Origin of the sequence: Rossellomorea sp. LJF3, assembly GCF_037046045.1 — a bacterium.
Lineage (GTDB): Bacteria > Bacillota > Bacilli > Bacillales > Bacillaceae_B > Rossellomorea.
In genome coordinates this window covers 57672-112832 of the sequence record NZ_JBANLY010000004.1, presented here as the reverse complement: position 1 = coordinate 112832, position 55161 = coordinate 57672, and the positions used below count along the sequence as shown (strand labels likewise).

The following is a 55161-nucleotide window of genomic DNA, read 5'->3' as shown; positions in this document are numbered from 1 at the left end:
TGTTCATAACGGCAGAGCTATCGGGGAATTCCCTCTCTTCATTCATACCCGAGTTTTCCCGGGATAAGATCATTAAGTGGGAAGATATCAAAGCCATTTTTGATTTTAAAGAATAAAAGGCAGGAGGAACGCACGTTGACTGGAGAAACATTAGAACAACAAATCAAATCGGGTCTGCAGCACCCGAAGCTGACACGATTAAAAATTGCGAAAAGAGGCTTTTTCATCGTATTGGGTGCCATCATGATGGCCCTCGGGATCGAGGTTTTCCTTGTTCCGAATATGATTATGGACGGAGGGATCGTAGGTATTTCGATTATCCTCTATAACTTGACCGGCATCAGTCTGGGTGTCTTCATTTTCTTCCTGAACATCCCGTTTTTCTTCCTGGGATATAAGCAGATTGGAAAAACATTTACGATCTCCACGATACTCGGGATTTCGATTCTTTCCCTGGCAACGAATTATCTGCATCATGTGGCAGCTTTCACACAGGATATGCTGCTTGCCACCGTGTTTGGCGGGATCGTTCTTGGTGCCGGAGTAGGGTTGGTCATCCGGTATGGAGGGGCCCTTGACGGAAGTGAGATCCTCGCCATCCTGTTAAATAAAAAATTCCCCTTTTCCGTTGGGGAATTCATCATGCTGTTTAACATCTTCATCTTCACATGGGGAGGATTCGTCCTCGGCTGGGACCGTGCCATGTACTCAGTCCTTGCCTATGTCATTGCCTTCAAAACCATCGATATCGTGATCGACGGCTTTGACGAATCGAAATCGGCCTGGATCATCAGTGATAAAGACACAGAAATCGGTGATGCGATACTCGCCCGCCTCGGACGCGGTGTCACCTATTTAAAAGGGGAAGGCGGATACTCCGGAGACGACAAAAAAGTCATCTTCTGCATCGTCACCCGGCTGGAAGAAGCCAAATTAAAATCAATCGTGGAAGAATTGGATCCTTCAGCATTCCTTGCTGTCGCAGATATCAATGAAGTACGCGGGGGTAGATTTAAGAAGAAGGACATTCATTAACAATAGCGGTGAGAAAGGGAGCGTCGACCAAGTGTCGGCGCTCCCTTCCGTTTACCCCCCGCATAAATTCATGAACGAATGGGCTGAAGAAAGCATATAGTATCCCAAAGACAAAAGAGGTGGGAAACTGTGCAGACTGTAGTAAACCTATACTGTATGAAGGTGAATAGCGTCTCGGGCAATGGTTCGATCACCATTGGAGAAGCTGTCCATAACAGTCATACGTCGAATAATAAGTCCCAGGGAATCAACTCTTCCTATGGTGATACTTCCCCGACAGAATCAATGATGGAAAATGTATATATCGATCCTGATGTGAATGATCAAACAGATATAGGCAATGCGGATTCAGTAAACGCGGGAGCACCTTTGCCGGTTCCTGTACCGATCGATCCAAGACAAAACGAAGAGGAGGATCCTCATGCCGTATCAGATCAACATATTTAATATTAAAGTCAATGGCGTGACGCAGAACGGGAACGTCGATATCGGTCCGACCGTTCACAACAGTCATACCGCCAATATGAAATTATTCGGAGCCAACTTTTCATTCGGTGACTTCTCGCCTACAGGCTCACAAATGAACACAGGTGTACTCGATCCGGACGTCAGCGATCAAGACCAAATCGCCAACCCGGCCATCCCTTATACCGTTCAAGTTTAGGCGTTCCCATAAGAGGTGATAATCCATGGATATGGAAAAAATGAAAAAATGGCTGGAACTGACCAACCAATACAAAAGCGATAATTTCTGGAACAGCGTATTCGAAAACAATAACCCCTCCCAGTTCTTTTCGACAGATGACGAATTCCCACGTTATGATGTGTATCAGAACGAATCCCATGTGTGCATCATCCTGGATGCCCCGGGGATCACCCAAGATGATATTAAATTTTCATTGAGTTCCAATACGAAGCTTCTCATAAAAGGGATGATCAGACCCGTATACCCGAAAGAAATGGAAGTCAAGGCAGAACGGTTCACAGGGGAATTCGAACGAACGATTCCCCTCCCGGAACCGGCCGAAGCTAAAGCCATCAACATCCAGTTCCTCAATGGCCTCATTCAGGTGGCCTACCCCCGGAAAATAGAAGATGTTTCATTACACGGAGGCTCACAGTGAAAAAATACTAAAAAGAATGTGAGAACATGTTGTATACTTACTTTCAAAAAAAACTAACTTCATACATTCAAAAAAGCATGAACGCTGAGCAAAATGAGATGAAAGATAAAATACAGGCCCTCGAAAAGGAAATCCAATCCTTGAAACAGGGCTTAGCAACAGACGTCAAAGACACGATCTCCAGCCAGCAGGAACCCGCAAAAATTGTAATTGAGCACTTATCCATTGAAAATGTAAACATCGACCACGCCGACCTGAGCAACAACTTCGGAAATCTCGGCATAAAAGACCTCAAGGGACAATTATACATCGGGACCACGTATGACAAGTTAAAACCTCCTGCCGGCACGGAAAAAAAACTGTCCTTGCCCTCTCACTCAAACCAGGGTCCGGCCTCCACTCAACCCTCTCCCAAAATAAAAGTAACAACAAGAAAACATCCGTAGAGACAACCAGGAAGCATGGAGACGGTTCTTCTGCTTCCGTTGTCACGATTTTAGAAGCATGAGAACCGTCCCCATGCTCCTTGAAAATGAACGGGGACGGACCTTGCTTAGAAGAAGCAAGAGGTCCGTCCCTCTTAGGAAGCATGGGGACGGTTCTTCTGCTTCCGTTGTCACGATTTCAGGAGCATGAGAACCGTCCCCATGCTCCTAAAACAGATGGGGACGGACCCTTGCTTAGAAGAAGCAAGAGGTCCGTCCCTCTTATGTACTGCCTGGAAAAAAGACGCTGAATGTCGTTCCCACTCCAGGTTCGCTTTCCACTTTGATTTCACCCTTCATCCGCTTCACGATCTGATAGCACACCGTGAGTCCGAGTCCCGTCCCTTTTTCCTTCGTGGAATAATAAGGCCTCCCGAGTACTTTGAGTTGTTCCGGAGGCATGCCGGTTCCGTTGTCCTGAACGATGATCCGCATCCGGCCGTCAGGATGGCGACTCGCAGCCGCCGTGATTTTCCCATTTTCTTTTACCGCCTCGATGGCATTTTTCAAAAGATTGAGGAGGACCTGTTTCACCTCCAGTTTCATCCCTTTGATCATCAGATCTTCTTCAATGTTCTTATTGATTTTTATGCTGTTCATCACAGCATACGTCGACATGACGTCAACGGATTCATTCATCGTGTCGGTCAGACTGAACACCTCGTATTCTTCCGTCTGGGGCTTTGCCAGGGAAAGATATTGATTGATGACGTCCTGGGCGTGATCAAGCTCCTGGATGGAAATATCGATGAAGCTCTTTTGCTGATCTGTTAATGTTTCTCTCTGCAGGAGTTGCATGAACCCCCTAACCGTCGTCATCGGATTTCGGATTTCGTGGGCAACAGATGCAGCCAACTCGCTCACCACGTTAAACTTTTCCGCCTTGATGAGCTCTTTTTTGACCCTGTTCTGTTCCAATCGATTTTCAATCAGATAAATCGACAGAATCAGCGTAACCCATATGATGGACGTGGAGCTTGCCATAAACAGGAGCTGCTCTGTTTCATGATGCGTGAGTAAATAAATGGACCGTGTAACCGGGATGAAAAAATAAAAACCTGAAATAAGGAGCATTTTGTTTTTCCAGGATAATCTTCCGTACCAATTAGATACCGGGATCAGCAGCATACTGTAAATCGCATAATTCACGAGAAGAAAAATCCATACATGGTCAGTGAACCAGCCGATGACGAGCATGGCGACAAACGTACTGAAACCAACTCTCTTCCCTCCATAAAGAAAGGCAAGAATCACCGGAATCACTTTAAAATCGTATACATAACCGCTTGAATAAACCTCCGGGAATGCCATCGTAAACACCAGGACAACAAGATTCATCATGAAAAAAGGAACGGGAAACCCTTTAGTATCGCTATCCGATTCACTCGTAAACATTTGAAAAAGAAGAATCGTAAACAGAATAAATACCACATGCAAAATTAAATGATGGACAGTCTCTACCATAATGAATCTCCTTCAGGAAAAAATATCTACTCTAACTCTTCGACACTTTCCCGGGAAATCCTCTCTATGACGTGGAGGTTCGACAAGAAGCAGAGGAAGAAGCAGAGGGACGGTTCCTGTGCTTCCATTTTGGAAGCACGAGAACTGTCCCTCTGCTTTTCTCTGCTTTTACAAATGTTCTTTCAACGTTTGTTGTAGTGTACCCTTTATCTCTACCAGGCTGTCGAATTCGACTCCTGAATCGACTATTTTCCTGACAAGTTCTACCCGCAGCCCTGTTAGGATCGCTTTGCAGCCCATCATATTGATTCCGCTTAGAATTCTCTTAAATTGAAAAAGGACGTCCAATTCCATTTCCGCCGTACCCGATAAGTCGATGATCAGGGTTTGGATTCTCATCGAACTGATTTCCATCAACACTTTTTCTTCCAAAGCATTCACTCGGTAAGAATCGATCATTCCGATCAGGGGCAGTACCGCAATCGTACTATGAATCGGGATGATCGGCACGGATAGATTTTCCACCAGTTTTTTCTGTGACAGCAGCTGTTCATCTTTATAATTCGAGTAACTGATAAAGAAGTTATTCAGGAATTGATCGACGTTGTCATTGATCCTTTTTTCCAAGTCAAAGAAGGTCTTTCGTGGAGATTCATCCTCTCCATTCTGCTCATCATATTGATAAAGGAAGAACCAAAGTGTTCTCCTTATGGCATGGACCCATTCGAGTTTGAATGCCAGGGTAAGAGCATGCTGTGCCCATGCAATCCCCTCTACTTTCGCAAATTCAATCAGTTCTTCTTCTTTGTTTTCAAGGATGTAGTGAGCGACCATTTCGGCATTCTTTAACAGATCAATGTTTCCTTTTTCGAGTATATCACTGATTTTCCCTCTAACATTTACAGCTTCAGATAATAGTTTCTGTTGAAAATCCTCTCTATTCGTCTTAAGGAAATCCGTCACACTTTCCTTACTCAGGTAGTTGTTAGCCATCATGATTCTCTCCTTTTTTCATCTGAATATATCCCTTATTCGATTCGAGAAAAAAAAATCCTTCTATAAAACAGGGGGAAATGAAAAAAAGAAGCAGAGGGACGGTTCTGGTGCTTCCCTTTTGGAAGCAGGAGAACCGTCCCCCCGCTTCCTAATTCAAGGAAAGCTCCTTCCCTTTTTCACCGAGTAGGACTCCTGCTGTGACGATGGCGCATATTGCTAGTGCCACGAGGATCATGAAGACGGTGTGAAGGCTAGACTCCAGCACGTGGCCGCTTAACTGATCGCTCAACCACAGGCCCGACACCGCGATCCCGATGGACTGGCCGAGGTTTCGCATTAAATTAAACGTCCCCATGGCGGCTCCCCGGACCTTCCACTCAACGGAAGATTGGACGGCAACCGTGAAGGCTGTCAGGGACAAACCGAAACCAAAGCCAATGACGGCGGTGACCACCATCATTAACGGAACAATCGTATGTTCCGTAAATAACACCAACCCGAGACATCCCGCTGTAATGACGGAAATCCCCATAACAGTGATTCGTCCGATGGAGGTGTTCGCCATCAACTTACCTGAAAGCACTGCAGCGAACGGCCAGGTAATCGACATCGGCAACATCGTCACACCGGACATCGTGGCATTTAAACCGGTGACGCCCTGTACCCATAATGGGATGTAGAACGTAACGGCAACCAGGATGAAGCCAAGCAGAAACCCGGCAATCGTCGAGATGGTGATAAAGCGATTCTTGAACAGAGTCAGTGGAAGCATTGGCTCTTCCGCCTTGAATTCAATCCAGAGAAACAGGCTGATCCCAATGGCAGCTACAATCAGTAAAGAGAGAATGCCAGTCGTCATATGACCTTGTTCCTTTAACAGTGTCAGAGCATACAGAAAAGCGGTGATGCTGATGGCAAAAGTGAAAATCCCGCTATAGTCGATTTTGTGTTTCTTCTTTTCTATTTTTTCCTTTAATGATGTCCATAAGAGGATGAGAGATACGATACCAAATGGCAGATTCATATAAAAGATCCAATGCCATGAAATCGTGTCGACAATAAAACCGCCTGCAAGGGGTCCCGTGATGCCGGCAATCCCCCACACGCTGCTCATCCACCCCTGCATTTTGGCCCGCATTTCAAAGGTAAACACATCGCCGATGATCGTAAACGGCAAAGTGGTGAGTGCCCCCGCTCCAATCCCCTGGATCAAGCGGAACAGGACCAGCTGTTCCATCGATTGCGACAGTCCCGAGAGCATGGACCCTGCCAGGAAAATACTGACCCCGATCGTGAACATAATCTTCCTTCCAAATAAATCAGCCAGCTTCCCGAAGACAGGCGTACTGATGACAATGGCTAATAGATAGACCGAAATGACCCACGTATACAGTTCACTTCCTCCCAGATCCTCCACAATCTTCGGCATCGCCGTACTGACGATCGTGCCTTCGATGGCCGTGAGGAACGTGGCGATCAATAGAGCAAACACAACGGATTTTTGCTTGGTTTCTTGATTCATTTTGTCTGATCCCTTTCTTGTATGTAAATTCCGAAATACTAGACTAAGAGTCTCTAATATCAAGCGAAAATGGATATTACACATCTATTTTAACATTAAAGAAGCAGAGGGACGGTTCCTTTGCTTCCTAGTAATCGAGTATTATAACAGGAAGCAGGAGAACCGTCCCCATGCTCCCTATCCAGCCACTTCCCCAAACTGGCTATTGTACAGATCCGCATAAAAACCGTTCTGTCTGAGCAGTTCAGCGTGCGTCCCCTGTTCGATGACAGACCCTTGATCCATGACGAGAATCAGGTCTGCATCTTTAATAGTAGAAAGACGATGAGCGATGACGAAGCTCGTTCTGCCTTCCATCAACCGGTTCATCGCTTGCTGGATCAATAGCTCGGTCCGGGTGTCCACGCTTGACGTCGCTTCATCCAGGATCATGATCGGAGGGTCGGCGAGGATCGCCCGTGCGATGGTGATCAGCTGCTTCTGTCCTTGTGAGATATTCGATGCTTCCTCATTCAGGACCGTATCATAGCCCTCAGGAAGCGTACGGATAAAATGATCCGCATGGGCCATCTCGGACGCCTGCATGATTTCCGCTTCCGTTGCACCCGTCTTCCCGTACGCAATATTTTCCCGGATCGTCCCCTTAAACAGCCACGTATCCTGCAGCACCATCCCGAAGCTTCTTCTCAGTTCACTTCGAGGGACGGACCTCGTATCGATGCCGTCGATCTTGATTTTCCCATCATTCAATTCATAAAAACGCATGAGCAGATTGATCAAAGTCGTTTTACCGGCACCCGTCGGCCCAACGATCGCCACCGTCTGCCCGGGCTGAACGTCAATGTTCATATCGTTAATCAACAAATTTTCACCGTAACCGAAGTCCACATGTTCAAACACAACCTCACCCTTAGGACGGGATAAGTGCGCCACGGTTTCTTCTTTCACTTCTTCTTCCTCATCCAATAGCTCGAATACCCGTTCCGCCGCTGCCACCGTTGACTGGATGATATTCGCGATATTTGCCGTCTGTGTGATCGGCTGGGTGAACTGACGAGTATACGTGATGAACGCCTGGATATCCCCGATGGAAATCGCCCGATTCGTCACGAGGATCCCGCCGACGACACTGATGAGCACATAGCTGATGTTTCCGATGAACATCATGATCGGCATGATGATCCCTGAAATAAACTGGGCTTTGCTTCCCGCTTCATACAGTTCATCGTTCACAGAATCAAACTCGGCACCGGCCTTCTTCTCATGGCCGAATGCTTTCACGACTTGATGTCCCGTGAACATTTCTTCAATATGGCCGTTCAGTTGACCGAGGGTCCGCTGCTGATCGGCAAAATGCTTCTGGGACCGTTTCAAAATCGGTCGGATGGCAAAGACGGAAACCGGTAAGCTTACCACGGAAATCAACGTCAATAGTGGACTGATCGAGAGCATCATGATGATGATCCCGACAATCGTCACGATCGACGTGATGAACTGGGTCAGACTTTGCTGCAGCGTACTACTGATGGTATCGATGTCATTCGTCATCCGGCTAAGGGTCTCCCCGTTCGCACGGCCATCGTAATACTTCAGTGGAAGCTTCTCGATCTTTTGATTCACATCTTCCCTCAAGTCATACGCCGTCAACTGGGCGACACTCGACATGATGTATTGCTGGATAAAATTAAAGATACTGCTGAACACATAAAGTCCTGCAAGCAACAGCAGGATTTCACCGATTCTGCCAAAATCAATCCCGGCTCCCGGCACTCCTTTAAATTTTGCATAGGCGCCTTCAAATAATTCCGTGATGGCGTTCCCCATGATCTTCGGGCCGATGATGGCAAAGACGGTGCTTAAAATCGCGGCAAAGAGAACAGCGACCAACTGCCCGCGGCGCGGTTTTAGGTAACCAAGGAGCCGCTTCAAGGTACTCTTGAAATTCTTCGGCTTCTGCCCCATCATCATCATGTTGCCGCCGCCCGGTCCGAATCCTCCATGACCTCCGCCTCTTTGAGGTTTACGTTCCTTACTCATGCCGATTCCTCCTCTGAAAGCTGTGATGCGACGATCTCCTGGTACACTTCGTTCGTGTCAAGGAGCTCCCGGTGAGTCCCGATCCCGGCCACTTCACCTTTATCCAACACGATGATTCGGTCGGCATCGATCACCGTGCTGACCCGCTGCGCGACGATGAGTACCGTTGCCTCAAGGGTTTCCTGTTTCAATGCGGCACGGAGCCTGGCATCGGTTTTGTAATCGAGGGCTGAGAAGCTGTCGTCAAATAAATAGATATCCGGTTTCCGGACCAGGGCTCTTGCGATCGACAAGCGCTGTTTCTGACCTCCGGAGAGATTCGATCCGCCCTGCTCGATTTCTGCCTGGAAGCCCCCGTCCATCCGACTGACGAATTCTTCCGCCTGAGCGATCCGGGCCGCCTCCGCCACTTCTTCATCACTCGCATCTTCTTTTCCAAAGCGGATATTTTCCGCAATCGTTCCGGTAAATAGAGTAGCCTTCTGTGGCACAAGTCCAAGCTTCGAGCGGATTTCTTCCTCGGAAGCGTCCCTTATGTCCACACCATTGACCCGGATCGTGCCGCTCGCGATCTCATAAAATCGGGGGATCAAGTTGATGAGCGTCGTTTTACCAGAACCGGTCCCGCCAATGATGGCCGTCGTTTCACCGGGATTCGCGGTGAAACTGACATCCGACAGGGCAGGCTCTTCGGCACCCGGATAGTGAAACGTGACCGAGTCGAACTCGAGGGTCCCCTGTTGAACGTCTGCCGCTTTCGTTCCGTTATCTTTAAAAGAAGGCGTCATTTCTAGCACCTTATTGATCCGCTTCGCCGACACATCGGCACGTGGCACCATGACGAACATCATCGACGCCATGACCAATGCAAACATGATCTGCATGACGTATTGAATGAACGCCATCAAATCCCCGATCTGCATCCCGCCGTTATCGATCCGGATGCCTCCGAACCAGATGACGGCGACGACGGTCATATTCATGACGAGCATCATCACAGGCATCATGAAGGCCATGATTTTGTTTACCTTGATCGACACATCGGTCAGTTCATGATTCGTCCGTTTCAAACGCTCCTTTTCTTCCGGTTCACGGTTAAAGGCACGGATGACACGGATACCGGTCAAGTTCTCACGAAGCACGAGATTCAATTGATCCAATTTTTTCTGGACGGTTTGAAATAATGGAATCCCTTTATATAAAATCAGCAGGATCGATCCGACCAAAACAGGCATCGTCAGGATAATGACCAGGGATAACTTCGCATCCATCAACACCGCCATGATGATCCCGCCGACGAGCATAATCGGCGCACTGATGATCATCCGGAGCAGCATGATCACGACCTGCTGCACCTGTGTGATATCATTCGTCGTTCTCGTAATGAGAGAGGCCGTCCCCACTTCATCAAACTCTTGGAGCGAGAATTTTTCAATATGATAAAAAAGCTTCCGGCGGACATCGCGCCCCAACCCGACGGCTGCTTTCGAAGAATAGTAGCTCGCAACGATGGAAGCCACCGCACCGAGAGCGGAAACGACGAGCATGAATCCGCCAATCTTCCATATATACGGGATGTCCCCGACGACGACCCCTTTGTCGATGATGTCAGACATGAGGGTCGGTAAGTATAGAGTCGACATGGATTGAATGAAAATCAACACGAAGATCCCCACGACCATCCATTTATACGCCGATAAGTGTTTCAGAAGCTTGATCATGTGGCATCCTCCTCTTTCCCTTTCTCATCAAAATAGTCGGCGATCTTCTCATGCGCCTGTAAGAGTCCGGCAAACTCTCCTTCAGACAGCGTCTCGACCGCCCCTGCCGTCAGCTGATGGATGCTGCCTTCTTGCTTGTGGATGCCTTTTAACATCGTCTCACCCTGATGGCTCAGGGAAAGAAGCATTTCCCGGCGATTGTCTTCCACCTGCTGCCGGTTGAGAAATCCTGCCTGAACCAGGCCATCGACGGCTTGACTGAGCGTGCTTTTCGGCAGGAACGTCCTCTCTCCGATCGTCTTCTGAGTCAGCTCTTTTTCAGGAGCAATCGTCACCAATATCGTATATTGCGGGACCGATAATCCGTTATCTGCGGCTGTTTTCTGGACGAACCGCATCATTGTCTTATTCACCCGTGAAAATGAACGCAATAATTGCAGTGCAGGAGTAATCTGATGATTTCCCATGGATATGCCCTCACTTCTAATGGTTAATTTAATGAACTGTTCATAATGGAACTATCTTAGTCTATTCCTTTTGCAGGAGATAGTCAAAGGGATGGTTTCGACAAGTGCGGAGGTCCGTCCCTCACCTTTTACCATGGTGGATTCATATACTTTTTAGAAGGAGGAGTGAGGAATGAGTCATGAGCTTGAGAGGAAAGGCTTGAATGGAAAAGCCGTGGCGTCTATCTTATTGGGAATCTTATCCATCGTGATGGTGATCTTTCCTATTGCGGGAGCGATTCTCGGTCTGGTGGGCGCTATACTGGGGAGGATCGGACGAAGCGAAGTCAAAAAAAATGGCCAGGAGGGGAAGCATCTGGCCATTCTAGGGATCATTTTCAGTTTGGCGGGCATTGTGTTCTCGATTTGCTGGGTGGTAACGGAGCGTGGGGACGGTTCTTTTGCTCCCTTTTTCTGAGCAGTGACGAAATGTGCTATTTGGAAGCAGAGGAAGCGTCCCCGTGCTTCCTCTCATAGGATTCATGCGGGATTTGAACTTTTCGTGCGGGATAAGGAATAATCATGCGGACAACACAGAAAAATCATGCGGGATTCAGATTATTCATGCGGGAAATCCAATAATCATGCCGGGGTGTCGAATATTCTTTATGAGAGCCCCTATTCTATTCGCTCTGCTCCCTCATATACGCCAGATGCCTCCATTTAAAAATAAAATAGGTAGTCAAAAATAGAACCAGACCCACTTTATTAAAAAAGAAATATACGCTCGCTACATCCCTGATGGAATCCACGGGGTACATACCGCTCAGGAGTAACGTAGGGAAAACCGTCACCAGCATGGCCAGATAATGAACCACAATCTGTTGGATGAAGCGCCATCGTCCCACTTCATAGATGACGCTTGTCACTCCGAGAAAGAAAGCGATCAGACCGTAAATCATTAAATGCTTCGAAACAGCCGATGATCCTTCAAGGAGAGTCCATAACAACGAAATGATTGCGAAAAAAACAAACGGGATGAGACCTCTAATTAATCCTTTTCTTAATAGATTCATCGGTATCCTCACTTTTCTTCAAAGTATAGAGGAAGCATGGGGACGGTTCTCTTGCTTCCTAAACCACCGGGACTAGACTAAAGCGGTACCTATCTCCATGGTTTCCCTTACATCTTTTACTATTTCAACATTGCCGCCCAGAATAAATGATACATTGGTGCCAAAATACATATAGCCAACAGAGAGATTGCAATTGAAAGTGGCAAAGTTCCTTCCATTCCCACTGCATTTCTCAAAGCTGCTTCGCTTGCAAATACAAAGACCATAGAACCTAGATACTGAAGGAGCAACATTCCCTTTTCTGCTCTCACATATTGGATTTGTTTGTTTTCCTCGGTTAAATTCACATAGTTCAACTTCTCTGGTTTATTAACTACTAAACCAATAAGAAACCAGGTTACTAAACTTACAGCAGGCATGATGAACAGGAAGTATTTTGACCCCCAATGATCAGGTTTTCCATTGCTGAAATGAATAGGGATTGTATTCGGGATCTCTGACCAAAGAATGATTAAATGAAGAATAAGATAAAAAAGAGTAGTAGTTGAGATTATGATTAAAATCCATTTAAGCGTCTCTTTTTTCATCTTAATCATCCCTCACCATTATTTATAAAGAAAAAATTGTATGCCCTGCCAAAGCAGGATACCCAACCCAGCAATGACAAAGACAATATTAGCAACCATGGACTTCTTATTGCCACTTCTTTTATCTTCAACCGCATCAAACAAACCCTTAAAGGTCCAAAAAAGAATCAACACTGACCACCCAATGCGGTCATTAAAAGGATCTTCATCAAATAAATACCTTATAAAAATGAACAGGATGATAACCAGAGTGATGTTCCGAAGAGTATTCCAAGTTTTTGCTGAAGCTTCTTTCTTCAATATGACTCTCCTATCCACTAATCTTCCCAATCAACCCAACAACCTCTTCCTCATCCCCCGCATCAACCGACACCTTCTCCGTGTCTTCCACAATCTTCTTCGTATACTCTTCCATCGACTCCTCGATCTGTTCACTGCTCGGCCAGTGCGATGGAACATCGTACACATTGATCGTACCGTCGCCGTTGCCGCTATAGGTGACGGTTCCGTCTGCCATCGCTTTGCCGGTTAACACGATGACGTCTTCCGGATAGGCGACGCTCTTGTCATCATAGGGATTCAGCTGCTCGCCCGCTGAAATACGTCGGACGTTCAGTTCTTCTACGTCTCCATTCCCGATCACCTGCAGCCAAACGCGGGCGTATTCGATTTTTTCTGAAGGATATGTAGCAAGTGGATCCTTCGTGGCGTCCGATTCCTCTTGATCTGAATCTTGACCTTGAGCAGTTGCTTCTCCTAAATCCACCGAATCGATTTCTTCATCCGTTTCGGCTGCTGCGTCTTCGCTTTCCTTTTCCGGCTGTGCCTCTTCCACCACCTGCTGCTTTCCACCGCTGCATGCCATCAAAAGGAATCCTATGGAAAGTATCATGATCATCAGTATTCGTTTCTTCATTTTTCTTCCCCCATTTCCGAGCCATCCAATACTCTTTCTATAAAATTTGCTTTCCCTTCCGAATACGCTTCCCTGTCGTCCGGAAATTGGTTTGCCAGACTTTTTTTCAGTTCTGCGTATTCTTCCTTTAAAGAAGGATCTCCGTTCAACCGGTCCCTGAATAGCCGCTGCTGTTCCCATCGCGGTTCGCCTTTCAACATGAGATGCAGATGGGCGACACGCTTATCATGTTCAACCTTTATAAAGAACCTTCTCCACGGCCGGTTATCAAGCTCCACTGGTACAAAATTCCAATCATCCTCCGCAAGCTTTCCCGCGACCTCTTCCACTTCATCAAAAGATGGAATCAACGCCATCACATCAATAATCGGTTTCGCCGGAAGGTCACGGATCGACGTACTTCCCACGTGCTCGACTTCCTTGACACCAAATGAACTCAAACGTTGTAACAGTCCCCTTACTTCCGCTTTTCCCGCCTCGATCCATTCCGGCTTCGGAGGTACGACCTCTATTGATTCCACAGCCCATTTTGGCCAATGACTATTTTCCATCACCTGTCACACCCTTCTCCAATTCAATCTCATCCCTGATTGGTATCCCGTCATTCCCGATCAACGGAATCTCAGGCTTGATCCGTCTTGCTTTTTCCACGGCATCCCGGTGGATCGTCGATATCCTGAAGCCCCTCTTTTGGTAAAATTTCAGTGCCAGCAGATTGTCATTCGTCGTAATCAGTGTGATGCGCCTATACCCGTTGTCGGCAGCCACCTTTTCCACTGCTTTCATAAGCAAGGTGCCAATCCCCTTCTTTTCTTCCAAACTATCAAGTGAAATAATCTCGCATTCGGCGTCTTTAATCACATATGTAATCAAACCCGTGATTCGGTTATCTTTATTCAAAACGGCAAAGCCAGCTAAAGAAGCACAATCATAAACCCCGCTTGAAATAACCATCTTCGGACTTCCCCAGTGGTGGTGAAAAAAATCGGTGATCTTCTCTTGCGGTAATTCTTCCAGTGAAACGATGTTCATTCGTTCTCTCCCCTTTTTCGTGGAAGCGAGGGGACGGTTCTCATGCTTCCATTTTTGAAACCATTTTTAACGGTAATGATATGAAACCCACTCACCAACAAAAAAACAGACATCCCCAATGGAACCTCTGTCATTTATTCAAATAAAGTTCCCTATTTTAAAAAGAAAGACTCTCAAAAAGCGAAATCGTCAAAACCAGTGTGAGCAAGGAGCCTGCTGCGGTAGAAATGATGATGATTCGATTATTCTGTTTTCGTTCAGGCTTTTGAAACTCGTGAATGGCGACAAGCCAGATCAACGTCGTAAGTAAGGCAATGATTCCAGTGGACATAGACATATCTCCTTTTCTATCACTATACTTGAAGATAACACAGATTTAATTGTAAAAAAAGGAAAAGAATAGAAATTATATGATAAAATGAATGAGAATTGAAACCGCTTCCTCTATTAAAATAACTTTTTTATTAAGGAGAAATGAGGATTTTGACAAAGTTACGATTCTTCATTTTAGTGATGATCGCATTTTTACTGGCAGCCTGCAACGACAAAGACCTGAATCTAACCGATGGCGATAAACAGATGACCAAGCAGATCGATGACGTAATTTCTCATTATATTGTCCAAAAGTACGCCACCTCCTACTACGGCACTGAAAAGCAATTTGAAGTCCATAACGTCTATGGGACGAGCGAAAAGGATGGGGTCCTGAGTGTCTACATGTGGTCGTATTATGGGGGATTCAATCAAGCGACGGGAACCGAAAGCCAATCCGGGCATTCACTGCCTGCCATGATCCGCTTAAAACAAGATGGCGACACCTATTCGGTCATCGACTACATAGAACCACAAGACGGCAGTATGTACCAGTCCTCCCTGGAAAAAATGTTCCCGGCGAAATACGTCAAATCCGCACAGAGGGACAGCGGGAATATCGGGGGACTCGAAAAAGAGATGGACAAAAAAGTGAAAGCATGGCTGAAAAAGCCGGATTCCTAAGGGGGAAATGAGCATGGAACTGACCATAAGAAGACGGACACAGGAAGATATCAACGAATTTATAACGTGGACGTATGAGGGCATCTATTCGTTTTACGATAATGATAGCCAAGTAGAAAAAATCCAAGGATTGAAAGAGAGCGTCCATTTGGAAAGAGCCTTTTCCGTCGTAGATGAGAACGAAAACCTTGTAGGAAATTGTGAGTTTTATGATGTGGAAGAAGACGGGGAAAACATCCTGGTCCTCGGGGTTCAGATGAATCCTTCCATGACAGGAAAGGGACACGGTCAGGCCTTTGTTCAAGCGATTATCGAACAGGGACGTGAACGGCTGAAGTTCAACCATTTGGAATTGGCCGTCGCGGATTTCAATGAGCGGGCGATCCGGACGTATGAGAAAGAAGGGTTCCGGAAACGGGGATCATTCGAAAATGAAATACGGGGTGAAAACTATCCATTTACTATTATGGAAAAGAATTTTTAGACAAAAGGGGTCAGCCTCAAAGGTCTGACCCCCATTTCCATCACGTAACAGTGGAATCGATAAAATCCTGATCGATCAGATAAAAATGCTCTTTCAGGTTCTCTCTCCCACCCCATTTTCCGTACCAATCCTGCACCCGCTTCACATGTACCTCGTCGCCCCTCACAAGGGCTTCAATCCTCTCATAGTCTTCAAAACTGTCATATTCCCATATCGCAAACACTTCCACTTCCCCATCGGTCTCTTCCTTCATCCATCTCCCCACCAACCTGGATCCATATTTCAGCTGGGTCGGTAACAGCGTTCGATTAAAATGCACATTAAAATCGTCGATTATCCGTGGGGACACACGGTACATCTTTCTTCTGTAAATCATCATGATTCCTCCTTTCCTTTGTTGAGGGACGGACCTTCCAAACGACCATTTGCATGAAAGGATTTTACTATTTAGAGGTCCGTCCCTCTTACTTCCCTCCACTCACACCCAATACCTTCGCTTTCACCCAACTTCCGCCAAATAGTCCCGTGTAAACGAGAACAGTACCGAGCATGACGATGAAACCGATATAGACACTCATCATTGTCGGCATCAGGAAGGCTCCGATGATGATGGTGGATCGTGCTACAAGGTCCGCTCCGCTGAAGGACAGATTTGAGAAAGCGGAGTAAGAACCACGCTTGTCGCTCGGGATCATGTTCGCCTGCTCTGCGTTGCGGATCGGCGAGTAGATCAGTTCTCCCATGGTGGCGATCAGATTGAAAGCGATCAGGACGTACCATGTGTTGGCGGATGTGACGGTCACATAGCCGATGCCGTACAGGAGCAGCCCGATCAAGAGAGCGTTCTTTTTATTCAGGCGATCTGTATAACGATTGATGATGAACGTCAGACAGACAACCAGCAGCATGTTCTCGATGTTCAGGATACTAAGCATCCTCACCCCGACGATTTCAAAGCTCCCGATGTTCACCGCCTTGAACGTTTCCGCCAGGCGGATTCCGATATAGCTGTTCAGGGAAAATTCCGCTGCGAAGATGAAGGTGGACCCTGCCACCACTTTCACGAAGGCGGAATCTCTGAAGGCAATCCGGTAATTGTTGACGAGATCGACGAACACATTTTCATGTTTTTTCTGAAGCTGATCTTTAAAATTGTCCTGCAGCCAGATCCCATATGCAATCGGAATCGTCGTCGACGTGAAGGTCAGCATCATGAATAATTCCGTTTGATGGTTCAAATACAAGAGTCCCCCGAGGGCGGCCCCGATTGCCATGGACAAGTTAACGAGCCAGTAATCCAGGGCGTAGACAGCTTTCCGGTTCTCCGGTGTCGTCGAGTCGATGATGATCGCATGCATCGCCGGCCGTCCCAGGCTGCTTGTAATGATGAACCCGATATACGCACCTGCGAACAGCAGGATCAAGTTCTCTTCCGGAAAAAGACTGACCGTCATGATGAAAAAGAACAGAGCGTTCAGCCAGGACGTCGTCAGTAGAACCTTTTTCCGGGGAAAGCGGTCCGATATATATCCCCCGACGAGATTGACACAAAATCCGATCACCACGGTCCCGATCAGAAAAATCCCTGCCCAGATTTTATTCAGTTCCTGCGCAAAGAACAGCGCCATGAACGGCATGACGGCAGATGAAACGGCACGATTGAAGAATGACGTGATCATACGCACTTTAATATTTTGAGGTAATTCCTTCCACTTCATGTTGTTCCCCCTCCTCTATTTACTGTATAGTAAACTAGACGGAACTTTTTAAAAATAGACACTTTTCAAATTCATGTCCCCTTTTAGGAGGAAAAGCATATGGAGAACAAATTACTCACCCTTTGGAGGTATTACCCCTCAGGCAGCATCCGCGTGGAAGAAATCTCTGAAACACTGCATTTGAGCCATAAACAGACCTCCCGCTATTTGAAAAAATGGGATGAAGAAGGCTGGATCGCTTTCACTCCGGGACGCGGACGGGGCAATGTTTCCACTTTGAAGTGGAAAAAGCATGTCGAGGACGCCTTCGAAGAAGAAGTCGTGAAGCTCATGGAAGAGGAACCGATCGAACAGAGCAGCAAGTATCTCATGTACAACTGGTCCACCGACAGCAAGATGAGGCTGATGAATACCTTTCACAGTAAGCTCGGTTTCGTGAAGGAGTCCAAGGATAAGCTGATCGTGCCGAAGCGCTATCCCTTTTTCTCGAGCCACCCGTTGGAGGCAGCAGACGTCATGAGCGCCCATCTCGTGGCGAACGTCTTCAACCGCCTCATTTCCATCACAGAAAAAGGGGACATCCTGCCGGAACTCGCACACAGCTGGGATGTGTCCACTGGTAAACTTCGACTCTATCTAAAAAAGGATGTCCGGTTCCACGACGGCTCCATCCTGACGGCAAAGGATGTCGTCCATTGTCTCGAACAGCTCAGGACCTGCCCCCACTACCGGGAACTATGGTCACCCGTTGACATGATCCAGGCAAAAGCGCCCCTCATCATCGACATCCACCACCCGGGAGGCTGCCCCTACATCCTCCCCATGCTCAGCATGATGTGCGCGAGCATCTACAAAGAATCCAAGGGACGGACCTTCGGGACAGGGTGCTTCTCCCTTGAGGAAAACACCGATTCCAAGACGACGCTCGCTGCTTTTAAAGAGCACTTCCAGGAAAGGCCGCTTCTGGATACCGTCGAATTTGTCCAGGTGCCGAAAGACTTCAAGGGAATCTATCACTCTCATCTAGAAAAAAGCCAGTCCTCTTCCGTTGAAGTCGAAAGCGACTCAGGATTCGGGATTGTCGTCATGAATGCCGTCCCCGGACGAGACTCCCAGATTCAGAGAAAAGAAGTGCGGGATTACCTCCACTGGGTGATTGCGAAGAACCGCCACACCCTTCGCGACCTTGATCCCCGCATGACACCGAACGGGAAAAGCATTCTCGTTGGCCAGGATCAAAACATGACGATCCCGGAAGTGGACCGTCCCCTGTTCACGGAACCACTCGTGATCCGTTCTGCAAACCATACAGCGAAAACAACCGAGTGGCTTGTGGAGATTCTTGAGAAAGAAGGAATACCCGTTGACGTGCAGTGGTTTTCCTTCGCCGACACCCTGACGAGGCAGCCGGAGACTCTGCATGTGGATCTTTTCATACACGGGGAGATCTTTGAATCAAACCAGGACTTTTCGTTTTATCATTTTTTGAAAAACCGATATTCCCCTCTCAATGGACTTTTTGAAAAGAAAGGCATGTGGAATCAGCTTCTGGACGAATATCGGCATACGCCATTTGAGGACTGGACGTCGTTGAATATGAACCTGGAAAGCTTGCTGATGAAGGAATCAATCATGATCCCGCTTTATTATGAGAAACGCTACATCCCTTTTTCAACGGACATTATGAATATCGAAATCAAGCATTTTGGGTATGTGGACTTTGCAAAATTGTGGGTGCGGCCGGAGATTTAGGGAGGAAGCGCGGGGACGGTTCTTGTGCTTCCTTTTCATGGTCTGTATGGAAGTTACAGAACGAACACGACACAGAATAGTTAAATAATCCCAAATCAATAATCACTTCTGATAATATAAACATAGGATGTTTTTTTGCAGAAAATCTTTTAATGAAGGGTTTTGAGTCTATGAAAGCTTTGTTCTTGTTGTATGATCACTATGTGGATTGGGAAATCAGTCCATTATCTTACATCTTCAGTGTAACCAATGTAGAAATCGAAACGGCGGCCCTCCAAGAGGAAGTGACCCATAGTGGGAAATTCAGAATCAGAGTCGATCGGACCCTGAATGAGTGCCGAGTGAGCGATTATGACATATTGGTCATCCCCGGTGGAGACCCTGAGCCACTTTTAGAGGAAGAGGCGTTACTGAATCTAATCCGAGAATTCGATCAGGAAAACAAGTGGATCGCTGCCATTTGTGGGGCTTCCACCTTACTAGGGAAGAGCTCTGTGTTGAGAAACAGACTGTATTCTACTTCCATTGATATTACTGAATTCCCTTCCTGTTTTGATCCTGTGTATCAAAGCAAGGCAGATACAACGGTATGTGAAAACCTCATCACGGCAGAAGGCAGCGCCTATGTTGAATTTGCGGTTGAGGTAGGAAAGCAGTTAAACCTCTTTAACGATCGGGAAGATGAATTGGAAACCATGTTATTTTTTAAAAATCTTCTTAGGGGATAGAAAGTGATGGCCATGGTGATAGATATGCCGTGGCTTTTTTTTCAGTGTCTCCCCATCCCCTCCAAGAAGCTCTTCTCAACCTCCCTCTCCATCTGTTATGCTATCAACATCTCAATTTGACAGAGGAGCACACGACAACCATGATTTCATTCTTTCTCACACTAAAACGGCTGCTCAAAGCCTTATGGCAGGCCTTTAAATTAAAAAACTTTCAGGTTCTTTTTACATTGGTGCTGGTCCTGTTGTTCTCAGGCACGACCTTCTATGTGAAACAGGAGGGACTGTCCGTGATCGACGCACTGTATTTTTGCGTGGTGACCTTGAGCACCATTGGGCATCCGACCTTTGAGCCTCAAACCACATTCGGAAAAATATTCACCATGATTTATATCTTTGGCGGGAACGGGGTATTCATTGGCATGATCGGATATGTGGCGTATGCGATGATTCAGAAACCGGAAAAGTTGAAAAGGAATGCTGAAAGGGAGTAGCATTCCTGGGAGGTCTCCTATGAATACGTTATCGAAACTAAAGAACTACGCCAAAACCGTAAAGCAGGATCTTGTCGTGCTTTATCTATCTTATAAAGATCCAAGAACCCCTCTGTATGCAAAAATTTTGGCCATGTGTGTAGTTGCCTATGCGTTCAGTCCCATCGATTTGATCCCTGATTTCATTCCAATCATCGGGTATCTTGACGATCTGATTCTGGTTCCCATCGGAATCATCGTCACCCTGAAATTGATCCCCTCCGAAGTGCTCGAGGAGAAACGGGAACAGGCAAGACAAATGGGAAAGAGCGACAAACCTAAAAACTGGTTTGTCGGAGCTGTTTTTATCATCATTTGGATTCTATTGGCTGTATGGATAGGGAAGCTGCTGTTTGGGGAAGCATAGGGACGGTTCTCGTGCTTCCTCAAATGACACGGCAATACCTCAATGACCGATAATCCCCCTCTTCATTTCCATAAACAGGCTGTTCGCTTTCATATACAAACCCTCTCGCTTCGTAAAAAGGAATTCCTTTCTCGTTCCCTTTTTGCACGGAGACCCATTGCTTAATGGCATGGAATTCTTCTTTCTGCTTCTGGGTGATCGCATCCAGCAAACGAGTCCCGATTCCTTCATTTCGCCTGGTTGGATCCAAGTATAAGACATACAGTTCTGCCTCAGTCTCATTAATCATCCCTCCTCCACCAGCTCCAATGACTCTATCATTTTCGGTTGCGACAAAGTAACCTCCCCACTCCCGGTCTGATGTGGTCACTTCTTTCAGTATCCGCTCTTCGTTATAAAACTCTTCTATCACTCTTTCAATATATTCTTTTGCATAAATCTCTTTATACGTTGCCCAATACCCCTCTGAACAGACTTTTTTAATGCCATTTACATGGCTCCGGTTAGCCTTTTGAATATGTATCATGACCCATCCTCCATTTTCACTTTGATAAAAGCTGAACGATCGAATCCGTTTGGTTCTGATTGATCTTGAAATAATGATCACGGCTGTCACTCGAAATCAACGTTTCATTGGTATCGAATCCTTCGTGAACATATAGTACTTCTTTAGTGTCTTTATAAACGAGTTTAATTTTGTATGTAGGCTCTACGGCAATCTTGTATTGCGTATGGGTGATTTTGTTCGCCCTATTGAGGATTCCTGTGACAGTGGTGATGATCTTTGGATTGGTAACCGGCTCAATGTCCTCAAACGATCCATTGTATGTTTGGATCGACATGTTCTTCACTCCAGAAAAGCCGTTGTATAACATGGTATAGCTTATCCACCCAAATAGAATGACGAAAATGACAGTGAGTATAATTCTTTTCATTGCTCTCCCCTCCACTTATTTTAAATTCATCCTGTCATATCCACTTATTTCTCCATATAGGCATTACATCACGCAAAGCTCTCAGTCCTGATGAACATATGATTCTGAAGGTACAGGCATAAAGATTCATCTTTCTAAAAAGACCCTGATTTACAAAATATTTACTTGTTAGAAGCTTATTATATCCCCTATCATTTTAAGTAGAAGCGAACACAACTGATGCCAAATCCTCAATAAGAATCCTTTCTCACTGCCTGACTACGTTGTTTTACTATTAACATGCCGTTCCCTTAAGAATGACATGTTGATATAAAAAAATACATACAGGAGGCATTCCCATGTTAAAAAAATCGTTGTTGTTTGTTGTTGTCCTTCTTCTCTCGTTCGCTTTATTCCTGCCGTCTGCACTGGCATTCCCACCCGGCACACCGTCCAAGTCCACGGCCCAATCTCAGTTGAACGCGTTGACTGTGAAAACGGAAGGCTCTATGACCGGATATTCCCGTGATAAGTTTCCCCATTGGATTGGCCAGGGGAACGGATGTGACACACGACAGCTCGTCTTGCAACGTGACGCTGACAGTTACAGTGGCAGCTGCCCCGTGACATCTGGTTCATGGTACAGTTATTACGACGGAGTCACATTCACTGATCCGTCCGACCTTGACATCGATCACGTTGTCCCTCTAGCGGAAGCATGGCGCTCCGGAGCAAGCAGCTGGTCAACAGCTAAGCGCGAAGACTTCGCCAATGACCTGAGCGGTCCCCAGCTGATCGCCGTCAGCGCAAGCTCCAACCGCTCCAAAGGAGACCAGGATCCATCCACTTGGCAGCCACCTCGTTCCGGCGCAGCCTGTGGTTATTCAAAGTGGTGGATCAGCACGAAATACAAATGGGGCTTAAGCCTGCAGTCTTCAGAAAAAACCGCCCTCCAAGGTATGCTAAACAGCTGTATTTACTGATTTAGAGGGAAGCACGGGGACGGTTCTCGTGCTCCCTTTTCATTCAACATTGATCATATCCAAACATGGAAATGGAGGAATACATATGGAAAAGAAATCAACGGTTTTCACGGCAACACACGGGGTCATGACGTCTGAAGTAGGCGTCATCAGTGGAGAACTTGAGCTGGTGACGACATGTGATGAAGATGGTGAGCTAAAACTAGCTATCACCTACGTTGGGGCTGAGGAATGGTATTCGCTGCCTGGTGAGGAGTATCACTTGCATGATGTGCGGGATCATGAGGTTGTGCATAAGATGCTTGCAGCTGTGTTGGCGCGACCTTAATAAAGAAGCACGGGGACGGTTCCCATGCTTCCTTTTCCATTAAGACGAAGCAACAGAACCGTCCCCATGCTTCTACTTCCTCTCCATCACCGCAAAATAATTTTCTTCATGATCGGCAAAGTTAAATACTCTGCCCCCGGGCATGTCGACGATTTCCCCTACTTTGACCTTTTTATTGGATAAACCGGTATATAGCTCCTCAAATCGATCGGTGAAAAACATTAAAGAAGGAGTACCCAGATTTAAACCGGGTGACATTTTGGCCACGAATTCTTTGTTGTGAAGGATGATGCTAGTTTCGGCATCCTTAGTCGGAGCCACTTCAATCCATCGCATCCCTTGACCGTTATCTTCCTCAGCCTTCACTGTAAATCCAACAGTTTCTGTCCAAAATTGGACTGCCTCATCTTGGTTATTGACGTATAACATGATTTGACCGACTTTCGTGATCATAAATTCTCCACTCCTCAACATCATGTATTAATTCATCTTTTGCAGAGCTTCTTCCAAACGATCCCACGTTTCCGTGATTCCTTGTTCCATTCCCATATCCAGGACGGTCTTGAGGGCTTCTGCCGAAGAGTATACAGAGCGATTGATCAGCTTCGTCTTACCGTCTTTTTCAATGAATTGCAACGTCACTTCCGTTGCCGGCATGTCTTCGTTCGTATTGCCTCCCGCATCCGAGAACACATCGACATAGACGATTTTCTCCGGTTCGATGATTTCTTTATACATCCCTTTCCCCCATGATTCCATCCCGTAAAATGCTCCCTGGCCCCGGTCCGCGCACTTCATGCAGTAGTGCCAGACACCGCCAGGCCGGAAATCCACATGGCACACAGGAAGCACCCAGCCTCTCGGTCCCCACCAATTTTGAAGATGCTCGGGTTCTTTGAACATGCTGAATACCAGGTCGCGGGGTGCATCGAAGATCCTCTCCAGCACAAGCACCCGGTCATCCTCCACTCTTGAAAGCATTTGATTGCTATTGGACATGTCGTTTCCTCCTCAGGTTCTATATGAGTTGAAATACGTATGTGATGACGTGATGACCTTTCTGCAAAAAAAAAAAGTAACTCTTTGTAGTATTCTTCAGAAAAACTTTAATTCCTTCTGGGAAGCAAAGGGACGGTTCTCGTGCTTCCTTTTCGGTTAAAAAAGAAGCAGCAGAACCGTCCCCATGCTTTTGCCCATGCATTTGTTTAGAAAACCAATTCAATTCCCACTGATAATAACAAGATTAATAGACCATAACCGAAACTCGTTTCCAATACTGTATAGGTACATTCACGTTTATTCTCAACATACTTCCATTCCATGTAGGCTTTCAAGAATGAACCGCTGATGAGAAGGAGCATCATGTAAGAGTAAGGATTCTGATACCAGGGCTTAAAATCAAAAATGACATCAATCATGACACATGCGAACACGGCGACCATCATGATTCGTCTATGTACCCTATCCGCTTTTTCATGGTGTTCATTGATAATATCATGGGAAAATATTTTCCGTTTGCTCACACCGAGCCAGCTGCTTATCCCTCGGTGGAATGTGTACATCAGCAAAAGATAGATCATCATGATGAGAATGATTTTAAAAAAGAAGAGCCCCATCCTCCTCCTCCTTTCTTGAGAAAATTATTTAGAAAGTATTTTTACTGTAGAAAAGGAAGTTCCTCAGCTTCTTAAAAAGAACCCAGCAACCCCAACTGCAACACAACCACTACAGCTGTCATCACCAGAAACAATTCTGTTACCGTTAAGATCGCCTGCTTCGGTACTTCACTATATCTATACTCAAAGAATGCTTTCACACCATAGTCCAGCATGGAGGTAAAAATCATTCCCATTATCAACAAATAATTAAAGTCCTCATTGTTAACCTGAACCAAAATGATGATAACAAAGATGATTCCGGTCAAACGCCCCACCCATTTGTCCACTTTACGATGCAACTCATTAATATGATTATAAGAAAAGAACTCCTTCTTTACTTTCTCGATCTTTAATGTTTTTCGTAAAATGAATTTAACAAGTGAGATAAGGGCAAACACGACCATCGCAATGAAGACAAACCTCAACCAAAACATTGGGCACCCCCTGTTCATTTATTTGACGATTTTCAAATCATGACGGTTTCATGAACTCCCTTCTTTATTTACTTATATATCCATTATAAGTAAACCTTATCATATACAATAAACTAATCGTCATTTACTTATCAAAATGGAAAAGATAGGATGGAATTAAGATTATATTATTCACATTGAGGTCCACTCACATTAGGGGGAGATACGATGATACTAGGTCTACACCACGTCCAGATCACGATTCCAAAAGGCTCTGAAAAAGAAGGGAAAGACTTCTACTGCGGGCTTCTCGGCTTACCTGAAATTGAAAAACCCGACTCACTAAAAGGTCGGGGAGGGTTTTGGTTAAAAGTCGGAGACAGAGATGTTCACGTCGGCACGGAAGATGGGGTCGACCGTTCCAAAACGAAAGCGCACTTAGCTTACCAGGTCGATGACATCTCAACTTGGAGAAATGCGTTAGAGAAAAATAACATTCAAATCCTTGAAGGAATACCAATACCCGGATTCGACCGTTTTGAATTCAGGGACCCATTTGGAAATCGGGTGGAAATGATTCAAGCAGTTTAGAAGCACGGGGACGGTTCTCGTGCTTCTTTTTCAAATCAAATGGAAGCAGCAGAACCGTCCCCATGCTTCCAGGCTTTTTTAAATCCGTCATAGCTGTTGATCACCGCGGCGAGTAGTAGCCCAACGGATATTGTCAGGTAGAGCCATTGGAAGTTGAAGGAGCCGTTGAACAGTTCTTGGATTCGATCTGTGAATCCTTCATTGATCAATTCCATATTTCGGAACATGAACATAAAGGCTAGAACGGGAATGAATTGATAGACTGCATTCACGATGGCAAGCTTCCTGGTCCAGACCCCCGCTTTCCATTTTTTAAGAAGCAGGTGAAGTTCCAAGGCGATCAGGAACACGACCAGCGGCCAATATTTAATGAGCACATCACCGTTAAAAAAAGGAGTGAACATTCTTCCACTGTCAGTCTTTTCATACAATCCGACGATACTTGAGGCTTTAAAGTAACAGGTTGACCAGATGATCGTCCAAACCAGCCCTCCTAAAATCTCAAACTTGGAAATTCGTTTTTCTTTTGGGATATACGTGACGTCTTTCAAGTCATCAGGCGTCCATTCTTTTCCTTTCATGGTGATGGGAAGCTGACTGTCAGAGGAAACGGTCCGCTCGAGGATGGCAAAGACGAGGGTCAGCCAGAAGAAGACCTGCATTCCTGTTCCAATGGCCTCTACAACCCCGTTTCCTGCAATAGACAAGAGTACCTCGATGGGATTTGATTCCCCTGAATAGCTTAAAACAGATGTAACGGCCAATACGATGAACGTGATCCCTACAGAAATAGGGAGAATGATCTTCAAGAGCGTCATATACAGATCATAATATCTCGGCCCGATCAGATGCATCGGTCTGTCTTGATAATTCGAAGCCAGTACGGCTGGATTTCCGAGTGAAGTCAGGACCTCTCTCACATCCTCTTCTGTGTACTCCTCCGGCAGCATGTCTTCAATCGTGGATTTCAATTCAAGGGCAATATCTTCCCGGTTCTTCTCCGGCAGCCTTCTCATCACTTCTTGAATATAGAGTTCAACAAGCTTCATCCTTCTTCGTCCCCCTTTAATAAAATGGCCAATTCCCCAGACATCTTTTCCCATTCGGCTTTTAATTGCCCGAGAATCTCAGTGCCGTATTCACTCAGCACATAATACCTCCTCGGCCTGCTTTCCGTCCGGTCCCAGCTACTTGTGACCAATTCCTGTTTCTCCAACCGGCGCAGCAGTGGATACAGTGTACTCTGCTCCATCGAAATTCCGCTTTTCTCCAATAATTGGACGAGTGAATATCCATACTGCGGTGTCCGCAATTGACTCAATACGGCCAGGGTCAATGTCCCCCTCCGCAATTCCGTCGTCAACGATGTCAGCAGTGACTTATCCATACGTTCACCTCTTTAACTAAAAATACTGTGTGTCGTACACTATACGCTTTATACTATGTATCATACACTATGGACGTGCAGAAAAGAAAGGCATTTTTTTCAAGAAGCATGGGGACGGTTCTCGTGCTTCCTTTTCGGTTAGAAAAGAAGCAGCAAGACCCTCATTTACAAATTCCCACTATTTCCCGTCTCCCTTTTTGTTTTATTTCTATACGAAATGGCTAATGAATAAAAAGATATTAAATTATAGAAAAGAGGTAGTAAAATATGAGAGAAAATCATGATCAAGCAAGTGGAAAGCAAAAGCAGGTAAAAGGAGATCTAAAGAAAGGCTTAGGCAAACTGACAAACGACGACTCTAAGATTGCGGAAGGCGAACGCGACAAGGATAAAGGGAAGATTCAAGAAAAAGTTGGAGATGTGAAGGAATCTATTAAAAAAAGTTGGTAATTACCATCAGGAAGCACGGGGACGGTTCTCGTGCTTCCTTTCACGTCAAAACGAAGCAGCAGAACCGTCCCCATGCTCCCCTACAAATACCTCCTCAACCCATCCTTCACCTCATCACTCGCAAAAGCAGCTTCCACACTGTTCATGTAAATAGCCCGATAATCCTCTTCATTCATGGCAAATTCACCCCAGACCAGCTTACATTCCTTCGTCATTGTCGTATCCGATACGGTTCTGTTGTCGGTATTGATGGTGATCTTGATTCCGTCCCGGTGAAAATCGTAAAGTGGGTGATCGCGGAAATTCTCCACAGCTTTTGTTTGAACATTACTCGTCGGGCAGATTTCAAGGACGATTCCTTTCTCTTTTACAACCTGATACGCTTCAGGACAGTCGGTTATGTAAACACCGTGTCCGATTCGTTCGGCCCCGAGCCATTCAACCGCCTCAAGAACATTTCTTCCGATCCCAGTTTCGCCGGCGTGAATCGTAACTCTGTAGCCATATTCTCTCGCCAATGCGACCGGTTCAATGAATTCCCCGCAGAATCCTTCCTTTTCAGACGCACATAAATCAATTGCTACGACTCCTTTTCCAAGGAAGCTCTTCCCTTTTTCCACGACTTCAAAGGCACTTTCCGGAGACATCGTCCTCATACAGCACAGAATGATATTCCCTTTAATATCAAATTGTTCTTCCGCCTCTTTCATACCTTCGATCACACTTTCAATGATCTCTTCTACCGATAATCCCTCCCGTGTATGGAGCAACGGGGCGAACCGGACCTCCATGTATTTCACGTTCTCCCCCGCCGCATCTTCATAAAGTTCAAAGGTGATTCTCTTTAAATTTTCTCTCGACTGCATCACATCATTAGGGATCGAGAATTTCTTCAAGTATTCATCCAATGATTCGCAATCCAACGGGGCAATGAGTTCCCCTCTCATCCCTTCCCTGTCAAATGAAGGGATATCGATGCCGTCTTTCTTTGCTAAATCAATGATCGTCTCGGGTCTCACACTCCCATCCAGATGGCAGTGCAGTTCAATCTTTGGCATTGTCGAATAGTTCATGTTGGACCTCCTCAATTTTTCTATAAAAAAATCCTGATTACGAAGAAAATACACCGAACGGTATCTTCTTCGTAATCAGGATTTTCTGGTTCCTGGTAGAGACCTCCAAACCATATTATTGGAGTTATACGAATGTAAAAATCGTATTTGGTTTTTAATAACGATAATAAAATTCGGGGGGAAAGTCAAGGGAAGCGTGGGGACGGTTCTCGTGCTTCCTTTTCATCTTAAATTGGAAGCAGCAGAACCGTCCCTGCGCTTCCTCTCTAGTTTCCAATTGATCTCCCAGCGTTTAAAACGGTGCCTACCCCAGAAGTGGTCAAGCATCGTTCTTGTTCCACAGCCCTTTCAACCATCCGTTCAACCCATCGTTGAAGAAGGGCATAATACCGGTGCAAATTGCTGTGAATTTTAATTGCTACTTCTTCATTATAAGTATGAACGGTCAAATTCTGATCATTTACCATTTCTAATGCCAAAACAGTCTCGTCGTCCTCCAACAATTGGACTTCTCTGCAACTACGTATGACACCCTTTGGAGAGCCGATATCCACTCCTTCAATATCATACAAATATTGCTTTGCCGCTTTCCAGCTTGCTTCAAACGAAAATCCAAACCGTTGGATAGCTGCATCTCTTTCCACATCAGTAGGCATTTCGATGGTCGCTAACTGTTCAAAAGAAACCAGTGCCTTCTTTGCAGACTCTAGTCGTTTCCGTAATCTTTCCATAAGATCCCCTCCGCTTTAACTTGCTGGACGAGTGTGACGTCAGCATGATGCATGTCCACAACGTCCACTTTATACGGAATGGTAGACTCCTCGATTTGCTCAATTAATTGATTCCATGTAAAAGGAGATATCGGGGATCGGGATTCGATCGCGATGTCGATGTCCGAGCTCTGCTTTTCTTCCTGACGCGCCCAGGATCCAAATAAATATACACGTACATTTTCACTGGCGAGTTCTTCAGTCAGAATGCATTTCAATTCTTCCAATATTCGCTCCCTTAAATCAGCAGGACACCCCATACGAACCCTTCCTTCTTTTTTGCTTTATTATAGCATATGTTCGTATGAGATATGGGAGTAGGAACCGTGGTTCATCACCCTTGCTATCCTGGTGTCATCAATAATCATTTTCAAACGAGTATTTGATTCACGGCATCCACAGTTAAACTTTGTTCTTCTTCGATTCTCATTACCCATTTTTTGAAGCTTGGAGACGACCTCCCGCTTCCTTTTAGGTCAGAAGAGAAGCAACAGAACCGTCCCTATGCTTCCACCTCAACCACCACACACCCATAAAAGCCGCCATCTTCTATCTGCTGATTCGCCGTCGCAATGTCATCCAACGGATACGTTTCTGCAATCCGATGCTGCAGTCGATTATTCTCGAGTGCCTTTGTAATATCCTCGATCGCCGCTTGCTTCGCACTTTCCGGCATGGCGTAGACGATAATCATGCGAAGGGTTAGGTCCATAAACATCATGTCCCTAAAAGGCAAAACGGGTTCTGTCACAACCGTGGACGAGTACGTCGCAATCACACCCCCGATACGGATCAGCTCCAGGACCCTCGGCAGATTCGCACCAAATTCAACATCGATCACCCGGTCCACTTTGACTCCATCTGTCATCTTAAGCACTTCTTCAACCATCTCGTCACTTCGATGGCCTACTACATAGTCCGCTCCTGCTTCCAAACAGTGCCTCCGTGCTTCCTCATTACTCGCTGTCGCAATCACCTTTGCCCCCGCATGCTTGGCCCATTGAATCGCATAGTGGCCAACCCGGCCGGCACCCCCTGTGATCAAAAGCCATTGCCCTTCAACGGGACCGTCGGCGAACACACTTCGATGGGCGGTCATGGCTGGAATCCCTAAACAAGCTCCCTCTTCAAAACTCGTGTTTTCCGGGAGAGGAACGGCACGCTTACTTTCAATGGATACATACTCTGCAGCCGTGCCATGGAGACGTCCGTATTGGGCCTGGTACACCCAGACCCGTTCGCCGATTCGTGAATGTGGAACCCCCGCGCCCACCGCTTCAATGATTCCCGCCCCGTCACTATTCGGAATGACGGGACCATGATCAAGTAAATCCGGGAATGACCCCAGACGCTTCTTCGTATCGGAAGGATTGACACCCGACGTGTACATGCGGATCAGGACCTCCCCATGGGACGGGACCGGCTTCTCAACCTCCCCTACTTGAAGAACCTCCGATGCTGAACCAAACTCATTGAACCACGCTGCTTTCATACATAACATCCTCCTTTTTTTCCGCTTATTGTTCTTTTAGCTTCACCATTGTTGGGGTTTTTTAGAAGCATGGGAGAAGCAGGAGAACCGTCCCCATGCTTCCTTTTTAGTGAAACTATGTGCCAGAACGGTGTCTACGTTTCACAATTCCCTTTACATCCCCCATCACAAACACCCCGATTCTCATCAATTAGCGTTTGAGACAAGGGCGAGAAGCATGGGGAGGGTTCTCACCCTGCTTTTTCTGCCGAACCAAGGTCAGAGGAGCTATTTATCGAGAAAGTTTTACTCCCCTCTCAAAACAAAAAAAGCAGAGTGGGATCCGTCCCCACTCTACCTTATTTTTTATCCAGGAAAACCGTTAATGGCTTTTGAAGGACATCCACAACAGCTATGATGATACTTGTTGCTAAAATAGTCATCAGACTTAACGATATAGGACCTGCTGAATCATCTCCTGAGATACTGGAAATCACCTTTAAGCTTATGATCATTAACACCAGGAAGAAGATGACGATAAAAGCACATTTTTTTATCACATGTAAAGATTTAAAAGATGACTCCGAGAAAGCATTGTTCCTTTCGATAAAGGTGACTAGTTTATACACATGAAACAGCGAAAAAGTAAATGTAAGACATATTCCATACGCACATGCTAAAAGGGGATATATCGAATAATCTCCACCTGGATGTGCTTTTACATCTCTTATGGTTAACACAGGCATCCAATGCACGCACAAAGTAACCACTGCAGCTCCAACCAGAAAAATAATGGCCTTTAAGAAAATGGCTGAACCCCGTTTATCATTCAATCCAAACACCTCATTCATTTAAAATGATACCTTGATTTTAGCACGTTGTTTATCGTTTTACAATAAATTAATATTGATTTATATGATATTATTATTGAAATCGAGTAAGTACGGGGACGGTTCTCACCCTGCTTTTCCTGCCGAACCAAGGGCGGAGGAGCTATAGGTTTTCCCCTCTCAAAGAAAAAAAGCAGAGGCGGATCATTCCCCACTCTACCGTCAAAGATAAGTGGCAAATCAGCCACATTACTTCACGAATCTTTTTGCTACTCCTACAAACAGCCTAACTTTCGTACCTGGCCACTCCCCCTATCCCAAACGTTCCCACTCCAACTCCCATCATCCATTATGTTAAAATATAGTTGGAAACTACAGTAAAAGGAGAGGCGTAACGAACATGATCGATCAAGGCAGACAAACATATACGAAAGCAATCTGTGAGAAAGTATTGAGCCAAAAGCAAGAGCTGATTGTCGAAAAGGATAATTTACGGTCAAGCGAGTACCGCAATATAGAATCTAAGCTTCATAGTTGGCGTGAGGATATCATCGACATTTATGCAAAATCGATTGAGAGCGACCTGGACACGGCCTTCGAAAAATTAAAGGAATGGGGTTCGGAAGCTGTCGATACACTCGTTAACTTCAATCTTCCTTTGGAAGTGGCCCTGGATGAAGTGAGGGATTACCGGAATTTAATCGGGCAAATCTTGAAAGAGGAAGCTTCCAAATTCGATATGTCATTTGATCAATTCTATGACCTGATTTCTGATTTTGATGCAGTGGTGGACAGGGCCATATACTGGCTGACCATGTCGTATTCAAGAAGATTTTATACGCGGATCAATGCGGCAGAAGCGACAGCTTTGGAGTTATCCATCCCGGTGATCAAAATCACGAAGCAAGTGGGAGTTCTCCCATTGATCGGGGACATAGACACCGAAAGAGCTCAGGAACTGATGGATAAAGCACTCTCAAAAGGGAACGATTTATCACTGGAATACATGGTCATTGACCTATCCGGCGTTCCGATCATCGATACGATGGTGGCAGACCGCATCTTTAAGGTAGTGGATGCCCTATCCCTGATCGGAATCGAAACCATCCTATCCGGAATCAGACCCGAGATCGCCCAGACCATGACCCACCTTGGAATCGACTCTTCCAAAATCGCCGTAACCTCCAGCCTTCATATCGCTTTGGAGAAATTTTTAGAAGCATAGGTAGAAGCATAGGGACGGTTCTTATGCTTCCATATCGGCAGCTTAAACAAGCCACGGGGCATGACCCCGTGGCTTGTTTGGCATGTTTTAACTTGCAGGATTCTGCAATATCATATCGATGTGGGGAATCCCATCATCCAGATAGGTTTCCGTTATCGCCCTGAATCCGAATGACCCATAGAACTCCCGCAAATATTCCTGAGCCTGAATCTTCACCGGCTGGTCCCCCCACTCATCATGAATGAAAGCCAATCCTCTTTTCACCAATTCGCTTGCGAACCCTTTACGACGATATTCTTCCTTCACGAGGGCCCTCCCGATGGACGGTTCTTTGTAGGAAACACCCGCAGGTAAAAGCCTTGCATAGGCCACCACCTCACCGTTTTCTTCTTTATAAAGATGATGGGCGTGCAGATCTTTCCCGTCGACTTCCAGGTAAGGACATTCCTGTTCCACGACAAACACCTGGGTCCTTATGTTTAAAATTTCGTATAGTTCGTGGGTTGATAGTTCATTGAAGCTTTTTATTTTCCAGCTCATGATATGGGACTCCTCTGTTGTATAGTTTTGAAGCATGGGGACGGTTCTCGTGCTTCCTTTTTCGTTCAAAGCGGAGCAACAGAACCGTCCCCGTGCTTCCTACAATTCCTGAAGCTCATTAACCGTGACAAATGTATATCCTTGTTTTGACAATGATTGTATAACTCCTTCCAGAGCCTTCAGTTCCTCACCCGTTTTGTCATACATGGCATGCATTAAAATGATGGAACCCGGTGTAACCTTGTCGTTCACATATTCAATCTTATCATCAGCGTCCGTAAAGAAGGTATCCGGTTCGATATTCCACATAATCGTGTCACGATGATGCTTCGATAAATAATAGGGCAACCCTACAATCTTTTTGCCGTTTGGCGGCTGAAAGTCAATTTCTCCAGTATAACCCGCTTCTCGAATGAGGTCGTCCGTTTTTTCGATTTCTTCTTTGATGAATGAAGGTGATTTCAAAATCATCCTGTGGTGGGAATATGTATGATTTCCGATCTGATGACCCTCTTCCACCAGTTTCTTCGCCTCTTCAGGATTTTCTTCCATTTCATTTCCGATCAGAAAGAAAGTGGCTTTGATATCATACTTCTTTAACAATGCGGTGATGTCATCCACATTCTTGGTTGGGCCGTCATCAAACGTTAGAGCCACCACTTTTTGATTGGTTTCCACTTTGTCTGTCAGCCCTCCAAATAGTTGAAATGACCTTGCATTCATCAATTTAAACGCGCCGAATAATAATAAGAAAATGATTGCAATGACTGCTAGTATGAGTATAAGTTTCTTTTTCATCCGTTGTATTGACTCCTTTAAAATTTTCATGAAGCAGACGCATAGGGACGGGTCTCCCGCTTCCTTTTTGACCAAGGTGAAGCATTAGAGTCCCCTCTCTATCATACTTCAAGATCATAGCTACAAAAAGTTCCACTCTGAAAACATGGAGTGAATCTCATTCTACCTTATTCGAAACAAAGGTTTCTGGAATAATGTACCTGTCTCCTTGGCATCTCCGTTCACACAATATCATCGTAGTATCATCGTTTTATTTATACTATAATAGTAAAAAGGAGGTGAGAAAAATGGACAAACAAATCGTGAACATGTTATCTGATATTCAACGGAACATGAAGGAATTCGACCAGAGTTTGAAAGAGCTTAATCGTAATATGGAAGGGCTCAATGGAAAACTGCAAGGACTCGACGGAAGAGTGCAAGGACTCGACGAAAAAGTACAAGGACTCGATGGGAAAGTGCAAGGCATCGACGAAAAAGTACAAGGACTCGATGGGAAAGTGCAAGGACTCGATGGGAAAGTGCAAGGACTCGATGGGAAAGTGCAAGGCATCGATGGAAAAGTGCAAGGACTCGATGGGAAAGTGCAAGGCATCGACGGAAAAGTGCAAGGACTCGAGGGTAATATGAAAGAGTTGGGAAATGATGTAAAAGAAATAAAAGAAACAGTCAATAGAATTGAAACATCACAAACAGAAGATGTCATTGCTTTGTTAAAAGTAGGCAGCCAACGTTCTGAAACAGACTTTCATTATCTGAACACAAGAATCACTAATATTGATAAACGGGTCTTCACCCTTGAGAATCGAGCTGAAAGGTAATCGTCATTACGATAATTTAAGTGATCACGATTATCTTATCCCCACTCTGCGTTCCTCTCACCATGATCCATACTCCATTTCTTCGTTTGGTTAAACCATCCCATTACAAATCCAAAAAAGGTGTCTGACCTACTTGGGTCAGACACCTTTTTTTCCCAACTCATTACCTTCAAAACCCCCAAAAAGTAACCCTTTAAACCTTTATATTCCGCCCCTTCCACCTCACAGAATGAAACACATTCACCCGGACAAAAGAATAAATGAAAATCCCTGCAAAGAACAAAAACAGCAACGGATAAAACGGGAAATACCCCCATCTAAAATCCCCGACCCTGCCGGCAAACCATGCCGTTTGAACAGCATAGAGGATATACAATACCCCATAGACAATCATAGCGGTGGTTTTTCCTACAATAATCGATGAAATCAATGAAGACGCGACAGTTAAACTGCCCGTAATCCAGAGGATCACCATCAACATGACCACGGGATGAGTGGACTTGGAACCGACGGCAAAGCTTTTGCACCAGCCTTCGATCAGGCTGCCCACCCCTTCCGGATACATGCGGAACGAAATGATCCCTCTGCCTCCAAGACAGCGTACGGGAAGGTTCTGATCAAGAAAGGCCTCTCCCAGTGCGAGATCATCCATGATGGCCCCCTCGATTTTCTCATGCCCTCCGGATAAGAAGTAATCCTCCCGATCACATAGAATGCATGGACCGAACGAACCGGCCGCTTTGAATCGTGAACCCCAGACGGTGAATAGATTCATCCCCACCACGACGATGATGTTAAAGACAATGGAGAGATGTTCATACACACGCTCCACTGTGTGATAGGGCTGCAGGGCAAGGATCCCCCTGGCTCCTTTTCCCTGGTAGACATGCAGGAGATTACGTAGTCCATCCACACTCATGAATCTGGTATCTGCATCCAGAAATAGCAGCCAGGCTCCTTTTGCCTCATTGGCCCCGCGCCAGCAGGCAGACGATTTTCCTGCCCCGTTATTTTGGAGGACCGTGACACCGTAGCTCTTTGCGACATCCACGGTACGATCTGATGAATCGTCATCCACCAACAAAACCTCAAATCCCTTGAATCGCTGCTCCTGCAACGACTGCAGTAACGGGGTGATCCTCGCTTCTTCATTTCTGGCAGGGATAATGATGGACAGAAACGGCAACTCCACCGTACTTTTGGAGGTGAATCTCGGCACCGGCAAGGACCAAAACACAATCATGCCAATGATCACCCCAAGGCCCCCCAGGACGAAATTGATCACTTCTGAAGCTGTCATGTAACCTGCCTCCTTCCTCTACGGCTAATGTGACAATCCCCTTTCAGCCTGTAGGTTAGCTGAATAATCATACACATGGCCTGTATCATCCTGGATCAGTTCCTGTGCAGTAATCCTGGCTGATAACAGCACGATCGGGACACCGGCACCCGGATGTGTACTGCTTCCTGTGAAGTACAGATTCTCACAATGGCTTGCCTTGCTTTGCGGACGTTTGTGGTTGCTTTGATCCAGTGTTGGCTGCAAGCCGAATGTGGCCCCGCGATAGGCATTGAATTTCGATTCGAAATCCAGTGGTGTCGTATACGTTTCCGTGACAATCTCATCCTCAACATGTTCAAAGCCAGGGATATTCTTTAATTCGTTTAAAATATAGTTGCGATAATAAGAAATGGTTTCTTCGTCCCATGTATAGTCGGCTGTTTCAATATTTGAGACAGGCATCAGAATGTACAGACCGTCCTTCCCCTCAGGTGCAAGGGATGGGTCCTTCTTTGAAGCGATGTACACGTAAAAGGAGGCATTCGTTAATTTCTTCCCGTCAAAAATATCCTCCAAATTCTGATTGAGCTTTTCGTTAAAAATAAATGTATGTACATGATCGACCTCTTCATATTTCCGGTTCATCCCGAGATACATCAAAAAACAGGAACAGGAGTAGTTCATGCTGTCGATCTTCTTATCCGTAAATCTGCCCTTGGAAGCCTTGTCCTTCACCAGGTGTTTCATGGCATAAGGGAAGTCTGCATTACAGACCACGTAGTCCGCAGGGATTTTCTTGCCGTCCACGATAATCCCATCCGCCTTGCGGTTTTGAATGGAGATTTCCTCCACAGCCTTGCCGTAGTGAACGGTTCCGCCAAGTTCCTTGAAGAGCCTCTCCATCCCTAAGGCCATCGTATACATTCCGCCTTTGATGAACCATACGCCATATAAAAATTGAATCATCGGGATCATCGTATAGAAAGATGGGCTTTTCAGAGGGGAAATGCCGATGTACAATGTTTGAAAGCTGATTAACTGCTTCAGCCGTTCATTCTTGATGAATCTCCCCATAAACGTGTCGGCCGTGTCGTATGGTTTCATTTGCAACACTTTCTTCAACAGGGGGAAATTATAGAAATCGGATCTCTTGCGGAAAGGTCTTTGAAGAATGTGATGCTTCGCGATGACAAACCGTCTGTAAATTTCATGCAGGTATTGAAAAAAACCTTCCGTATCCTCTTCGCTGAGGGATTCGATGGTCTTGGTCATTTGGATAAGGTCCGTCGAGATATCAAAAGGCTGGTCGGGAATATCCGTGAAGTAAGCCCGGTAAATCGGATCCAATTTTTCCATTGGAATATAATCATCCGGATCACGTCCGCATAATTCGAACAGTTCCCGATACAGTTCCGGCATCATGACGATACTCGGACCCAGATCAAACGTGTAGCCGTCCCGTTTAATTTGATTCATTTTGCCCCCGGGGGTGGATCCTTTTTCATATAACTCCACCTGATACCCCGCGTGCTGGAGTCTGATGGCACTGGCAAGTCCCGCAACACCTGCCCCAACGACAATCACCTTCTTACTCATGTACATTCCCTCATTTCCTTACAATAGTCTGCTTGATTCCTTGCCAAGTCCTGACGTGATGGCCGAGATGCGCCCCCGATTGTAGCGCTGAACCACGATGATCGGAAGGTTGAAGACCATGGCATACAGGATCATCACCCATCCTGCCCATGCTGGATTCCAGATGAAGAACAGCGGAGCAGGGAGGATGGAAAGCAAGTGGGTGAGTTCCGCGCGTTTCGTTTCCGCTGCAAACACCATCAGGTCCCCCGCCTTCGTCCCATGCAACCCTTTTTTGCTGTATCCCTTTTTCAAAAAAATCGTGCCATCGAGAATAAGTCCCTTCCACGTTTTCACCCGGAACAAACGTTGCCACAGTTTTCCCGATTGTTCAAAAGAGAACGTCCGAAACCAGAAATGGTCTTCCAGGAACCAAGTCAACGGCAGTCTCAAACAAATGACCGAAATGGCGAGATGAAAGAACGTCCAGGCAAGTATATCGATGATAATGATCCAATGGACAGGCAGTGATACGATCATGACATCACCCCTTGGTTTAAAAGGTTCAATAGTTTTGCTACAAACGAGAAAACCAGCCTTTCCGGTAACCTCTCCAGAAAGGCACGATCATCTTCAGGCAAGGGATGAATCTCTCTCCACAATCTGTTCGCCTACAAGCTGACCGCTTAAGGTAACCATCGGCATTCCGCCGCCGGGGTTCACCGTGCCCCCGACAAAATAGAGGTTGTTGTAGCGTTCACTCTGTTTCGGATGCTTGAACCCTTTATTCTTCTTTTTGTCTGACACGGTCCCATAAATCGCACCGCGGTCGGAGCCATACGTGCGCCTGATATCTTCCGGCGTCCACACATCACGAGTGACAATGTTGTCCCGCAAGCCATCGAGGCCCATCTTCTCCAATTTGATCAGGACCCGCTCAGCGAATTGTTCATAATCGGCTTGAGTATACGGATTTTCATCCCGGATAAAAGGAATATGAGGCAGCACTTTGATATTTTCATGGCCTTCAGGGGCCTGTGTCGGATCGGTCTTATTGACGTTAACAAGATAAATGACTGGATCCTCAGGCAATTCACGGCGATGGAAAATCGATTGCATCTGCTGCTTCATATTTTCGGCAAAAAAGAAATTATGATGGCGCAGCTGCGGATAGCTCTTCTTCACGCCCAAATGCATGACGAGACCGGAACTCGCCGGTTCGAATTTCTTCTTTAACTTTTTAATATAATGATTGTCTTCCTCCAGTAATCGCTCGTAAACCGGAATCACTTCCATATTGGAAACAAAGTAATCCGCCGTGAGTCTAGTCCCGTCTTCCAAAACGGCTCCTGTGATTTCGCCATCCTTCTTTTCAAGTTTGACGATCGGCTTTCCAAAATGGAAGGTAACCCCCACTTCTTCCGCCAGCTTCACGAGGCCGTCGGCGAGCTTGTGCAAACCGCCGGGCACATACCATACGCCCTGATCATGCTGCATGTAGATCATCATATTCATCACAGCAGGTGCATCGTAAGGGGACGAACCCACGTACTTGATAAAATAAGAGAGCATATCGCGGAACTGATCATTACTGATCCGCTTATCGAGGGATCGATGCACCGTCGATAACAGATCAAAGTTCTTTAAGGCCATGAACAGTCCCGCATGCTTCATCATTCCTTTTGTCGAATCCACACCATGCTTGAATAACGTTTTATCCGTCATATCATAAAGGTTCTTTGAATAATCCAGCAGACGTTCATATTCACGAATGTCCTTTTCAGTGAGAGACCTGTTCTTCTCTCGCATGTCGTTCAGATCTTCATATAAGTCTATGACATTTCCATCGGGGAAAAAGGAACGCCATTGATGATCCAGCTTTTCAATTTGGACATAATCCTTCATGTATTTTCCGCTGGCCGCAAATAATTTCTCGAAAATATGGGGCATCGTCAAAATGGATGGGCCCAGATCAAAACCAAAGCCATCCTGATCCAGCCGGTTCAACTTCCCTCCAATGTGATGGTTTTTTTCATATAAGGAAACATCGTATCCCGCCTGTGCCAATGAAATGGCTGCCGACACCCCGCCAAGCCCGCCTCCAATGATAAGTACCGTTTTATTTATCAATGGTTACCGTTCCTCCTCTTCGGAAATCTTGTTTTGAGTATGTGTGTTTTTCTAAAAACACGTTCCATATCCAGCTCCTCCTGATCCACATTTGGATCATCAAACTATATTCTGTTTGTTCAGACTTTTCTCAGCATCAAGTTTGTACACTCCGCACCTTTCTTATACCCTATCTTCCACTAAAATGAAAACGTTGAATGTGTTTTATATAGAGGAATTTCAGGCAGAGCTTTAATTTTCACTTGGGATCAATGGGCAGGTCTTTTAGTTGCAAAGGAAACGTAAGGGAATCATAGGTGTTTATCTGGAAGAGTAGAATAGAGGCGCGGTAGGGACGGTCGGTATTTTAGATAGTATGTAGAGATTTTGAGATGAATAGGTAGGGATTGTTTCTACTATCTAGTATTCCACAAAAAGTGGCATAACCCTTCTTTGTGTGTGCACTGTGGAGAGTTCGATTCAGTGAATCCAGCCATGTAGGGGAACCGTTTGTTATATGTAGTTAAGAAGAGGTGAAGGGTAGAGTGGGCACCGGGCCCACTCCCACCTATCCATTCAGCTCCGGATAAACGACTGTCCCATCTTCTTCAATGATAGGCAAGGCTCCCCATTTGCCGAGTTCGTGACTCACAACTTCAGCCTTTCCGTCAGAATCATCAATGATATGGGAGACATCCCAGCCATTTGCTTTCAACACGTTGCTAATCAACAGGCGATGGCACCTGGCCGGGTGGCGTTCCGAGCACATATACGCCAATTTGATCTCAGCAGCCGCCTCCTTCAACTCTTCAAGTCCATCCTTGAATTCATCTGTCAACGTGTAATCTGCATAATTGTGGAACGATCGGTTGTTCCAGCCTGCGTTCAGTTCTTCACCAATCACCCCCGACAAACGCCTCCTGCCTCCGAGCTTCGGGAAATGAAGGTATTCTATTCCTGCTTCACCCAGCCACTCTCCCATGTCCTCCTTCTTGAATTGAGGATGCTTTCGACTGGCGGGAAAAGCACGGATATCCGCTATGTATTCGATTTCTACGGCCTCAAGCATGTTCAGGAATTGCTCTTTGGAATGCGTCGAGTGCCCAATGGAGTAAATTTTCATGAAAGTTCCGCCTTTCGTATAGAATATTCTCAGCGTAGGTAAACGAGAGATACGGGAACAGTTCTTATGTTTCTTATACCCGTTTGCTTACATTACGAAGCATAGGGACGGTTCTCTTGCTTCCATTTCACCCACTTTAAACCTCAACCCCACCAACTCCCCCCGCTAACCCTCTCCCTTCTCAACCACAAAAAAGCACCCCATAAAAGGATGCTATACTAAATCATCTTATCTTAATCATCAAGGGCGGAAGCAGAAGAACCGTCCCCCTGCTTCCCTTGTCAAACCCAATCATGAAAAGTTTGCTGTAGCTGGGTCTTCTACGGTTGTTTTTTCTCTTGAGGTTTTTTCGAATATCGGGCTTGCTTCTTGTTTTGTGATGAGGGAGATTCCGACCAGGGAAACAGTTGAAATAATCATCGCAATGGCTCCGGTGTCAAGGGCAGGAACATAGATCCCCTTCACTTTTAAAATGTAAAGACCGATACTGAAGATAAATCCAAGGGCTGAGGACCAAATGGCCGCTGTTCGCGTCGCCCGCTTCCAAAGGATTCCGATGCTTAATACTGGTACCAATGAAGCAGAGAAAATGCCCCATGAAGCGTTTCCGAGCCATCCCACCAGATCTGGCGGATTGAGTGAAAGTAGGAACGTCACCACGATGATGACCAATGTAAACCATCTTGATAAGGCCAATTCTTTCTTTTCTGGAAGCTTTTCTCCCTTTTTAATAATCTGTTGATAGATATCCCTGACAATTGAAGAGCTTGCAACCAGCAAGAACGCTTCACTTGTTGACATGATTGCAGCCATCACAGCGGCAAAGATTAATCCGGCAATCACCGGCGGGAAGAAGGTCTCGATAAACATTGGTGCAACCATATCCGGAGTGGCTGGAGCTGCCATTTCCCCCCGATTGACCATCACTCTCGTGTATAGACCTACAAACCATAAGAGGGCAGTAAGTCCATATGTACCCGCGGCAATAATACACGCCCATTTTAGCATGGAAATTTTTCTGATCATGTAGAACTTTGAAACAACATGCGGCTGTCCTTGATGCCCGATTACATAAATAAAGAAATAAGAGATAAAAGCAAAAATGCCGATTGGGCCTGTTGTATGGTATGCCTGCACCATATCAGGGTTTATGCTCGCAAGTTCCGAGTTAAGCTGGGACATGCCGCCCACCATTTTCATACCGCCTATGAAGACAATCAGAGCACCGGCAATCATGACGATCATCTGAATAAAATCAGTCCAGACCGCACTGATCATTCCGCCTCCAACAACGTAAACGGTCAAAATGGCCACACCGATAAACAAAGCCAGCTTGTAATCCACACCAAGAACGGTTTCCAGCATGTTCCCAAGCGCCTTATATTGAGCCATCTGATAACCGATCGCTCCCCCCAATATCGCTAGAGCGGTGATCGCGCGAATGGCCTTACTGTTATACCGGATTTCCAAGAGATCGGGAATGGTCAATGCACCAAATTTTTGTGTTATTCGCCTCATTGGCTTTGCCAGGACTAAGAAACTGACAAATATCCCTGCCGTTGCAAAGATTCCGATCATGAATATAGCATAGCCATTTTCATACACGAGACCCGTCAGCCCGATAAAACCGTACCCCGACATAGTTGTGGAAGAAACAGCGAGAGCCACAAGCCAGGGGCCAAACCTCCTCCCTCCCGTATAAAAGGTATCCATATCCTTTTGATGTCTCATGGAAAATAAACCAATCACCAATATTACAAGCAAATAAATAATCCCGATCGCTAATATCATGAAACATCCTCCTCTTCATTATTTTTAAACGCCACTACTCCCCAAACTCCTGCTGCTACAACGGCGCTCGGCCAAAAGACAAATAACATGAATGTCATTAACGGCGATAATCCAAACAAGCTAATCCCTCCTTAAGATCATTTAATCGATCATCTGTCAACAAAGTTCGGCTTCCGTTTTTGGATGAAAGCCTCTACCCCCTCCTTTACGTCCTTCGTTTGAAAGACCTGCCCGAAATATTCAGCTTCGGTGACAAGCCCCTCATCCACATGCTGCTCAAAACCGTTATCAATGGAACGTTTGGCAAAAGACAATGATGGAGAGGAATAACGGCTGATTTTTTCTGCGAGCTCAACGGCTTTTTTCAAAGAACTCCCCTTAGGAACAACGTGATTGACCAGTCCAATCTGTTTCGCTTCTTCAGCCGTCAAAGGCTCTCCGGTAAAAATCATCTCTTTTGCCTTTGCTTTCCCTACTAGCCTCGGCAGTCTTTGAGTTCCACCCGCCCCTGGAAACAGTCCCAATTTTATTTCAGGAAGACCAATCTTTATCTGTTCTTCGGCAATCCGGATGTCACAGCTTAAAGCAAGCTCGCAACCGCCCCCTAATGCAAAGCCATTTATCGCCGCGATCGTGGGTTGGGGAAGCCGATCAATCTTATTAAGCGGTTCCTGCAACCAAAGCGATTTTTGCTTAGCGAGTTCCACACCTTTTCCAGTCCAGTCAGGAAACCCTTTGATATCCCCTCCCGCCACAAATGCCTTTTCACCGGCACCGGTTAGAATGACCACCTTCACATCGGAATCGTTTCCAATTTCATCCGCGACAGCTGACAATTGTTCGATTACCTCAGCACTCAGCACATTCACCGGCGGATTATCAATGATAACCGTGGCAATATTTTGTTGTTTTGACCATGAAACAACTTGGATTTTTTTCATCTGGGCCCTCCTTACACATGGCTAAATTGATTTCTCAAAAGAAATTTTTGAACCTTTCCAGATGGTGTGCGCGGCAGTTCTTTTACAAATATGACCTTTTTTGGCTTCTTGTAGCTGGCAAGCTGGCCCTTGCAGAAATTAATAATTTCTTGTTCTGTAAGATTTGCTCCCTCCTTTTTCACCACAACAGCGCAAACAGCTTCGATATATTGAGGATCAGGAATGCCAATAATGGAGACCTCCCTTATGCCGTCAAGGCGGTATATAACATCCTCGATTTCAGCTGCATATATATTCTCGCCGCCGCTTCGGATCATATCTTTTTTCCTGCCTGCAATTGTCAGGTAGCCATCCTGATCGAATTGTCCCAAATCTCCTGTCCGGCAAAAACCATTTACGAACGTTTTCCGGGTGGCGTCAGGCTTTCTCCAATAACCGGCTGAAACAGCAGGACTCTTAATAGCAATCTCCCCAACCTCACCTGGAGGAAGCGGAACCCCATTTTCATCAATAATATGAATCTCAGTAAGAGGCAGAGGCTTGCCAACCGTATGACCTTTTGTAAAAACATCCTCAGGATTTAATGAAGCTGCGATGGGCGTTCCTTCTGTCAATCCATAAACCTGAACTACCCCTATATGGGGGAATTGTCCTTTTAATTTTTCAAGGGCCCAAGGCATGAGGGGATCTCCCCCTGTGTAAATGGTTTTCAATTCTTTTAGCTGATACTTTCCAATATCCGGATCATTCAGCATTTCATAAATCATAAAGGGGAATAAAAAACAATCGTTCACACGCTCCCTCTCCATTACTCCAAGTATTCTCCCAATCTTAAATCCCTGGCTTTTTGTAATGATAACCGTTCCGCCCATCATCAGAATGGGAAGAGCGATATCTTCCATTGCCCCCACATGGTACAAGGGCCCGGTCGTCATCCCAATTTCATTTCCGGTAAAGTTCCACTTTAATGCCTGCATTGCTGAAAACCAAAAGGTCGTTTCGTGTGTCCAAATGGCACCCTTAGGCCTGCCGGTCGTTCCCGAAGTATACATAAGCATGACCGGTTCGCTTAATTTGATATTTTCAGGCTTGAGTTCGTCTGTTGATCCATTCTCTAAAACTTGCCAACTCTCAGACCAATCTGGAATTCCCCCCTCTTTGTTCGGAAGGCAAATATACCGCTCCACCGCCACTTGGCTGTGCACTTGTTCCAGCTCACCGGCCAAGTTTGAATGGAAACAGAGTATTTTTGTCTCCGAATCGTTAAGCAGGTATTCAAATTCCTTGCTTGAAAGCCGAAAATTAAGCCGGACAGCAATTGCCCCAATTTTGGCAGCAGCGAAATAAAGACCGAAATATTCCAGGCAATTATAGAGCAAAATTCCGACGCGGTCCCCTTTTCCCACACCCATTTCGCGAAGCTTATTTGCATAAACATTAGATTTTTGATGAAGATCCTTATATGTCCACGAACTTCCCGATTCTTCTTTGATTGCGATTTTGGAAGGGTTTTGAGGGTTCAAATCTTTCGCCATTCTTCTTGTAAAATATCCGACATCCAATAGATTCCCTCCTCAAGAATGTAAGCGCATACAATTATGGGTAAAAAAATGTAGATCTTATTCTCTCTTCTTTTACCTGCTTTTCTCCTTTCTATTTCCATTTAATAATCTTATTGCAAGATTCGTGCCAACAAAGAAAACCTACTATTCACTTGATTTCTGTTTATCATTGACTATTTCAAAGGGTATTTTTTCCGGTTTCACAGAATACACATTTTACTTTTTAGAATTTTCTAATTATTTATTGACATATACCTGTTATTAACTCCCGGAACATCTTAAAAAAGAAAAAACCCGGAATCTCGGACAAGATTCCGAATTCCCGGATTTATTTTAGAGGATGAGTGATATTATATTTTTTAATTTTGTCATATATAGTAGAATTCCCTATTCCAAGTGATTCAGCAGCCTTATTCTTATCAAATCCGCACCGTTTTAAAGCCTTTTCAATTGCATTCTTTTCTGTACCTTCTACAATATCCTTCAGACTCAGCTTTCCAATCTTGCTGTATTTGCTTTTCATGTAATCCGGCAGGGCATCCATTTCCATTGCCTCGCCATCTGATAGATGGACACCTGCATCGATCACATTTTCCAGCTCCCTAATATTCCCTGGCCAATTGTATTGTTCGATGATAGACAGGACTTCTGGACGAACAGATGTGACCCGTTTCCCAATCCGGGCAGTTACTTTTTTAAGAAAATGGTCAACAAGCAAATGGATATCCTCTGTTCGTGCTCTCAGCGGAGGAATGAAAAGCTGAACTGCATTAATCCGGTAGAAAAGATCTTCACGAAACAGCTTGTCCTCGATCATTTTTTCCAAAGGACGATTCGTTGCAGCAATCACACGGACATTAATCTTTTTTGGCTGGAGAGATCCCACCGGTTCAAATTCTTTTTCCTGGAGGACACGCAACAGTTTTACCTGCATGTGCTGAGGCATATCTCCAATCTCATCCAGAAAAATCGTCCCGCCAGCTGCAAACTGAAATTTCCCGATTTTCCCTCCCTTTTTCGCACCTGTAAAGGCACCTTCCTCATACCCAAAAAGCTCTGACTCCAGCAAATGTTCGGGAATAGAACCGCAATTGACTTTTACAAAAGGCTTATCGCTGCGCTCACTAAGTTTATGTATGCTCTGGGCGAGGATTTCCTTTCCCGTTCCACTCTCTCCCCTGAGCAGGACGGAAATATCCCCTCTTGCGACTCGTTTTACTCGCTCTTTCAACTCTGTAATCTCCCGCGTTTTACCGATTAGATCATGCAAGGAATATTTAAGGCCATTTTCGGTGTCCCATTCATTGCGGTAATAATTGAGCTCTGATAGTACCCCCTTTATATGACTGTTCATTTTCTTCCACTCATCAAGGTCCCTGAAAATGATTGTCCCGACCGCCCCCAAGATTTCATTGTCTTCGATAATAGGAATTCGATTGGCAATTACGAACTCTCCTCTAAGCAGCTGCAGATCGGCAATATCCTTTTGCCCTGTTCGGGGCACCAGATGCATTCTCGTATTTTCAATCACATTTGTGACATGTTCGCCAATTACCGCATTCCGGTCTACCTCTAAAAACTCACAATAGTTATTACTTATGTATTGGATAATCCCGTTGCAATCGACAATGACAATTCCGTAATAAGTACTTTCAAAAATGAGGTCAAGCAAGTGGTTATTAATGAACAGCTCGGTACTTTTCATATGTTAACCCCCCCTTTTTTTTATCTTTCTATCCTTTATAGTAGCACGATTAATAAGCTTAAAGTATAAGAGGATAGAAAATTCTAAAAAATCAGAAATAGTGAGGTCATGTCTGAAACATTAAGACCTTGTGCTGCCGCATGATGAAAAGATTCTTCTTCCATTTGTCCTGTATATTGTTTCATTCCCACCTGCTGTAAAAGCCGAATGGCCAATAGCCCACCTTGAGAGGGGGAGCCATGGGATAGGTCCAGTGGCTCATGGCCGGGATGCACTGGTTAATAGTATGGAAGTACAAGATCCTTCCCATCGATTCACAGGAACTCAACTGAATAATTTCAAAAGAACATTAGTAACTATGTTCCAAGTTTCCCTGCTCCTCTTTCATAAGATTTTGACTCTGATGATACTCTCCATACCTTTACAATACTTAAGAACAAAGGTCCGTCCCTGCGTGCATTAACGAATTAAAGCACGTTGGGGGACGGACCTTTGAAAATTTACAGACTACCAAACGAGGCACCTATCCACTAGACACCTCATCTTCTTTCACTCAAACCGATACATTCTCCGCTTTCAACTTCTCATCCTTCACACTAGCCTTACCTTCAGTCTTCCCATCCACTGTCTTACCAGTCATGAACAAATTGCTCTTGAAAAATCCGAACGTCAATCCCACAGTGATGACAAATGTGATGGCCATACCGGTAAAATAGAACGCCCAGTGTTCAGGATAAACAGAAAGGAACGATAACACTCCGCCTACCCCGACGGATGTTGCTTTCACCCCTTGTGCTGCGAGGTACGCACTTCCGATTGCGCTTCCGATCATTACGGCAATGAACGGGTAGCGGAATCGGAGGTTGATTCCGTAGATGGCTGGTTCCGTGACCCCTAGCCATGCAGACAGTGTTGCCGTTAACGACACACCTTTCAATTTCTTGTTCTGTTTTATGATGAAAAACATGGTCAACGCGGCCGCACCTTGAGCGAGTGTAACCGTTTCTCCGATCGGCCATAGCGTGACGTAGCCAAGCGTTCCAGCCATTTGCAGGTTTACTCCTAAAAAGATGTGGTGCATCCCTGTGATCACAAGCGGGCCGGAGATGAATCCATACACGGCACCGGCAAATGCAGGCGAAACTTCAAATAAATAAAGTATTCCATCCGTGATCCAGTTCGAACCTGTCATCGTGATCGGTCCGATAACTCCGAACGTCAACAGCCCCGCAAATACCAATGCAAGCGGTGCCACAAAAATCATCTGTAAATTATCCGGAATGAACCGCTTCAATTTCTTTTCCGACCAAGTCAATATCAATGTCGCAAAAATAACCGGGAGCACTTGTCCCTGATAGCCGATCTTAGCAATGTCCCATCCGAACAAGCTCCAATATTCAACATCCCCCGGATTTTCTGCATACGCATATGCGGACATTAACGAAGGGTGAACCAATAACAACCCGAGCACGATTCCGAGTAACGGGCTTCCGCCAAACTTCCTGGCAGCAGACCAGGCGATGAGTACAGGCAGGAATGTAAACGCTGTATTCGCGATAACATTGATGAACTCGGCAAAGCCTGTCCAGCCCGAATGAACATCCAATAGTGATTTTTCGTCGTAAAAAATGCCGGGATTGGCAAGCAGGTTATTCAACCCTAACAGCAGCCCGGCCGCAACGATCGCCGGCAGGATCGGGATGAAGATATCCGCCAGGACCCTTACACCCTTTTGGATGACATTCCCTTTCTCCGCGACTTCCTTCTTCATGTCGTCCTTGCTCACGGCCTCCGCACCGGTTTGCTGGACAAACTCGCTGTAAACCTTTTCAACCATGCCGGGACCGATGATCACCTGAAATTGACCACTCGCCGAGAACGTCCCTTTCACGAGTTCATTTTCTTCCAACGCTTCTATATCTACCAGACTCTCATCCACTAACACCAAACGGAGCCTTGTGACACAATGCGACGCACTGCTGACGTTCTTCGCACCGCCTATATTCTTTATAATGTCAGCAACATTCTCTTTAAATCCCATCTTCTTGACCTCCTCAGTTAATCGCTTTCATAAAAATTCTAACTTGTTTAAACAAGTTCGTTATAGTACAGTATAAATTGTTATGAATCATTGTCAAGACAATTTTGAAAAAGGAGTGTTCAACATGGATATAAGCATCACACCGATGAGCCACTTCGGTTCCTATATGGCCCTCACCTACCAGGAAAGCGATATTCTCGAAAAGAACGGATTGTATATAAATTCAGTACGGGGGAAATCCAAGCAACATCAGAATGCCCTCAAGATCATCCCTACTGTGAATGGGACCTCTGCTCCCTACACGTATAAAGCGGATGAATTTCAAATCTCGCTTTCATTCGAAGGCGGGGAATTGCACCTGTGCTTTGAAGATTCAGAGCGTATTTATGTAAAAGGCATCGGGGAAAACGTCGGGCTCATACTCGATACCCAACCCGTCTTCAACTTTGAATATAACTATCTATTAGGTAATCCAGGTGAAGAGTTCTGTCTGATCAACAGCTACAAGAATCTCACTAAGTACATGATCTTCGCACCGAGCGGCACCGTCTCCCTGCAGCAAAATGTTTTCATGGACACGACAGGCAGCACGGTTGAAGCGGATAATCTGTCCTCTATCCACATTACTCAACCCGAAGGTGCACAGGACTTCCTATGTGTCATCGAAGACGTCCCGACCCATGGGGCCATGCCTGAAGAAAGGGAATACAGCTTTGAAGCGGCTCTTGATAAAAGCACGAACCATTTTCTGACGTTCTTATCAAAACAGCCCCCTGTCCCTTATGGATATGAACAAACACTCAGAGAAGCCGCTTACCTGAACTGGACCTGTTTCGTCAATGAGCAGGGCCTCTTGAAACGGAAAGCGATGTACATGTCGAACCGCAACTTCCCGGGGGTTTGGAGCTGGGACAACGCCTTCAACGGTCTCGCTCTCGCCGGTGTCGATGATCAGCTCGCATGGGACCAGATCCAGCTCTTATTCGATCACCAGGACGACAAAGGGCAGATCCCGGGTTCCATCAGCGACTCGACCATCCGCTGGAATTTCTCCAAGCCGCCGGTGCAAGGATTATTCGTATTGAAGATGATGGAAAAAATGACGCTCTCCACCGACCAATTGGAGACCATCTATTCCCAGATTAAGAGACACGTAGAATTCTATCTTCACTACAAGGACTTCAACCGTGACGGCATCTGCGAATATCATCATGGAAATGATTCTGGCCAGGATAACAGCACTGTGTTCAGGGATGCCAATATCATCGACTCACCCGACTTGACCGCGTTCTTGATCAAGTCGATGGACATGCTGGCTGTCGTTGCCGAAAAACTGGGACGTCCTCAGGACAAGGCCTATTGGGAAAGGGAAGCAGATAATTACGTAAAAAAATTCTGCGACTACTTCCTGGTAGATGATCTGCCCGTCGCACGCTTCACAAAGGACGGAACAGCTATTGAAAGTCAAGGGTACCTGCCGCTTGTGTCGCTTATCCTTGCCGAAAAACTGCCCGAGGCTGCACGCAAAAAAATGATCGGGACGCTGAGCAGCAACCGCTACCTAACCAAATGGGGAATCGCTTCTGAAGCCATCGACAGCCCTCTTTATGAAGAAGATGCCTACTGGAGGGGACCGATCTGGGCGCCAACGACACTACTTTTCGTGGAAGCATTTGAAGAATGTGGGGAACATGAACTGGCAATAGAGATGGCCCGGAAATTCCTCGACCTCTGCAAACACGGTGGATTCGCGGAAAACTTCCACGCCGAAACAGGAGAAGGATTAAGGGACCTCGCCCACACATGGACATCCAGCGTGTTCATCCACCTGGCAGCAAAACTGGCTCAATAATGCAAAAAAAAGTGTACGGGACATATGCCTCGTACACTTTTTTATTTCCGCTGTGTCTGATCGAAGAAGACGAAATTTCCGGGCGTGTGACGCGATTGGGTATGCTCGAACATCACACCATCACCATTAAAGATGTGGCTCGTCACCACCACGACACTATTGAATCCATCCAGTTTCAAATACTTTTCGTCCGCTTCCGTTGTCCGCTCCACCACCATCTTCCGCTTCGCAGTGACCGCCCGCTGGTTCAACTCCCTGTCCAGATACTCATAAATTGAATCCTCCGCAATCTCGACCGTGAGCCCCTTCACGACATCCTTCCGGAAATAATTGTAATCCATGATCACCGGATTTCCTTCCAAGTAACGGATCCGCTTCAGATGATACACCTCAACCCCGACCGGGATCAGCGTATGCGCATGAAGTGCCTCATCCACCGTCAACTCCTCAAACACAACCACCTTCGTCTCATGCTTCTTATGGTTCCTGAGGGAAAACTCCTTGAACGTCTCCGTCTCCCCGAACATATACTCATTCTGCTTGAAATCCTGATAAATCACACGAGCCCCCTGCCCGTGCTTCGTCTGCACATATCCCTCGCTCACTAGATTCCCAATCGCTCTCCGCACCGTATTCCTAGAGCAATCATACTCCTTTACCAGCATATTCTCAGAAGGCAGCAGTCGCTGATATTCATAGATATTTTGTTCGATTTTATGTTTTAAGTCTTCGTAGATTTCTATGTATTTGGTTTTTGGCATGGTGGCCTCCTAGACATAACCGTTGTTGTTCTTATAGTAGATAGTAACATAAGTTGCTTGTGTGAGCATAAGAGGAACTTGAAGTCATAGAGAACATGTATATATTTACGGCTAACTCTCAACCAGGTATAGTTGTTGATAAGTGATGGTAACCTAGAAGGAAGCCATGGGGACAGGTACCTCGGTCTACTTTTAAACTCCTCTATCCTTTCTCATCTTTCTCATCTCCCTCACCCAACTCCCCCCACTAACCCTCTCCCTCCCAATCAATCCCCCAACCTCCACCACACCCACCATATCCATCATCACCGCAAACCCCTGATCCACCCCACTCAATACCCCAGCCTCCTTACACCCTTCCCACAACTCCCGATAACTCACCAACCCATACCCATCCCCACGCCTCTCCCGCTCCTCACCCAACAATCCCACCAACACCCCATACACCTTCAAACTCTCAACCTGAAAACCCAACTCATTCCCCTTCGCATACTCCGTCACCAACATCCCAATCCCTCCCCAATTATCATCAGTGAGCCAAAGGGCCGGTCCCACCGGCCCACACTCAAACCGAACCAACACAACCGTCCCCCCGCTTCATCCATCCCCCACGAAACCTCCCAAACTCCTTTACAAACTCCAACTTCACCGTCCCCACCGGCCCATTCCGGTTCTTCGCAATCTTCACTTCCACTTCCTGCCCGTTCTTCGAGTCCGGATAGTAATAGTCATCCCGGTACAGAAACAACACCACATCCGCATCCTGCTCGATATTCCCCGAGTCACGCAGATCCGACAGCCTCGGCCGCTTGTCATCCCTGGACTCGACTCCCCTCGATAGCTGCGACAACAGAATGATCGGAATCCCAAACTCCTTCGCCATCCCCTTCAGCTGCTTGGTAATATGCCCGATCGCCAGATCATGCCGGTCAAACCGCTCCTTCACCGTGATGAGCTGCAGGTAATCAATCACCACAAGAAACGGCTCCGTCGGGTACTCCCGCTTCAGATTCATGATCCGCTGCCTGATCTCCGGCAGGGTAATCATCCCATTCTGCGAGAGTTCAAGCTTCGCCCTGTACACCGCATTCATCGCCCCGTGCATCCTCGGCATCTCGTCCTTCGTCAAATACTTATAAGGATTCTGCCATTTCATCATGTTAATATCCGTGATACTCGAGAGAAGTCGCTGCATGATCTGCCTCGAACTCATCTCTAAGGAGAACACCATGCTCACCCCTTTCTCCCTCGTGCATTCCCAGGCAAGTTGGATGGCAAAAGCCGTCTTCCCCATAGAAGGTCTCGCCGCCAGGATGATGAGCTCCCCTTCCTTCCACCCTCCCGTCAGCGCATTCAGGCTCTCGAATCCCGTCGAGACACCGGGAAGTCCGTCCCTCTCCATGTAAAGAGATTCATAGAGATCCATGATGATGTCGTCCTTCGTTTCTTCGTCAATCGTCACATTCGTGTGCATGTCAATAAGTGCTTTGTAAAGGCCCTGTGCGGATTCCGGGGTGTAGGCATTCAGGAAGTGATGGGCCGAATTCTTGATGAGGCTCAGTTCGTAATACTTCAGGACAATCTGTTCATACTGCTCGATGTTCACCGTCGTCGGGCAGTAGTTGGCAAGCGCCAGGAGAAACTGGACCCCTCCCACATTCTCAATGTCATCCCCAAGTTCCTCCACCAGCATCACCAGATTAATCTCAAGCCGCTTCTTCTGCAGCCCCTTCATCGCTTTAAAAATAAGGCGGTTCCTCACCAGGCTAAAATGCTTCTCCTCCAGGGTCAATGTATCCAACACATCCGCATCCAAAAGGACCGCTCCAATGATCATACTCTCCGCTTCATGCAACTCCCGAAGCAGCTGTTCATCGTGCCCAGGGTGGTGCAGGTCGTGTCCACTCGTTTCTTCTTTCATTCTCAATTCGTCTCGCTCCTTCTTTTTCCCATGCTTCCATGGTTTCTAGTATCGTCGTTTCCTCCACCGGCGGTTCGTACAGCTCAGAGATCGTCGGCATGTGAGGACTCACCTTGATATGGGCTTCTACCCGCTTCTTCACCACGTAATAATCACAGTTCTCCAGGTGCTGAAACCACAGCTTCGCCCGATCATGAGTGAGCAGCCGCTGAGGATACGCTCCCTGGATCACCTTCATAAGCTCCTTGAACTCATGGAACGTCATGCCTCCGTCACAATCTCCTCAAGCCCATCCAACAGGTCATCGATGTGCTCCATAGATTCCCGAGGAGAAATGTACCCCTCAAGGGCCTTCTCCAAATACTTCGGACTGTTGATCGTCAGCTTCGGATTAATGCTCTGCTGTCTGTCAAACTCCTCATCCATGAACACAATAAGTTCCTCCGTCGACAACTCGCTCAAGCTGATCCGCTCCATCGCCACATAATCCATCGGTGTCAAGATCAGTCCTCTTTCCCTCCTGCCAATGAAATGCCCGATCAGCGCCTGCAGCCTCTCTTCTTCCTTAGTGCCGTTAAGGTTGGTGGTGTTCTCCTTCTCTTCTTTCTCTAAGTTCTTAAGTCTGTTTGCAGGTTCTCTCCGCACCCCATTCACATCCTTTTCGCCGCACGAAGACCCTCCGGAACCAGCCCCATCATCAGGCTGGTCACCACCGGATTCCTCTACTTCCTCTTCCTTCTTAGACATCCCCATCCAACTCAAATACTCCCCACAGGCGAAATCCTTCGTCGGTCTCAGCGTAAACACATACCCATGCTCATACTTCTCCGCCTTCAGCCATCCATCTCTCTCCAACCGCTTAATCGAACGCTGAATCCGCGAATGCGAATACTCATCAATCTTCTTCCCATTATAGAACCACAGATCCTCCCGCAGCTTCCGGAGCGAACGCACATACTGCCTCTCCCCAAGCACCACACCACCAACCTGAACCCCGCCTTGATACGTCGCATTCAACAGAATCAACACATACAAGCGAAGATCCTCCGGGTGATGAAACGTCTCCTTATCCAACATACCTGTCTCCAACTTTCTCCATCCATTCATTACAATCACTCCTCATTCATTTTGGTTTCACCCTTTATATAGGGAGATGGGAGTGAAAGGGACACCCTGTGGATAAATTTTTCATAAAAAAAACATTCGGGTGGGGTCCGAATGGTTGGAGGA

General features: G+C 46.1%; 67 protein-coding genes and 1 riboswitch (1 of these 68 cut by a window edge). Of the genes, 21 read left to right on the top strand and 46 right to left on the bottom strand.

Going from position 1 to position 55161, the window contains the following annotated elements:
- From V8G47_RS05880 to V8G47_RS05850, 7 genes are all read left to right on the top strand, one after another.
- Positions 1 to 116: the 3' portion of a hypothetical protein gene (locus V8G47_RS05880; protein WP_336199283.1), read on the top strand. 82 nt of this gene lie to the left of the window's left edge; only the last 116 of its 198 coding nucleotides appear in the window; the start codon falls outside the window, past its left edge; its stop codon occupies positions 114 to 116.
- Positions 117 to 162: 46 nt separating this feature from the next.
- The gene (locus V8G47_RS05875; RefSeq protein ID WP_336199440.1) at positions 163 to 1035 is read left to right on the top strand and encodes a YitT family protein; all 873 of its coding nucleotides are present in this window, start codon (positions 163 to 165) and stop codon (positions 1033 to 1035) included.
- A gap of 156 nt (positions 1036 to 1191) precedes the next feature.
- Positions 1192 to 1482 (top strand): spore germination protein, encoded by a 291-nt coding sequence (locus V8G47_RS05870; RefSeq protein ID WP_336199439.1) that lies wholly within the window; start codon positions 1192 to 1194, stop codon positions 1480 to 1482.
- The gene (locus V8G47_RS05865) at positions 1457 to 1699 is read left to right on the top strand and encodes a spore germination protein (protein WP_336199282.1); all 243 of its coding nucleotides are present in this window, start codon (positions 1457 to 1459) and stop codon (positions 1697 to 1699) included. Before V8G47_RS05870 ends, V8G47_RS05865 begins: the two co-directional genes overlap by 26 nt.
- A 25-nt stretch (positions 1700 to 1724) precedes the next feature.
- On the top strand, positions 1725 to 2159 hold the full coding sequence (locus tag V8G47_RS05860) for an Hsp20/alpha crystallin family protein (RefSeq protein WP_336199281.1): 435 nt from the start codon (positions 1725 to 1727) through the stop codon (positions 2157 to 2159).
- Between the two features lie 77 nt (positions 2160 to 2236).
- On the top strand, positions 2237 to 2605 hold the full coding sequence (locus V8G47_RS05855; protein WP_336199280.1) for a hypothetical protein: 369 nt from the start codon (positions 2237 to 2239) through the stop codon (positions 2603 to 2605).
- A gap of 58 nt (positions 2606 to 2663) precedes the next feature.
- Entirely contained in the window at positions 2664 to 2795 is a 132-nt protein-coding gene (locus V8G47_RS05850; RefSeq protein ID WP_336199279.1) for a hypothetical protein, read from the top strand.
- A 71-nt stretch (positions 2796 to 2866) separates the two neighbouring features.
- Here the strand turns inward: V8G47_RS05850 and V8G47_RS05845 are convergent, their stop codons facing one another.
- From V8G47_RS05845 to V8G47_RS05820, 6 genes are all read right to left on the bottom strand, one after another.
- A complete protein-coding gene (locus V8G47_RS05845; protein WP_336199278.1) occupies positions 2867 to 4108 on the bottom strand; it encodes an ATP-binding protein in 1242 nt (413 codons plus the stop codon).
- Positions 4109 to 4276: 168 nt separating this feature from the next.
- Positions 4277 to 5101 carry an STAS domain-containing protein gene (locus tag V8G47_RS05840; protein WP_336199277.1) on the bottom strand — a complete coding sequence of 275 codons (825 nt, stop codon included), beginning with the start codon at positions 5099 to 5101 and terminating at the stop codon, positions 4277 to 4279.
- A gap of 151 nt (positions 5102 to 5252) precedes the next feature.
- Positions 5253 to 6626, bottom strand: coding sequence for an MDR family MFS transporter (locus tag V8G47_RS05835; protein WP_336199276.1), 1374 nt, complete (start codon positions 6624 to 6626; stop codon positions 5253 to 5255).
- Positions 6627 to 6803: 177 nt separating this feature from the next.
- The gene (locus tag V8G47_RS05830; protein WP_336199275.1) at positions 6804 to 8663 is read right to left on the bottom strand and encodes an ABC transporter ATP-binding protein; all 1860 of its coding nucleotides are present in this window, start codon (positions 8661 to 8663) and stop codon (positions 6804 to 6806) included.
- The gene (locus tag V8G47_RS05825; protein ID WP_336199274.1) at positions 8660 to 10384 is read right to left on the bottom strand and encodes an ABC transporter ATP-binding protein; all 1725 of its coding nucleotides are present in this window, start codon (positions 10382 to 10384) and stop codon (positions 8660 to 8662) included. The genes V8G47_RS05830 and V8G47_RS05825 overlap by 4 nt, the downstream gene beginning before the upstream one ends.
- On the bottom strand, positions 10381 to 10851 hold the full coding sequence (locus V8G47_RS05820; RefSeq protein ID WP_336199273.1) for a MarR family winged helix-turn-helix transcriptional regulator: 471 nt from the start codon (positions 10849 to 10851) through the stop codon (positions 10381 to 10383). Before V8G47_RS05820 ends, V8G47_RS05825 begins: the two co-directional genes overlap by 4 nt.
- Before the next feature lie 172 nt (positions 10852 to 11023).
- On the opposite strand from V8G47_RS05820, the gene V8G47_RS05815 reads away from it, so the two are divergent.
- Positions 11024 to 11308 carry a DUF4190 domain-containing protein gene (locus tag V8G47_RS05815; protein ID WP_336199272.1) on the top strand — a complete coding sequence of 95 codons (285 nt, stop codon included), beginning with the start codon at positions 11024 to 11026 and terminating at the stop codon, positions 11306 to 11308.
- A gap of 205 nt (positions 11309 to 11513) precedes the next feature.
- Here the strand turns inward: V8G47_RS05815 and V8G47_RS05810 are convergent, their stop codons facing one another.
- The 7 genes from V8G47_RS05810 to V8G47_RS05780 form a co-directional block, all read right to left on the bottom strand.
- Positions 11514 to 11906, bottom strand: a complete 393-nt coding sequence (locus V8G47_RS05810; RefSeq protein ID WP_336199271.1) for a DUF3021 family protein — start codon at positions 11904 to 11906, stop codon at positions 11514 to 11516.
- 119 nt (positions 11907 to 12025) lie between these two features.
- Positions 12026 to 12493, bottom strand: a complete 468-nt coding sequence (locus V8G47_RS05805; RefSeq protein ID WP_336199270.1) for a DUF1648 domain-containing protein — start codon at positions 12491 to 12493, stop codon at positions 12026 to 12028.
- Positions 12494 to 12511: 18 nt separating this feature from the next.
- A complete protein-coding gene (locus V8G47_RS05800) occupies positions 12512 to 12793 on the bottom strand; it encodes a hypothetical protein (protein WP_336199269.1) in 282 nt (93 codons plus the stop codon).
- A gap of 10 nt (positions 12794 to 12803) precedes the next feature.
- Positions 12804 to 13409 (bottom strand): hypothetical protein, encoded by a 606-nt coding sequence (locus V8G47_RS05795; protein WP_336199268.1) that lies wholly within the window; start codon positions 13407 to 13409, stop codon positions 12804 to 12806.
- A complete protein-coding gene (locus tag V8G47_RS05790) occupies positions 13406 to 13960 on the bottom strand; it encodes a GrpB family protein (RefSeq protein ID WP_336199267.1) in 555 nt (184 codons plus the stop codon). The genes V8G47_RS05795 and V8G47_RS05790 overlap by 4 nt, the downstream gene beginning before the upstream one ends.
- Positions 13950 to 14441 carry a GNAT family N-acetyltransferase gene (locus V8G47_RS05785; protein WP_336199266.1) on the bottom strand — a complete coding sequence of 164 codons (492 nt, stop codon included), beginning with the start codon at positions 14439 to 14441 and terminating at the stop codon, positions 13950 to 13952. The genes V8G47_RS05790 and V8G47_RS05785 overlap by 11 nt, the downstream gene beginning before the upstream one ends.
- Before the next feature lie 157 nt (positions 14442 to 14598).
- Positions 14599 to 14772 (bottom strand): hypothetical protein, encoded by a 174-nt coding sequence (locus V8G47_RS05780; protein WP_336199265.1) that lies wholly within the window; start codon positions 14770 to 14772, stop codon positions 14599 to 14601.
- A 152-nt stretch (positions 14773 to 14924) separates the two neighbouring features.
- Between V8G47_RS05780 and V8G47_RS05775 the strand changes: the two genes are divergently transcribed.
- Positions 14925 to 15437, top strand: a complete 513-nt coding sequence (locus V8G47_RS05775) for a hypothetical protein (protein ID WP_336199264.1) — start codon at positions 14925 to 14927, stop codon at positions 15435 to 15437.
- A 13-nt stretch (positions 15438 to 15450) separates the two neighbouring features.
- Positions 15451 to 15921 carry a GNAT family N-acetyltransferase gene (locus V8G47_RS05770; RefSeq protein ID WP_336199263.1) on the top strand — a complete coding sequence of 157 codons (471 nt, stop codon included), beginning with the start codon at positions 15451 to 15453 and terminating at the stop codon, positions 15919 to 15921.
- 40 nt (positions 15922 to 15961) lie between these two features.
- On the opposite strand, the gene V8G47_RS05765 is transcribed toward V8G47_RS05770, so the two are convergent.
- Positions 15962 to 16297 carry an NIPSNAP family protein gene (locus V8G47_RS05765; RefSeq protein ID WP_336199262.1) on the bottom strand — a complete coding sequence of 112 codons (336 nt, stop codon included), beginning with the start codon at positions 16295 to 16297 and terminating at the stop codon, positions 15962 to 15964.
- An 88-nt stretch (positions 16298 to 16385) separates the two neighbouring features.
- Complete coding sequence (locus V8G47_RS05760) at positions 16386 to 17639, bottom strand: MDR family MFS transporter (RefSeq protein ID WP_336199261.1); 1254 nt, start codon at positions 17637 to 17639, stop codon at positions 16386 to 16388.
- A gap of 99 nt (positions 17640 to 17738) precedes the next feature.
- Between V8G47_RS05760 and V8G47_RS05755 the strand changes: the two genes are divergently transcribed.
- From V8G47_RS05755 to V8G47_RS05740, 4 genes are all read left to right on the top strand, one after another.
- Positions 17739 to 19391, top strand: coding sequence for an ABC transporter substrate-binding protein (locus V8G47_RS05755; protein WP_336199260.1), 1653 nt, complete (start codon positions 17739 to 17741; stop codon positions 19389 to 19391).
- Positions 19392 to 19561: 170 nt separating this feature from the next.
- Positions 19562 to 20119, top strand: a complete 558-nt coding sequence (locus V8G47_RS05750; RefSeq protein ID WP_336199259.1) for a DJ-1/PfpI family protein — start codon at positions 19562 to 19564, stop codon at positions 20117 to 20119.
- Positions 20120 to 20259: 140 nt separating this feature from the next.
- Positions 20260 to 20610, top strand: coding sequence for a potassium channel family protein (locus V8G47_RS05745; RefSeq protein WP_336199258.1), 351 nt, complete (start codon positions 20260 to 20262; stop codon positions 20608 to 20610).
- Between the two features lie 19 nt (positions 20611 to 20629).
- Positions 20630 to 21016, top strand: a complete 387-nt coding sequence (locus V8G47_RS05740) for a YkvA family protein (RefSeq protein WP_336199257.1) — start codon at positions 20630 to 20632, stop codon at positions 21014 to 21016.
- Positions 21017 to 21035: 19 nt separating this feature from the next.
- Here V8G47_RS05740 and V8G47_RS05735 read toward each other — a convergent pair whose 3' ends face one another.
- Entirely contained in the window at positions 21036 to 21542 is a 507-nt protein-coding gene (locus V8G47_RS05735) for a GNAT family N-acetyltransferase (protein WP_336199256.1), read from the bottom strand.
- Positions 21543 to 21558: 16 nt separating this feature from the next.
- Positions 21559 to 21951, bottom strand: coding sequence for a hypothetical protein (locus tag V8G47_RS05730; RefSeq protein ID WP_336199255.1), 393 nt, complete (start codon positions 21949 to 21951; stop codon positions 21559 to 21561).
- Between the two features lie 338 nt (positions 21952 to 22289).
- Between V8G47_RS05730 and V8G47_RS05725 the strand changes: the two genes are divergently transcribed.
- Positions 22290 to 22913 (top strand): HNH endonuclease family protein, encoded by a 624-nt coding sequence (locus V8G47_RS05725; RefSeq protein ID WP_336199254.1) that lies wholly within the window; start codon positions 22290 to 22292, stop codon positions 22911 to 22913.
- A gap of 85 nt (positions 22914 to 22998) precedes the next feature.
- On the top strand, positions 22999 to 23241 hold the full coding sequence (locus V8G47_RS05720) for a hypothetical protein (RefSeq protein WP_336199253.1): 243 nt from the start codon (positions 22999 to 23001) through the stop codon (positions 23239 to 23241).
- Between the two features lie 72 nt (positions 23242 to 23313).
- Here V8G47_RS05720 and V8G47_RS05715 read toward each other — a convergent pair whose 3' ends face one another.
- The 4 genes from V8G47_RS05715 to V8G47_RS05700 form a co-directional block, all read right to left on the bottom strand.
- Complete coding sequence (locus V8G47_RS05715; RefSeq protein WP_336199252.1) at positions 23314 to 23694, bottom strand: VOC family protein; 381 nt, start codon at positions 23692 to 23694, stop codon at positions 23314 to 23316.
- Positions 23695 to 23721: 27 nt separating this feature from the next.
- On the bottom strand, positions 23722 to 24240 hold the full coding sequence (locus V8G47_RS05710; protein WP_336199251.1) for an SRPBCC domain-containing protein: 519 nt from the start codon (positions 24238 to 24240) through the stop codon (positions 23722 to 23724).
- A 206-nt stretch (positions 24241 to 24446) separates the two neighbouring features.
- On the bottom strand, positions 24447 to 24857 hold the full coding sequence (locus tag V8G47_RS05705) for a DUF4181 domain-containing protein (RefSeq protein ID WP_336199250.1): 411 nt from the start codon (positions 24855 to 24857) through the stop codon (positions 24447 to 24449).
- A 71-nt stretch (positions 24858 to 24928) separates the two neighbouring features.
- Positions 24929 to 25333 (bottom strand): DUF4181 domain-containing protein, encoded by a 405-nt coding sequence (locus V8G47_RS05700; RefSeq protein ID WP_336199249.1) that lies wholly within the window; start codon positions 25331 to 25333, stop codon positions 24929 to 24931.
- Between the two features lie 207 nt (positions 25334 to 25540).
- Between V8G47_RS05700 and V8G47_RS05695 the strand changes: the two genes are divergently transcribed.
- Positions 25541 to 25903 carry a VOC family protein gene (locus V8G47_RS05695; RefSeq protein WP_336199248.1) on the top strand — a complete coding sequence of 121 codons (363 nt, stop codon included), beginning with the start codon at positions 25541 to 25543 and terminating at the stop codon, positions 25901 to 25903.
- Between the two features lie 35 nt (positions 25904 to 25938).
- On the opposite strand, the gene V8G47_RS05690 is transcribed toward V8G47_RS05695, so the two are convergent.
- Both V8G47_RS05690 and V8G47_RS05685 read right to left on the bottom strand, forming a co-directional pair.
- Positions 25939 to 26952 carry an HAAS signaling domain-containing protein gene (locus tag V8G47_RS05690; RefSeq protein WP_336199247.1) on the bottom strand — a complete coding sequence of 338 codons (1014 nt, stop codon included), beginning with the start codon at positions 26950 to 26952 and terminating at the stop codon, positions 25939 to 25941.
- Positions 26949 to 27290: a PadR family transcriptional regulator gene (locus V8G47_RS05685; protein WP_336199246.1), complete on the bottom strand. Its 342-nt coding sequence runs from the start codon at positions 27288 to 27290 to the stop codon at positions 26949 to 26951. The genes V8G47_RS05690 and V8G47_RS05685 overlap by 4 nt, the downstream gene beginning before the upstream one ends.
- 267 nt (positions 27291 to 27557) lie before the next feature.
- On the opposite strand from V8G47_RS05685, the gene V8G47_RS05680 reads away from it, so the two are divergent.
- On the top strand, positions 27558 to 27740 hold the full coding sequence (locus tag V8G47_RS05680) for a CsbD family protein (protein ID WP_336199245.1): 183 nt from the start codon (positions 27558 to 27560) through the stop codon (positions 27738 to 27740).
- Between the two features lie 80 nt (positions 27741 to 27820).
- Here V8G47_RS05680 and add read toward each other — a convergent pair whose 3' ends face one another.
- The 5 genes from add to V8G47_RS05655 all read right to left on the bottom strand — a co-directional run bounded on the left by add (position 27821) and on the right by V8G47_RS05655 (position 31887).
- On the bottom strand, positions 27821 to 28813 hold the full coding sequence (add, locus tag V8G47_RS05675; RefSeq protein ID WP_336199244.1) for an adenosine deaminase: 993 nt from the start codon (positions 28811 to 28813) through the stop codon (positions 27821 to 27823).
- 52 nt (positions 28814 to 28865) lie between these two features.
- Positions 28866 to 28965: riboswitch (purine riboswitch) on the bottom strand.
- Positions 28966 to 29079: 114 nt separating this feature from the next.
- Entirely contained in the window at positions 29080 to 29544 is a 465-nt protein-coding gene (locus V8G47_RS05670) for an HI0074 family nucleotidyltransferase substrate-binding subunit (protein ID WP_336199243.1), read from the bottom strand.
- Complete coding sequence (locus V8G47_RS05665) at positions 29520 to 29810, bottom strand: nucleotidyltransferase family protein (RefSeq protein ID WP_336199242.1); 291 nt, start codon at positions 29808 to 29810, stop codon at positions 29520 to 29522. Before V8G47_RS05665 ends, V8G47_RS05670 begins: the two co-directional genes overlap by 25 nt.
- Before the next feature lie 275 nt (positions 29811 to 30085).
- On the bottom strand, positions 30086 to 31075 hold the full coding sequence (locus tag V8G47_RS05660; protein WP_336199241.1) for an NADPH:quinone reductase: 990 nt from the start codon (positions 31073 to 31075) through the stop codon (positions 30086 to 30088).
- Positions 31076 to 31413: 338 nt separating this feature from the next.
- Positions 31414 to 31887, bottom strand: coding sequence for a DUF2975 domain-containing protein (locus V8G47_RS05655; protein WP_336199240.1), 474 nt, complete (start codon positions 31885 to 31887; stop codon positions 31414 to 31416).
- A gap of 397 nt (positions 31888 to 32284) precedes the next feature.
- On the opposite strand from V8G47_RS05655, the gene V8G47_RS05650 reads away from it, so the two are divergent.
- Complete coding sequence (locus V8G47_RS05650) at positions 32285 to 33109, top strand: STAS domain-containing protein (RefSeq protein ID WP_336199239.1); 825 nt, start codon at positions 32285 to 32287, stop codon at positions 33107 to 33109.
- Positions 33110 to 33196: 87 nt separating this feature from the next.
- Here V8G47_RS05650 and V8G47_RS05645 read toward each other — a convergent pair whose 3' ends face one another.
- On the bottom strand, positions 33197 to 33649 hold the full coding sequence (locus V8G47_RS05645) for a GNAT family N-acetyltransferase (RefSeq protein WP_336199238.1): 453 nt from the start codon (positions 33647 to 33649) through the stop codon (positions 33197 to 33199).
- 99 nt (positions 33650 to 33748) lie between these two features.
- A complete protein-coding gene (locus V8G47_RS05640) occupies positions 33749 to 34447 on the bottom strand; it encodes a polysaccharide deacetylase family protein (protein WP_336199237.1) in 699 nt (232 codons plus the stop codon).
- A gap of 287 nt (positions 34448 to 34734) precedes the next feature.
- Between V8G47_RS05640 and V8G47_RS05635 the strand changes: the two genes are divergently transcribed.
- Positions 34735 to 35268, top strand: a complete 534-nt coding sequence (locus V8G47_RS05635) for a hypothetical protein (RefSeq protein WP_336199236.1) — start codon at positions 34735 to 34737, stop codon at positions 35266 to 35268.
- Between the two features lie 193 nt (positions 35269 to 35461).
- On the opposite strand, the gene V8G47_RS05630 is transcribed toward V8G47_RS05635, so the two are convergent.
- From V8G47_RS05630 to V8G47_RS05580, 11 genes are all read right to left on the bottom strand, one after another.
- Positions 35462 to 36568, bottom strand: a complete 1107-nt coding sequence (locus V8G47_RS05630; protein WP_336199235.1) for a glycosyltransferase — start codon at positions 36566 to 36568, stop codon at positions 35462 to 35464.
- A gap of 24 nt (positions 36569 to 36592) precedes the next feature.
- Positions 36593 to 38146 (bottom strand): phytoene desaturase family protein, encoded by a 1554-nt coding sequence (locus V8G47_RS05625; RefSeq protein WP_336199234.1) that lies wholly within the window; start codon positions 38144 to 38146, stop codon positions 36593 to 36595.
- Between the two features lie 18 nt (positions 38147 to 38164).
- Positions 38165 to 38665 (bottom strand): glycosyl-4,4'-diaponeurosporenoate acyltransferase, encoded by a 501-nt coding sequence (locus V8G47_RS05620; RefSeq protein ID WP_336199233.1) that lies wholly within the window; start codon positions 38663 to 38665, stop codon positions 38165 to 38167.
- Between the two features lie 93 nt (positions 38666 to 38758).
- Positions 38759 to 40255, bottom strand: coding sequence for a phytoene desaturase family protein (locus tag V8G47_RS05615; protein ID WP_336199232.1), 1497 nt, complete (start codon positions 40253 to 40255; stop codon positions 38759 to 38761).
- A 547-nt stretch (positions 40256 to 40802) separates the two neighbouring features.
- Positions 40803 to 41357, bottom strand: coding sequence for a DUF488 domain-containing protein (locus V8G47_RS05610; RefSeq protein WP_336199231.1), 555 nt, complete (start codon positions 41355 to 41357; stop codon positions 40803 to 40805).
- Positions 41358 to 41648: 291 nt separating this feature from the next.
- Entirely contained in the window at positions 41649 to 43148 is a 1500-nt protein-coding gene (locus V8G47_RS05605) for a sodium/proline symporter (RefSeq protein ID WP_336199230.1), read from the bottom strand.
- Positions 43145 to 43267 carry a hypothetical protein gene (locus V8G47_RS05600; RefSeq protein WP_336199229.1) on the bottom strand — a complete coding sequence of 41 codons (123 nt, stop codon included), beginning with the start codon at positions 43265 to 43267 and terminating at the stop codon, positions 43145 to 43147. Before V8G47_RS05600 ends, V8G47_RS05605 begins: the two co-directional genes overlap by 4 nt.
- Before the next feature lie 30 nt (positions 43268 to 43297).
- On the bottom strand, positions 43298 to 44089 hold the full coding sequence (locus tag V8G47_RS05595) for an enoyl-CoA hydratase (RefSeq protein ID WP_336199228.1): 792 nt from the start codon (positions 44087 to 44089) through the stop codon (positions 43298 to 43300).
- A gap of 11 nt (positions 44090 to 44100) precedes the next feature.
- Positions 44101 to 45624, bottom strand: a complete 1524-nt coding sequence (locus V8G47_RS05590; protein ID WP_336199438.1) for an AMP-binding protein — start codon at positions 45622 to 45624, stop codon at positions 44101 to 44103.
- A gap of 355 nt (positions 45625 to 45979) precedes the next feature.
- Complete coding sequence (locus tag V8G47_RS05585) at positions 45980 to 47356, bottom strand: sigma-54 interaction domain-containing protein (RefSeq protein WP_336199227.1); 1377 nt, start codon at positions 47354 to 47356, stop codon at positions 45980 to 45982.
- 553 nt (positions 47357 to 47909) lie between these two features.
- Entirely contained in the window at positions 47910 to 49397 is a 1488-nt protein-coding gene (locus V8G47_RS05580; protein WP_336199226.1) for a PTS transporter subunit EIIC, read from the bottom strand.
- A gap of 124 nt (positions 49398 to 49521) precedes the next feature.
- Here V8G47_RS05580 and V8G47_RS05575 point away from each other — a divergent pair, with 124 nt between their 5' ends.
- Positions 49522 to 51249, top strand: a complete 1728-nt coding sequence (locus V8G47_RS05575) for an amylo-alpha-1,6-glucosidase (RefSeq protein WP_336199225.1) — start codon at positions 49522 to 49524, stop codon at positions 51247 to 51249.
- A gap of 41 nt (positions 51250 to 51290) precedes the next feature.
- Here V8G47_RS05575 and V8G47_RS05570 read toward each other — a convergent pair whose 3' ends face one another.
- The 5 genes from V8G47_RS05570 to V8G47_RS05550 all read right to left on the bottom strand — a co-directional run bounded on the left by V8G47_RS05570 (position 51291) and on the right by V8G47_RS05550 (position 55038).
- Positions 51291 to 52010, bottom strand: coding sequence for a UTRA domain-containing protein (locus tag V8G47_RS05570; RefSeq protein WP_336199224.1), 720 nt, complete (start codon positions 52008 to 52010; stop codon positions 51291 to 51293).
- 192 nt (positions 52011 to 52202) lie between these two features.
- On the bottom strand, positions 52203 to 52517 hold the full coding sequence (locus V8G47_RS05565) for a hypothetical protein (RefSeq protein WP_336199223.1): 315 nt from the start codon (positions 52515 to 52517) through the stop codon (positions 52203 to 52205).
- A gap of 58 nt (positions 52518 to 52575) precedes the next feature.
- Entirely contained in the window at positions 52576 to 53931 is a 1356-nt protein-coding gene (locus V8G47_RS05560) for a replicative DNA helicase (protein WP_336199437.1), read from the bottom strand.
- Entirely contained in the window at positions 53882 to 54196 is a 315-nt protein-coding gene (locus V8G47_RS05555) for a replicative helicase loader/inhibitor (RefSeq protein ID WP_336199222.1), read from the bottom strand. Before V8G47_RS05555 ends, V8G47_RS05560 begins: the two co-directional genes overlap by 50 nt.
- Positions 54193 to 55038, bottom strand: coding sequence for a hypothetical protein (locus V8G47_RS05550; RefSeq protein ID WP_336199221.1), 846 nt, complete (start codon positions 55036 to 55038; stop codon positions 54193 to 54195). Before V8G47_RS05550 ends, V8G47_RS05555 begins: the two co-directional genes overlap by 4 nt.
- Between the last annotated feature and the right edge of the window lie 123 nt (positions 55039 to 55161).

Bases quoted from the DNA above. Each gene is read 5' to 3' on its own strand.
- V8G47_RS05870 (WP_336199439.1), top strand. From the start codon at position 1,192: ATGAAGGTGAATAGCGTCTCGGGCAATGGTTCGATCACCATTGGAGAA.
- V8G47_RS05865 (WP_336199282.1), top strand. From the start codon at position 1,457: ATGCCGTATCAGATCAACATATTTAATATTAAAGTCAATGGCGTGACG.
- V8G47_RS05860 (WP_336199281.1), top strand. From the start codon at position 1,725: ATGGATATGGAAAAAATGAAAAAATGGCTGGAACTGACCAACCAATAC.
- V8G47_RS05855 (WP_336199280.1), top strand. From the start codon at position 2,237: ATGAACGCTGAGCAAAATGAGATGAAAGATAAAATACAGGCCCTCGAA.
- V8G47_RS05850 (WP_336199279.1), top strand. From the start codon at position 2,664: ATGAGAACCGTCCCCATGCTCCTTGAAAATGAACGGGGACGGACCTTG.
- V8G47_RS05845 (WP_336199278.1), bottom strand. From the start codon at position 4,108: ATGGTAGAGACTGTCCATCATTTAATTTTGCATGTGGTATTTATTCTG.
- V8G47_RS05840 (WP_336199277.1), bottom strand. From the start codon at position 5,101: ATGGCTAACAACTACCTGAGTAAGGAAAGTGTGACGGATTTCCTTAAG.
- V8G47_RS05835 (WP_336199276.1), bottom strand. From the start codon at position 6,626: ATGAATCAAGAAACCAAGCAAAAATCCGTTGTGTTTGCTCTATTGATC.
- V8G47_RS05830 (WP_336199275.1), bottom strand. From the start codon at position 8,663: ATGAGTAAGGAACGTAAACCTCAAAGAGGCGGAGGTCATGGAGGATTC.
- V8G47_RS05825 (WP_336199274.1), bottom strand. From the start codon at position 10,384: ATGATCAAGCTTCTGAAACACTTATCGGCGTATAAATGGATGGTCGTG.
- V8G47_RS05820 (WP_336199273.1), bottom strand. From the start codon at position 10,851: ATGGGAAATCATCAGATTACTCCTGCACTGCAATTATTGCGTTCATTT.
- V8G47_RS05815 (WP_336199272.1), top strand. From the start codon at position 11,024: ATGAGTCATGAGCTTGAGAGGAAAGGCTTGAATGGAAAAGCCGTGGCG.
- V8G47_RS05810 (WP_336199271.1), bottom strand. From the start codon at position 11,906: ATGAATCTATTAAGAAAAGGATTAATTAGAGGTCTCATCCCGTTTGTT.
- V8G47_RS05805 (WP_336199270.1), bottom strand. From the start codon at position 12,493: ATGAAAAAAGAGACGCTTAAATGGATTTTAATCATAATCTCAACTACT.
- V8G47_RS05795 (WP_336199268.1), bottom strand. From the start codon at position 13,409: ATGAAGAAACGAATACTGATGATCATGATACTTTCCATAGGATTCCTT.
- V8G47_RS05790 (WP_336199267.1), bottom strand. From the start codon at position 13,960: ATGGAAAATAGTCATTGGCCAAAATGGGCTGTGGAATCAATAGAGGTC.
- V8G47_RS05785 (WP_336199266.1), bottom strand. From the start codon at position 14,441: ATGAACATCGTTTCACTGGAAGAATTACCGCAAGAGAAGATCACCGAT.
- V8G47_RS05780 (WP_336199265.1), bottom strand. From the start codon at position 14,772: ATGTCCACTGGAATCATTGCCTTACTTACGACGTTGATCTGGCTTGTC.
- V8G47_RS05770 (WP_336199263.1), top strand. From the start codon at position 15,451: ATGGAACTGACCATAAGAAGACGGACACAGGAAGATATCAACGAATTT.
- V8G47_RS05765 (WP_336199262.1), bottom strand. From the start codon at position 16,297: ATGATTTACAGAAGAAAGATGTACCGTGTGTCCCCACGGATAATCGAC.
- V8G47_RS05760 (WP_336199261.1), bottom strand. From the start codon at position 17,639: ATGAAGTGGAAGGAATTACCTCAAAATATTAAAGTGCGTATGATCACG.
- V8G47_RS05755 (WP_336199260.1), top strand. From the start codon at position 17,739: ATGGAGAACAAATTACTCACCCTTTGGAGGTATTACCCCTCAGGCAGC.
- V8G47_RS05750 (WP_336199259.1), top strand. From the start codon at position 19,562: ATGAAAGCTTTGTTCTTGTTGTATGATCACTATGTGGATTGGGAAATC.
- V8G47_RS05745 (WP_336199258.1), top strand. From the start codon at position 20,260: ATGATTTCATTCTTTCTCACACTAAAACGGCTGCTCAAAGCCTTATGG.
- V8G47_RS05740 (WP_336199257.1), top strand. From the start codon at position 20,630: ATGAATACGTTATCGAAACTAAAGAACTACGCCAAAACCGTAAAGCAG.
- V8G47_RS05735 (WP_336199256.1), bottom strand. From the start codon at position 21,542: ATGATACATATTCAAAAGGCTAACCGGAGCCATGTAAATGGCATTAAA.
- V8G47_RS05730 (WP_336199255.1), bottom strand. From the start codon at position 21,951: ATGAAAAGAATTATACTCACTGTCATTTTCGTCATTCTATTTGGGTGG.
- V8G47_RS05725 (WP_336199254.1), top strand. From the start codon at position 22,290: ATGTTAAAAAAATCGTTGTTGTTTGTTGTTGTCCTTCTTCTCTCGTTC.
- V8G47_RS05720 (WP_336199253.1), top strand. From the start codon at position 22,999: ATGGAAAAGAAATCAACGGTTTTCACGGCAACACACGGGGTCATGACG.
- V8G47_RS05715 (WP_336199252.1), bottom strand. From the start codon at position 23,694: ATGATCACGAAAGTCGGTCAAATCATGTTATACGTCAATAACCAAGAT.
- V8G47_RS05710 (WP_336199251.1), bottom strand. From the start codon at position 24,240: ATGTCCAATAGCAATCAAATGCTTTCAAGAGTGGAGGATGACCGGGTG.
- V8G47_RS05705 (WP_336199250.1), bottom strand. From the start codon at position 24,857: ATGGGGCTCTTCTTTTTTAAAATCATTCTCATCATGATGATCTATCTT.
- V8G47_RS05700 (WP_336199249.1), bottom strand. From the start codon at position 25,333: ATGTTTTGGTTGAGGTTTGTCTTCATTGCGATGGTCGTGTTTGCCCTT.
- V8G47_RS05695 (WP_336199248.1), top strand. From the start codon at position 25,541: ATGATACTAGGTCTACACCACGTCCAGATCACGATTCCAAAAGGCTCT.
- V8G47_RS05690 (WP_336199247.1), bottom strand. From the start codon at position 26,952: ATGAAGCTTGTTGAACTCTATATTCAAGAAGTGATGAGAAGGCTGCCG.
- V8G47_RS05685 (WP_336199246.1), bottom strand. From the start codon at position 27,290: ATGGATAAGTCACTGCTGACATCGTTGACGACGGAATTGCGGAGGGGG.
- V8G47_RS05680 (WP_336199245.1), top strand. From the start codon at position 27,558: ATGAGAGAAAATCATGATCAAGCAAGTGGAAAGCAAAAGCAGGTAAAA.
- add (WP_336199244.1), bottom strand. From the start codon at position 28,813: ATGAACTATTCGACAATGCCAAAGATTGAACTGCACTGCCATCTGGAT.
- V8G47_RS05670 (WP_336199243.1), bottom strand. From the start codon at position 29,544: ATGGAAAGATTACGGAAACGACTAGAGTCTGCAAAGAAGGCACTGGTT.
- V8G47_RS05660 (WP_336199241.1), bottom strand. From the start codon at position 31,075: ATGAAAGCAGCGTGGTTCAATGAGTTTGGTTCAGCATCGGAGGTTCTT.
- V8G47_RS05650 (WP_336199239.1), top strand. From the start codon at position 32,285: ATGATCGATCAAGGCAGACAAACATATACGAAAGCAATCTGTGAGAAA.
- V8G47_RS05645 (WP_336199238.1), bottom strand. From the start codon at position 33,649: ATGAGCTGGAAAATAAAAAGCTTCAATGAACTATCAACCCACGAACTA.
- V8G47_RS05640 (WP_336199237.1), bottom strand. From the start codon at position 34,447: ATGAAAAAGAAACTTATACTCATACTAGCAGTCATTGCAATCATTTTC.
- V8G47_RS05635 (WP_336199236.1), top strand. From the start codon at position 34,735: ATGGACAAACAAATCGTGAACATGTTATCTGATATTCAACGGAACATG.
- V8G47_RS05630 (WP_336199235.1), bottom strand. From the start codon at position 36,568: ATGACAGCTTCAGAAGTGATCAATTTCGTCCTGGGGGGCCTTGGGGTG.
- V8G47_RS05625 (WP_336199234.1), bottom strand. From the start codon at position 38,146: ATGAGTAAGAAGGTGATTGTCGTTGGGGCAGGTGTTGCGGGACTTGCC.
- V8G47_RS05620 (WP_336199233.1), bottom strand. From the start codon at position 38,665: ATGATCGTATCACTGCCTGTCCATTGGATCATTATCATCGATATACTT.
- V8G47_RS05610 (WP_336199231.1), bottom strand. From the start codon at position 41,357: ATGAAAATTTACTCCATTGGGCACTCGACGCATTCCAAAGAGCAATTC.
- V8G47_RS05605 (WP_336199230.1), bottom strand. From the start codon at position 43,148: ATGATATTAGCGATCGGGATTATTTATTTGCTTGTAATATTGGTGATT.
- V8G47_RS05595 (WP_336199228.1), bottom strand. From the start codon at position 44,089: ATGAAAAAAATCCAAGTTGTTTCATGGTCAAAACAACAAAATATTGCC.
- V8G47_RS05590 (WP_336199438.1), bottom strand. From the start codon at position 45,624: ATGGCGAAAGATTTGAACCCTCAAAACCCTTCCAAAATCGCAATCAAA.
- V8G47_RS05585 (WP_336199227.1), bottom strand. From the start codon at position 47,356: ATGAAAAGTACCGAGCTGTTCATTAATAACCACTTGCTTGACCTCATT.
- V8G47_RS05580 (WP_336199226.1), bottom strand. From the start codon at position 49,397: ATGGGATTTAAAGAGAATGTTGCTGACATTATAAAGAATATAGGCGGT.
- V8G47_RS05575 (WP_336199225.1), top strand. From the start codon at position 49,522: ATGGATATAAGCATCACACCGATGAGCCACTTCGGTTCCTATATGGCC.
- V8G47_RS05570 (WP_336199224.1), bottom strand. From the start codon at position 52,010: ATGCCAAAAACCAAATACATAGAAATCTACGAAGACTTAAAACATAAA.
- V8G47_RS05565 (WP_336199223.1), bottom strand. From the start codon at position 52,517: ATGTTGGTGACGGAGTATGCGAAGGGGAATGAGTTGGGTTTTCAGGTT.
- V8G47_RS05560 (WP_336199437.1), bottom strand. From the start codon at position 53,931: ATGAAAGAAGAAACGAGTGGACACGACCTGCACCACCCTGGGCACGAT.
- V8G47_RS05555 (WP_336199222.1), bottom strand. From the start codon at position 54,196: ATGACGTTCCATGAGTTCAAGGAGCTTATGAAGGTGATCCAGGGAGCG.
- V8G47_RS05550 (WP_336199221.1), bottom strand. From the start codon at position 55,038: ATGAATGGATGGAGAAAGTTGGAGACAGGTATGTTGGATAAGGAGACG.